The organism is Clostridium guangxiense (assembly GCF_021043395.1).
GTDB lineage: Bacteria > Bacillota > Clostridia > Clostridiales > Clostridiaceae > Clostridium_S > Clostridium_S guangxiense.
The window spans coordinates 1-48295 of record NZ_JAJNKE010000033.1; the positions used below are offsets into that span (position 1 = coordinate 1).

General features: G+C 29.9%; 37 protein-coding genes, 1 pseudogene, 1 CRISPR repeat array and 1 riboswitch. Of the genes and pseudogenes, 24 read left to right on the forward strand and 14 right to left on the reverse strand.

The window, feature by feature from the left end:
- Positions 1–105: 105 nt before the first annotated feature.
- A CRISPR array of direct repeats spans positions 106–594; the repeat unit is 30 nt; unit sequence GTTGAACATTAACATATGATGTATTTAAAT.
- 116 nt (positions 595–710) lie between these two features.
- Positions 711–1112, forward strand: a complete 402-nt coding sequence (locus tag LQK79_RS15845; RefSeq protein ID WP_231017153.1) for a hypothetical protein — start codon at positions 711–713, stop codon at positions 1110–1112.
- A 5-nt stretch (positions 1113–1117) separates the two neighbouring features.
- On the opposite strand, the gene LQK79_RS15850 is transcribed toward LQK79_RS15845, so the two are convergent.
- Entirely contained in the window at positions 1118–2050 is a 933-nt protein-coding gene (locus LQK79_RS15850) for a GNAT family N-acetyltransferase (protein ID WP_053242542.1), read from the reverse strand.
- A gap of 11 nt (positions 2051–2061) precedes the next feature.
- On the reverse strand, positions 2062–2349 hold the full coding sequence (locus LQK79_RS15855) for a YciI family protein (protein WP_053242541.1): 288 nt from the start codon (positions 2347–2349) through the stop codon (positions 2062–2064).
- Between the two features lie 113 nt (positions 2350–2462).
- On the opposite strand from LQK79_RS15855, the gene LQK79_RS15860 reads away from it, so the two are divergent.
- The 3 genes from LQK79_RS15860 (at position 2463) to LQK79_RS15870 (ending at position 6197) form a co-directional block, all read left to right on the forward strand.
- On the forward strand, positions 2463–3794 hold the full coding sequence (locus tag LQK79_RS15860) for an aminotransferase-like domain-containing protein (protein ID WP_053242540.1): 1332 nt from the start codon (positions 2463–2465) through the stop codon (positions 3792–3794).
- A gap of 349 nt (positions 3795–4143) precedes the next feature.
- On the forward strand, positions 4144–5517 hold the full coding sequence (locus tag LQK79_RS15865; protein ID WP_053242539.1) for a sensor histidine kinase: 1374 nt from the start codon (positions 4144–4146) through the stop codon (positions 5515–5517).
- Complete coding sequence (locus LQK79_RS15870) at positions 5514–6197, forward strand: response regulator transcription factor (RefSeq protein ID WP_053242538.1); 684 nt, start codon at positions 5514–5516, stop codon at positions 6195–6197. The genes LQK79_RS15865 and LQK79_RS15870 overlap by 4 nt, the downstream gene beginning before the upstream one ends.
- A 41-nt stretch (positions 6198–6238) precedes the next feature.
- On the opposite strand, the pseudogene LQK79_RS15875 reads toward LQK79_RS15870, so the two are convergent.
- Positions 6239–7624, reverse strand: a pseudogene (locus LQK79_RS15875) (urease accessory protein UreH domain-containing protein); the annotation flags it as partial.
- A 175-nt stretch (positions 7625–7799) separates the two neighbouring features.
- Between LQK79_RS15875 and LQK79_RS15880 the strand changes: the two are divergent.
- The 12 genes from LQK79_RS15880 (at position 7800) to LQK79_RS15935 (ending at position 22577) form a co-directional block, all read left to right on the forward strand.
- Complete coding sequence (locus tag LQK79_RS15880; RefSeq protein ID WP_053242536.1) at positions 7800–8612, forward strand: tetratricopeptide repeat protein; 813 nt, start codon at positions 7800–7802, stop codon at positions 8610–8612.
- A gap of 9 nt (positions 8613–8621) precedes the next feature.
- Positions 8622–9731: a sensor histidine kinase gene (locus tag LQK79_RS15885; protein WP_231017155.1), complete on the forward strand. Its 1110-nt coding sequence runs from the start codon at positions 8622–8624 to the stop codon at positions 9729–9731.
- Position 9732: 1 nt separating this feature from the next.
- Positions 9733–10365, forward strand: coding sequence for a response regulator transcription factor (locus LQK79_RS15890; protein WP_231017156.1), 633 nt, complete (start codon positions 9733–9735; stop codon positions 10363–10365).
- A 115-nt stretch (positions 10366–10480) separates the two neighbouring features.
- On the forward strand, positions 10481–11416 hold the full coding sequence (locus tag LQK79_RS15895; protein ID WP_053242533.1) for an ABC transporter ATP-binding protein: 936 nt from the start codon (positions 10481–10483) through the stop codon (positions 11414–11416).
- 11 nt (positions 11417–11427) lie between these two features.
- Entirely contained in the window at positions 11428–12537 is a 1110-nt protein-coding gene (locus LQK79_RS15900; protein WP_231017157.1) for an ABC transporter permease, read from the forward strand.
- Between the two features lie 2 nt (positions 12538–12539).
- Positions 12540–13685 carry an ABC transporter permease gene (locus LQK79_RS15905; protein WP_231017158.1) on the forward strand — a complete coding sequence of 382 codons (1146 nt, stop codon included), beginning with the start codon at positions 12540–12542 and terminating at the stop codon, positions 13683–13685.
- A 273-nt stretch (positions 13686–13958) separates the two neighbouring features.
- Positions 13959–14060: riboswitch (purine riboswitch) on the forward strand.
- 323 nt (positions 14061–14383) lie between these two features.
- The gene (locus LQK79_RS15910; protein WP_053242530.1) at positions 14384–15673 is read left to right on the forward strand and encodes an NCS2 family permease; all 1290 of its coding nucleotides are present in this window, start codon (positions 14384–14386) and stop codon (positions 15671–15673) included.
- Positions 15674–15975: 302 nt separating this feature from the next.
- On the forward strand, positions 15976–17391 hold the full coding sequence (locus LQK79_RS15915) for an amino acid permease (protein WP_231017159.1): 1416 nt from the start codon (positions 15976–15978) through the stop codon (positions 17389–17391).
- 221 nt (positions 17392–17612) lie between these two features.
- Entirely contained in the window at positions 17613–18845 is a 1233-nt protein-coding gene (locus LQK79_RS15920; RefSeq protein WP_231017160.1) for a PucR family transcriptional regulator, read from the forward strand.
- 234 nt (positions 18846–19079) lie between these two features.
- Complete coding sequence (locus tag LQK79_RS15925) at positions 19080–20468, forward strand: APC family permease (RefSeq protein ID WP_053242528.1); 1389 nt, start codon at positions 19080–19082, stop codon at positions 20466–20468.
- A 47-nt stretch (positions 20469–20515) separates the two neighbouring features.
- Positions 20516–21856 (forward strand): 4-aminobutyrate--2-oxoglutarate transaminase, encoded by a 1341-nt coding sequence (gene gabT / locus LQK79_RS15930; RefSeq protein WP_231017161.1) that lies wholly within the window; start codon positions 20516–20518, stop codon positions 21854–21856.
- Between the two features lie 202 nt (positions 21857–22058).
- Positions 22059–22577 carry a peptidylprolyl isomerase gene (locus LQK79_RS15935; protein ID WP_053243637.1) on the forward strand — a complete coding sequence of 173 codons (519 nt, stop codon included), beginning with the start codon at positions 22059–22061 and terminating at the stop codon, positions 22575–22577.
- Positions 22578–22670: 93 nt separating this feature from the next.
- Here the strand turns inward: LQK79_RS15935 and LQK79_RS15940 are convergent, their stop codons facing one another.
- The gene (locus tag LQK79_RS15940; RefSeq protein ID WP_053243638.1) at positions 22671–22874 is read right to left on the reverse strand and encodes a cold-shock protein; all 204 of its coding nucleotides are present in this window, start codon (positions 22872–22874) and stop codon (positions 22671–22673) included.
- Between the two features lie 398 nt (positions 22875–23272).
- On the opposite strand from LQK79_RS15940, the gene LQK79_RS15945 reads away from it, so the two are divergent.
- The gene (locus LQK79_RS15945) at positions 23273–24967 is read left to right on the forward strand and encodes a methyl-accepting chemotaxis protein (protein ID WP_231017162.1); all 1695 of its coding nucleotides are present in this window, start codon (positions 23273–23275) and stop codon (positions 24965–24967) included.
- Between the two features lie 111 nt (positions 24968–25078).
- Here LQK79_RS15945 and LQK79_RS15950 read toward each other — a convergent pair whose 3' ends face one another.
- From LQK79_RS15950 to LQK79_RS15965, 4 genes are all read right to left on the reverse strand, one after another.
- On the reverse strand, positions 25079–26665 hold the full coding sequence (locus LQK79_RS15950; RefSeq protein WP_231017163.1) for an FMN-binding protein: 1587 nt from the start codon (positions 26663–26665) through the stop codon (positions 25079–25081).
- The gene (locus LQK79_RS15955; RefSeq protein WP_231017164.1) at positions 26655–27677 is read right to left on the reverse strand and encodes an FAD:protein FMN transferase; all 1023 of its coding nucleotides are present in this window, start codon (positions 27675–27677) and stop codon (positions 26655–26657) included. The genes LQK79_RS15950 and LQK79_RS15955 overlap by 11 nt, the downstream gene beginning before the upstream one ends.
- Positions 27678–27891: 214 nt before the next feature.
- Complete coding sequence (locus LQK79_RS15960; RefSeq protein ID WP_231017165.1) at positions 27892–29358, reverse strand: sensor histidine kinase; 1467 nt, start codon at positions 29356–29358, stop codon at positions 27892–27894.
- The gene (locus LQK79_RS15965) at positions 29358–30044 is read right to left on the reverse strand and encodes a response regulator transcription factor (protein ID WP_231017166.1); all 687 of its coding nucleotides are present in this window, start codon (positions 30042–30044) and stop codon (positions 29358–29360) included. Before LQK79_RS15965 ends, LQK79_RS15960 begins: the two co-directional genes overlap by 1 nt.
- Before the next feature lie 120 nt (positions 30045–30164).
- Here LQK79_RS15965 and LQK79_RS15970 point away from each other — a divergent pair, with 120 nt between their 5' ends.
- Together LQK79_RS15970 and LQK79_RS15975 are read left to right on the forward strand one after the other, a co-directional pair.
- Complete coding sequence (locus LQK79_RS15970) at positions 30165–30935, forward strand: YdcF family protein (RefSeq protein WP_053242680.1); 771 nt, start codon at positions 30165–30167, stop codon at positions 30933–30935.
- A 53-nt stretch (positions 30936–30988) separates the two neighbouring features.
- Entirely contained in the window at positions 30989–31861 is an 873-nt protein-coding gene (locus LQK79_RS15975; protein ID WP_053242681.1) for a DUF1002 domain-containing protein, read from the forward strand.
- 160 nt (positions 31862–32021) lie between these two features.
- On the opposite strand, the gene LQK79_RS15980 is transcribed toward LQK79_RS15975, so the two are convergent.
- The 3 genes from LQK79_RS15980 to LQK79_RS15990 are packed head-to-tail and all read right to left on the reverse strand — an operon-like array spanning position 32022 to position 36509.
- Positions 32022–33815 carry an ABC transporter ATP-binding protein gene (locus LQK79_RS15980; protein WP_231017167.1) on the reverse strand — a complete coding sequence of 598 codons (1794 nt, stop codon included), beginning with the start codon at positions 33813–33815 and terminating at the stop codon, positions 32022–32024.
- Positions 33760–35508 carry an ABC transporter ATP-binding protein gene (locus LQK79_RS15985; protein WP_231017168.1) on the reverse strand — a complete coding sequence of 583 codons (1749 nt, stop codon included), beginning with the start codon at positions 35506–35508 and terminating at the stop codon, positions 33760–33762. Before LQK79_RS15985 ends, LQK79_RS15980 begins: the two co-directional genes overlap by 56 nt.
- Positions 35505–36509, reverse strand: a complete 1005-nt coding sequence (locus LQK79_RS15990; protein WP_231017169.1) for a LacI family DNA-binding transcriptional regulator — start codon at positions 36507–36509, stop codon at positions 35505–35507. Before LQK79_RS15990 ends, LQK79_RS15985 begins: the two co-directional genes overlap by 4 nt.
- Before the next feature lie 399 nt (positions 36510–36908).
- On the opposite strand from LQK79_RS15990, the gene LQK79_RS15995 reads away from it, so the two are divergent.
- From LQK79_RS15995 to LQK79_RS16005, 3 genes are all read left to right on the forward strand, one after another.
- Positions 36909–37901 (forward strand): glycosyltransferase family 2 protein, encoded by a 993-nt coding sequence (locus tag LQK79_RS15995; protein ID WP_053242682.1) that lies wholly within the window; start codon positions 36909–36911, stop codon positions 37899–37901.
- Between the two features lie 30 nt (positions 37902–37931).
- Entirely contained in the window at positions 37932–39410 is a 1479-nt protein-coding gene (gene wsfD / locus LQK79_RS16000) for a glycan biosynthesis hexose transferase WsfD (RefSeq protein WP_231017170.1), read from the forward strand.
- 204 nt (positions 39411–39614) lie between these two features.
- Positions 39615–39767 carry a hypothetical protein gene (locus LQK79_RS16005; RefSeq protein WP_157055772.1) on the forward strand — a complete coding sequence of 51 codons (153 nt, stop codon included), beginning with the start codon at positions 39615–39617 and terminating at the stop codon, positions 39765–39767.
- 7 nt (positions 39768–39774) lie between these two features.
- Here the strand turns inward: LQK79_RS16005 and gpmA are convergent, their stop codons facing one another.
- The 3 genes from gpmA to LQK79_RS16020 all read right to left on the reverse strand — a co-directional run bounded on the left by gpmA (position 39775) and on the right by LQK79_RS16020 (position 45102).
- Positions 39775–40506, reverse strand: a complete 732-nt coding sequence (gene gpmA, locus LQK79_RS16010) for a 2,3-diphosphoglycerate-dependent phosphoglycerate mutase (RefSeq protein WP_053242683.1) — start codon at positions 40504–40506, stop codon at positions 39775–39777.
- Between the two features lie 200 nt (positions 40507–40706).
- A complete protein-coding gene (locus LQK79_RS16015; RefSeq protein WP_231017171.1) occupies positions 40707–41915 on the reverse strand; it encodes a M20 metallopeptidase family protein in 1209 nt (402 codons plus the stop codon).
- A 103-nt stretch (positions 41916–42018) separates the two neighbouring features.
- Positions 42019–45102, reverse strand: coding sequence for a DEAD/DEAH box helicase (locus tag LQK79_RS16020; protein ID WP_231017172.1), 3084 nt, complete (start codon positions 45100–45102; stop codon positions 42019–42021).
- A 376-nt stretch (positions 45103–45478) separates the two neighbouring features.
- On the opposite strand from LQK79_RS16020, the gene LQK79_RS16025 reads away from it, so the two are divergent.
- On the forward strand, positions 45479–46315 hold the full coding sequence (locus LQK79_RS16025) for a pentapeptide repeat-containing protein (protein WP_231017173.1): 837 nt from the start codon (positions 45479–45481) through the stop codon (positions 46313–46315).
- Between the two features lie 113 nt (positions 46316–46428).
- Complete coding sequence (hcp, locus tag LQK79_RS16030; protein ID WP_231017174.1) at positions 46429–48135, forward strand: hydroxylamine reductase; 1707 nt, start codon at positions 46429–46431, stop codon at positions 48133–48135.
- The last annotated feature ends 160 nt before the right edge of the window (positions 48136–48295 follow it).

The window sequence follows — 48295 nt, forward strand, 5'->3', positions numbered from 1 at the left end:
AGATAAAAAAATACTGGTAGGAAATCCTACCAGATGAATATTATTAATATAACTTACACATTTTTCTTGACAATCCCCTCCTTTATTATATTATCTATCAATATTGTTGAACATTAACATATGATGTATTTAAATAAGCACCAGTGTCATAAGCCTTTTGTCCCAAATCTGTTGAACATTAACATATGATGTATTTAAATAGGCATACATACGGCATATGACAAGATGTCACAGTGTTGAACATTAACATATGATGTATTTAAATTACCCATAATCGCTTATATATGTTTGAAGTTGGCTTGTTGAACATTAACATATGATGTATTTAAATTCTTTCATATCCCCTTTCCTTACTATACTTATATTAGTTGAACATTAACATATGATGTATTTAAATCGGTCACTAGAACTATTTAGGACATAACTTTTGACAAGTTGAACATTAACATATGATGTATTTAAATCTAAAATATTATATTTATTATTTTTATTTAATAAGTTGAACATTAACATATGATGTATTTAAATATCTGCCACGTGGCGTTGAATATGATGAAAAAGCTGGTTGAACATTAACATATGATGTATTTAAATTGACCATATTGCTATACTTACTGGAGATAGTAGACAGTTGAACCTTAATAAAATAAATAAGAGTTTGCGCGAGAGTGCATATGACTTCAAGGACTAAATATGAAAGGCAATCCAATATGAATATAATTAATCCACAAAACTATTTTACAAATAAACAGATTCAAAAGATAATTAAATTATTAGGCAATAACTATAGACCAAATTGCATTGTGATATATGAAACTAGAACCGATGTTTTAAAAAGTATGTTTAGGTATAGTGAAGTTTTTACGAGCTTTATATTTATTTTATTAGGAAAAATAGAAGGCTTGTTTTATCAACCTAAAAATAGGGTGAGTGTGTTTATATTTTCAGAAAATGATGATGGAGATGACAAAGAGAGCAAACAGCTTTACTCACTGCATGCTCTTTTGGAGGATTGCGATAGGTTTGCAACAAGTTTTTTAGATATCCATTCTAAGGAAATAAGCAAAATAATGAAATGGAAGGAAGAATGGACAGTAGAAGAAGAATCATAAAAAACTTACCCAGCCAATCTTGTAAGCAGCAGCGCGTTTTTGCTTTTAAAAGGATTTTCCTTTCCCATGAGCAGCATGACAAAGCAGCGCTGTATTTTAAAATTATGTTTTGAAATTAAGTAATTGCATATTTCAGTGTTATAAGTATTACAGTCTATGGATATGCTTTCATAGCTAATACTCTTGGCATAGTTTGTGCAGGCATCTATAATTGAGTTAAGTGCATTTTTGTAATTAACACTGCTGTCGATTACAGCCAATTTTATTTGAAGGTCTTTAGTGGAGCTTTCTCTTATAGATTTTGTGTAGCATATTGCAATTCCACAGGTACGGTTATTATTTTTTAATTCAAAAACAGTACCGAAGCCCTTATTTTTTATAAGATAAAGCTCAGAAGTTAAATCAAAGTTCTTAGATATTTTACACGATAAACTCTTTAACTCATTTTCTAAACTTAAATAGTCATTTTCGCTGTTTAGCTTTAACTCCTTTACGTTGTAATTATCAGAAGTAGGAAGGAAGTCTAAGGAATTTATATCTTTTTTTAAACTTAGAGTTAGCTTAAGTGGACTAAATCCCATATTCATATAAAAGCCAACATTATAGCTTGATTCTGGCATAGTGTTAAGTCCTATGGTGGATACTTTGTAATCTTCCTTTAGGATTTTTATTGTGTGATTTATTAAAGCTTTTCCAATGCCATTTCCTTGATATTCTGGATGAACCCCAAATGGACCAAACCAGGCAAAAGAACCCCAAAGGTGTATGAAATTATATCCAACAACCCTATTATCTAATTCATAAACAATACTAGCATTATTGCTTGCTTCAATGTAACCCTCGATTCCATAAGAGTTTCTCTTTGTTTCCGTTTTAAAGCATAATTTGTCTATTTCTTTTACTTGTTCAATATCTTCAAATTTCATACTTCTTAACATTTTAAAGCCTCCTAATCTATAAATTTTTCAAATCCTTTTGCATAATTAGTTGGTATAAATTTTATTATTTCATATTCAGCTATGCCATTTTTATAAAAAGGATCTTCCAAGATCATTGAGTTTACTTCGGATTTATCTTTGGCTTTGCATATTATTATGCCGCCGGTTCTTGGTTCCTGCCTTCCAGAACATATAAATTTATTTTGAGCATAGTATTTGTTAAGAAATGTTATATGCGCATCTAAATTTTTTATAACCTCTTCGATTGATTTTTTATATTTTAAAATTATTACAAACATTGATTGTCTCCCCTTTATGATAAATTTATGGTACACTTATAGTGTAAAGTACATAAAAACCTAATTCAACAATGAAAAATATACATTGTACTAGTACAAAAGGAGTAAGGTATATGAGTAAATACAATAATATAGTTGAATATATAAACAATGAAATATCAAAGGGGTGTATTAAATGTGGAGAAAAACTTCCAACTATAAGAGAGCTTTCAGAGAAATTTGAATGCAGCAAACAAACGGTTGTACACGCTTATGAAAAACTTCAAAGCTCACACATTATATATTCAATACCACAAAGTGGGTACTATCTTGTAGATAAAAAAGAAACCTATAAGGGAGAAGTTAACAAGGTAATTAATTTTTCTTCCGGAGCGCCAGACGAAAGTATACTTTGCTATGAGGATTTTCAGTATTGTATAAATCAAGCTATAGAAACCTATAAGGTTGCTCTTTTTAATTATTCTTCTCCAAAGGGACTTAGTGAACTTTGCTGTACACTAAAAAAACATTTTGAGGAATACCAGATTTTTTGCAAAGAAGAGCAGATATTTATAACATCAGGTTCACAACAGGCAATAAATATACTTTGCACCATGCCTTTTCCTAATGGAAAGAAAAATGTGCTTGTAGAGCAGCCAACATACAGAGGTGCCTTAAAAGCCCTTGAAATAAATGATGTTCCTGTAATTGGAATAGAAAGAAGCTTCAAGGGAATAGATTTTGATGAGCTTGAAAGGAAGTTTGCTTTTGGAAACATAAAGTGCTTTTATACAATTCCTAGATTTAGTAATCCACTTGGGTTAAGCTACTCAAATGAAGAAAAAAAGCATATTTTAAGTTTAGCTAAAAAGTACGATGTGTATATAATTGAAGATGATTACCTTGGAGATTTAGAGCTTAGAAATAATGAATATCCAATATACTATATGGATACTTCAGGTAGAATGGTGTATGTAAAAAGCTTTTCTAAAATATTTCTTCCAGGACTTAGAATTGCAGCAGTAGTATTACCTAAGATGCTTAGGAATACATTTATGGAATACAAAAGGTGGATGGATTTAAATACGGCAGTTTTGTCGCAGGGTGCTCTTGAAATTTACATTAAAAACGGTATGTTTAAGGCAAATAAAAAGAGAGTAAGAAAAATATATGAAGAGAGAATGGAGACATTAAAAAAGGAAGCACTAAAAAATGAGCTTTCAAGTGCTAGGCTTCATATACCAGATACGGGGTTTTACGGGTGCTTTGAGTTCTTGAAGCCTGTTAATATGCTGTATTTAATCAATCAATGCAGCAAGGCAAATATATTGATAAATAATATGGAGGGGCAATATTTAAAGGCTTATTTTAATAGTGAAATTTTAAACATAAGTGTTGCAAGCTGCAAAGAGAACGATATAAAAATTGGTATTAAGAAGCTTTTCAAAATATTACAGTCTGTATAGCTATCTCGGTTTATTTTTATAGCTTAACAAGCCAGCTGAAAGAAAAAAACCTGTAGATATAAAATAAAGTGTATTATAATTAGTCAGTTTCTTTTTTGAAGCAATTGAAGCCATTAAGAAAAATATTCCTCCAAAGCATAGAAGGAGCGATATATAATAGGTTTTACTTTTTTTCAATAAAATCACGCCTTTAAAAAGAATTAAGCAAGATAAGTATAATTATAAAATATTAGAGCTTTATTTTCAACAGAATATGCTTATCATCAATATTTCTCAGGAAATGTTTATTTCTCTACACATAATCTTTACAGTAAAATGATAAAATGTATATATTTTTGGAGGTGGTTTCATGCAAAGTATAAGAAAAAGATTAAGTATAATAATTATAGCGTGCTCTATATTTGCAATTATATTGTGTGCTTTATTTGTAAATTTGGCGGTTAACAATACTTTTAATAAATATATGTCAGACATCCAAAAGCAGAGAAATAATAGAATTGTACAGTATTTTGAGCAAATCTATAAGAAAGATAAAGGATGGCAGCAAACCTCTGGAGAAGAACTTATGCATGAGGCTTATATGGGTAATTATTGTCTTACACTTTTAGATGAAAATAAACATGCTATTTGGGGAATGAACCCATCGACTATAAAGCAAAATATGAGTAATATGATGATGAAATCTCAAAATAGTGGAGTGTATATATCAAATACATTTCCAATAAAAAATAATGGCAAGATTGTTGGGTATATTACTATAGGTCAATATTCATCGGTTATTTTATCAAAGCAGGATATTGATTTTAAGCTAGAAATAAATAAAAATATTGTTATTAGCGTTATTGTAACTGCGCTGGCAGCCATTGTTATAAGTATTATTATTTCAAAACAATTTTCTGCTCCTATTAAATCAGTTTCAGATATTTCAGTTGAGCTATCAAATGGAAATTATTCTGCTAATTCTAATATAAAAAGTAACATAGTTGAACTTAGTAATTTAACTGAAAGTATAAATACTCTTGGTGCAAAGCTTAAGAAAGAAGATGAGTTAAGGAGAAGATTAGTATCAGATATATCTCATGAAATAAGAACGCCTTTAAATGTACTTCAAAATAACTTGGAAGCAATGATAGATGGCATATTTCCTGTCGATGAAAATAGACTTAACTACTTAAATAATGAAGTTATAAGATTTGGGAAATTGCTTGATAATTTAAGTACATTGAATGACTTTGAAGATGAAAAAGTTAAGCTTAATATGAAGGTGATTTCGCTAGATGAAATTATATTATCCGTTTGTAGTGAATTTTATATTGAACTTAAAAGTAAAAATATAGATTTTATGTTAGATGTAGAAAAGAATGAAGAATTTAAGGTTATGGGAGACTACAATAAACTTAAAGAGGTTTTTATAAATATAATATCAAATGCAATTAAATTTACAGATATAAACGGGAAGATATGGGTAAGCCTATATAAGGATAAAGGTAAAATATTAGCTAAGATTAAGGATAACGGTATTGGCATAAAAGAAGAGGATTTGCCAAATATTTTTGAAAGGTTATATAGAGGTGATAAAAGTAGACATAAGGTAGAAGGAAATGGAATAGGACTTACTATTGTTAAAAGGATACTTTTATTGCATTCTGCGAATATAAGTGTTTCTAGCGAAGAGGGAAAAGGTGCAGAATTTATTTTAAGTTTTAAGGAAGTGGGTAAATGAAAAATATACTTGTAATTGAAGATGAAAAGCATGTGTCAGAGATTATAAAGGCTTATCTTGAAAGAGAAGGCTATACGGTTTATTGTGCTGAAGATGGACTTAGCGGAATAGAATTATTTAATAAAATAGATTTCAAATTGATTATACTTGACCTCATGCTTCCAGATATTGATGGAGAGGAGGTTTGTAAAGTAATCAGGAGAAGTTCAGATGTGTATATATTTATGCTTACTGCTAAGGTTTCTTTAAACGATAAAATCGGAGGATTAAATATTGGAGCAGATGAATACCTTACAAAGCCTTTCAGTCCGAGAGAACTTACTGCTAGAGTAAATGCGCTTTTTAGGAGAGTGGGTGGTGAAAAGGAAAATACTCTTATCTTTGATAATGGTAAACTTGAAATAAATAAAGATACAAGAAATGTCAAGGTAAGGGGCAAGGATGTAACTTTAACTCCAAATGAGTTTGATATACTTTATGCACTTGCGTTGAATAGAGGAAGAGTTTTATCCAGAGAACAACTTATTGAGAAAGTCTTTGGCATAGATTTTGAAGGGTCAGATAGAACCGTAGATGTTCACATTAAAAATATACGTAAAAAGATAGAAGAAGACAGCAGAATACCTAAATATATAGTTACAGTTACTAAAGTTGGCTATAAATTTGATGATAGAAATTAAAAAAGGTGAAGATTTCACCTTTTTTAATTTGAGGGAATTTTTCCGGTGCAGCAACTTGGTGATGTAGCTGGTGGTATTTCTTTAGCTGCTTTCGATGTATCAGCTGAATTTATGTTATCTACTACTTTTATTACGCCATTTAACATGCCCATTCCACAGGTGAAATTTATATCTTCATCCTTAGGAGTAAAGCTTATTACATTGTCTCCTGAGGTTAATTCTTTTTGAATATTGAGAGAGGGCACTATTAGTTCGTAGTTGCAGGAGGTTAGTTCTTTTCCTGATACTATCCATTTTACAGGCATGTTTTTTTGAACATAAAATACATTTTGAGAATAACCAGATGAGTTCGCAGTCATTTTTATTATTTGCACTCCATTTTCTATCGTAGGTTTATTTATATTAGCTTCAGATCCAGAACTGTTCTTTGAACTTGCAAAAGTTTTTCCAGAATTGTTAGGAGAAAATGGTGAAAATGAAACTCCATATAAATTAAGTCCTCTGCTTCCCATAATTAGTCCTAATACAACAACAACAATTCCGCTGAATTTTAATACAGTTTTTGTATAGCCTTTGCTTAGAATACCAGATATGGCTCCAAAACCTAACATTAAAGGTATTGTTCCTAAGGAAAATAAAAACATAGATAATGCACCTTTTATAGGACTTCCAGTTCCAAGAGCATATAGCTGCATTGTTTGAAGAGGACCACAAGGCATTAAGCCATTTAAAATTCCAATAAAAAGTGGGGCTTTAGGTTTTTTCTTCAGTGAACAGAAAGACCATGGAAGTTTAATATTAAATCTTCTGAACAAGCTAAAGCCAGTCATATTTAAACCCATTATTATCATAAATATTCCAGCTAATATTTGAAGCATTGCTCTCATAGTTATAGAAAGAGAAAAAACAGAACCGATTGCACCAACAATTCCTCCAAGAAGGGTATAAGAAATAACACGCCCTAAGTTATACAAAAGTGCTGGTTTAATAGAATTAAGTTTGCTTGGACCTTCAGAGTAGCTACTTTGTGAAAGCATTATTCCACCGCACATACCAACGCAGTGTATTGATGTTAAAATTCCTACTATAAAAAGCATGAAATAACTTGCTCCATTTAATTTTGAATTAATATTGAAGCCTGTAGAAGTTGAAGTGCTTAAGAGTATTACGGCTGCAGCTATTATAACTATTCCAATGACTTTTAATTTTGAGGAATCTTTAGTACTGTAACCAGCTTTGCTTACTGCATTTATTATATCTTTAGAAGTACATAGATCTGGATTAAATTCAATAGTTGCACTTTGTTCTTTAAAATTTGCTGAAGCATTTTTGACGCCTTTTAAGTTTTTTAAAGCTGTTTCAACCTTATTTTGACAGGAGGTACATGTCATACCATAAACTTTAAATCTTTTTTTTACCATAATAATTGATAACTCCCCTCTAAACTAAGTTGCCATTATTATAGCTATTAATTGTGGAGATATTATGTAGGAACTTAAATGTTAACTTTCTGTTAAGAGGTTTATTGCATAGGGGGTAAAGTATATAATTAAAGTATGTAATCAAGGAAAAAAGCAGAATATTTTATAGGGGTGGACTTTTATGTTAAATAATAAACTTTTAACAAACGTTTTTGCTATTGCCATTGGAGTATTAGTTTTTATTTTTATAAATAGGCTTCTTGGAATAGTAATTATAGGTGCATTTATAATTGCAATTGGACTTCCAATAGTATTTATGTTTCTTGGAAATTCAGCTTATGGAGCAGGGCAAATGGATAGAGCGATTAAGTATTATAAAATGGCAGCAAATAATATATTTGCTTCTATTAAAGTTAAAATCGCATATAGCTATATTGCTATAAAGAATGGGTATGTAGATGAAGCAGAAGAAGTTTTACAAAAATATAAAGGTACAAAAATGGGAGTTCAAGATGAAATAAGATATGTATCTACATATGGAATTGTTTTATGGAAAAAAGGAAAAATTGATGAGGCAGTTGAAATGGTTTTTAAGGTATATGAAAAATATAAGACAACTGCTGTATATGAAAATTTAGGATACTTTCTTATACTTAAGGGGGATTATGATAAGGCAATTTCATTTAACGAAGAAGCATACGAATATAGTGATTCAGATGCAGGAATTTTGGATAATTTAGCTCTTAGCTATTATTTAAAAGGCAATCATGAAAAATCAGCTGAGATTTATGAAAAATTGATGAAAATGAATCCAGATTTTGTAACAGCATATTATTATTATGCACTTGTACTTATTGAGAAAAAGGATTATGAAAATGCGTTAGATAATTTGAAAAAGGCTGCAAATTGTAAATTTTCATTTATAAGCCTTATACAAAAAGAAGAAATTGAAGAAAAGATAAAGCAAGTTGAAAAGTTAACTCAGAATGAGTAAAGGCGTATCATGGATGTATGGGTAGATTTAACTAAGATAGCTGTGCTAATTTACTGCACATATCAGTATTATAGTGATAAAATAAAAAGTGTATACGAACTTGTGCTAATTATACTTATATATATTTGTATTAATACACTTATACATCTTGTAAAGAGGATAAGTGTGAGAAGAATAATATTAATTTTATCTATAATGGATATGGGAATTGCAGTAAATCTTTTTAGCCCAATATTTATTTTTCCAATAGCATTAAATATATTAGAATTAAATTTGGGGTTTAAACACAATATTATTATAAGTGCTTGTGAATTAATGCTTGTTTTGCTTTCCATAAGCTCTTCAGTGAGAGCAGAATATATGATCTTTACGTTTTTTAGCTGCGTTATATATGCACTTTCAAATAGTTATTATATAAAAATGAGTACAGTTGTAAAAGAAAATGACAGAATGAGAGAAAAAATTTATAATCTTTCATCAAGACTAGATAAAAATTATGAATATGAGCGTCAAATAAAATATATGTCTAAACTTGAAGAAAGAAATAAAATTGCTCAGGAGATACATGATAAACTAGGACATACCATAGCGGGAAGCTTGATACAATTAGAAGCTTCAAAACTTTTTTTATACAAGGATGTTAAAAAATCAGAGGACATAATTAATAAGGTTACCGAAATATTAAGAAGCAGTAATGAGAACATAAGATTATCGCTTAAAAATATAAAACCACCTTCAGAACAAATGGGTATTAACAAAATAAAGATTGCACTAGATGAATTTTCAGTAGATAATGGCATAAGCTCAAATTTGGTTTATATTGGAATGATGAATAAAATAACTCATATACAATGGAAGGTTATATATGATAATTTAGAGGAAGCACTAACAAATGTTCTCAAATACTCAAAGGCTGCGCAGGTGACGGTTAAAATAGATGTACTTAGCAAATTTGTTAAAGTTGAAATAAAGGACAATGGAGTTGGAGCTAAGAGTATTAAAAAGAGCCTTGGCATAATGGGTATGGAAGAAAGGTGCAGCAAACTTCATGGCAAGGTAATTGTTGATGGCTCTAAAGGTTTTTCAGTAATAATTATACTTCCACTTGAGGAGGGATAACATGTCAATAAGACTTTTAATAGCAGATGATGATGCTATTGTAAGAGAGGGTTTCAAAATGGTCCTTGGTATGGATGAAAGTTTTGAGATAATAGGTGCAGTAGAAAATGGTCAGAAGGCTGTAGAATTTTGCCAAAGTAATGAGGTTGATGTTGCTCTTTTGGATGTTAGGATGCCAATAAAAAATGGTGTTGAGGCAACTCGCGAAATATGTGAGAAATCAAAAACTAAGGTGCTAATATTAACAACCTTTGATGACGATGAGTTCATAAATGATGCAATAAAGTACGGAGCTAAAGGATATCTTTTGAAAAGCAATCCTCCTGAAAAAATTAAAAATGCTATAAAAATGGTTTATGGAGGAAATGCAGTTATTGAAAATGTTGTGCTTGATAGGCTGAAGGAAAGCTTAAAAGCCTCTAATGTAGGTAAAATTGACAAAAGCTTATTTTCAGAAAGAGAGTTTCAAATAATAGGGAGCATATCAAGGGGACTTTCAAATAGAGAAATTTCAAAAGAACTTTTCATATCTGAAGGTACTGTTGCAAACTATATAACATCAATACTAAATAAAACTGGGCTTCAGCATAGAACTCAAATTGCAATATATTATTTAAATAACGGATCAATATGAAGTTCCTCATGTTTATAAAGTGAAAATCTTCATACAGAAAAGGTGAACTTATGTACTATTATAAGTTTAGCCTTTTTTTTATAATATACATATAGTTAGAAATTTGGAGGTTATTATGAAAATAGTTAAAATTAAAGATCTGGTAAAAAAATTTAATGATATAGCAGCAGTAGATAATATTTCACTTGAAATTGAAGAGGGGGAAGTGTATGGACTCTTAGGACCAAATGGAGCAGGTAAAAGCACTACAATAAATATACTTTGCGGGCTTATTAGAGGAGATAGTGGAGATATTAGTGTAATGGATAAAAGTATAGATAAAAACAAGCTGTTTGTTAAAAGCAATATAGGAATAGTTCCACAGGATATTGCTATATATGAGGAGCTTACGGCATATGATAATGTTAAGTTTTTTGCAGGACTATATGGATTTCGTGGAAAGGAACTTAAGGCAAGAGTGGAAGAAGCATTAGAATTTGTTGGACTTTCTGATAGAGTTAAAAATTATCCAAAAGAATTTTCAGGAGGAATGAAGAGAAGGCTTAACATTGCGTGCGCTATTGCACATAAACCAAAACTTATCATAATGGATGAGCCTACAGTTGGAATTGATCCGCAGTCAAGAAATCATATACTTGAATCCGTAAAAAAGCTAAATGAAATGGGAAGTACAATTATATACACAAGTCATTACATGGAGGAAATAGAAGCTATATGCACTAAGATAGGAATAATTGATCATGGAAAATTAATAATAGAAGGAACTAAGGAAGAGCTTAAAAGCAGTATTACCAATGTAAACACCACATGTATAGCTTGCACTGCAATTGAAAATATAAATGAAGATGAAGTTAAAGAGATTAGTGGGGTTATAGGCGTAGAATTAAATGAAAATTCAGCAACCATAAGTAGCTCAACAGACGTAAATAATTTAGATAAAATAATTTTGTATTTTACTAAAAAAGGTGTGCATATAAAAAATCTTGAAATAAAAACTCCTGATCTTGAGACGGTATTTTTAACTCTTACAGGAAGAAAATTAAGGGATTAGGGGTGAAAAAAATGAAGATGCTTTCAATTACTATTAACACTATAAAACTTACTTTCAAAAATAAGACGGTATTTTTTATGCAAATATTATTTCCAATAGTTCTTATATTTGTATTTGGAATAATTTTAAATGGAACTATGAATAAATCTAAAAATTTTAAAGATGTAAAAATTGGATATTATAGTGCTGAAAATAAAGATATGAATAATGAGTTTAATGAAATTAAAAGGCAAGGTATTAAGCTTGGTATGAAGTTTTACGAAGAGAAAAAAGAAAGTGGAATTAAAAAAGTTGAAGATGGAAAATATACATGCTTTATTGAAATAAAAAATAGTGAAATTAATATGTATAAAAGCGACAAGGATGAATTTAAAACCAGCCTTGTTGAGTCTTTGATGAAAACTTTTATTCAAAGATATAATGCAATTTTTAAAATAGCGTCAGTAAATCCAAAGGCATTAGGCAATATAAATTTAAAGAGCATAAATATGAGTTTAGTAAATGATATTTCAATTAATGGAAAAGGAGCTCCAGGCTCAATGGATTATTATGCTGTAACTATGCTCACCTATATAATGATGTTTTCTTTGCTTAATGGATTTACTACAATGTCTAAGCGTAAGCAAATAACAAATAGAATTATATGTTCTCCTGTGAGGAATAGTGATGTGATTTGCGGGAAAATTTTAGGAGACATTGTATTTTCTGCAATGCAGATACTTATATTAATTTTATTTAGTAAATTTGTATTTAAAGCGTACTTTGGAGAGCATATTCTAGCTGTGTTTCTAATAGTTTTAGCTGAAGCTGCGGTGGCTATTAGCATAGGCATTAGTATAGGGCTTATGGATAAGAATTATGATGAAATTAATACTCAATTTGTAGCAGTAAGTATGGTGATTGGTTTTTTAGGAGGATCATATTTTCCAGTGAAGTATATGGGGAAAACCTTTCAGATGGTGGCTAATATATCGCCAATAAAATTAATAAATGATGCGGTATTTAATGTTATCTACGAAAATAACTTTGTTATGGCTTTTAGAGCAATAGGAATATGCAGCGTGGTATGCATAATGTTTATTATAATAACATCAATTTTTTACGAAAGGAGAGTGTTTTAAACATGAAAAATATATTATGGCTTATGCTTAATACTCTAAAAATAAACTTTAGCAAAAAAAGCAAAACAATAGCTATCATAATGCTTCCGATATTCTCTATTTTGTTTGCTATGATGGTAAGTACTACAGGTAATAATAACCCCATAGATGTTGGGATTTTAGATAATGATAGAAGTATTTTGTCTAAGGACTTTATTGAAAATATTAAGGGTCAGGATAATTTTAAAATTGCAGCAATCAATAAAGACGATGTAAAAAGTAAAATTACATCCGGAGACATAGATTCTGTTATTATAATTCCTAAGGGTTTTGAAAAAAGTGTGTATGATAATAATACAAAAAAACTTAGGGTTCAATCCTTAAAGGGTGCAACTGCTACGGCATGGGTAGATAATTATTCTAATATTTATTTGAATAATATAGTGGATACCTGGAAAGCATCAGGTAATAATAAAATTATATTTAATAATATGTATAAAAATACTAAAGTAAAAGCTATATCACTTAATATACAAAAATTAAAAAATAAGGCATCAGATAAGGAAATTACTTCAAAGAGCATAGGATTTTTCATAATGATTATAATGATGAATGCAAGCATTTCAGCTGGGTTTATTTTAAAGGAAAAGAAAAACAGGGTATATCTTAGAATTCAATCCTCAGCTGTTAGCTCAAAGGCGTATGTATTAGCTAATATATTAACTGGTTTAGTTGTTGCTGCTATTCAAATTTTTGCAGCGCTTGCAATAATGATAGGACTATTTAAAATCAATACAGATGTTGGATTTTGGCAGCTATTTATTATACTAGTTTGTTTTGCAATTTCAGCTGTTGGACTTGGAATATTGATTGTGGCGTTTTCTAAAACTTCTAACGGAGCAACTTATGCTATTAATTTAATAGTAACACCAAGTTGTATGATGAGCGGTTGCTTTATATCTACTGATATTATGCCAGAATCGGTGCAAAAAATATCATATTTTTTACCTCAAAGGTGGGCAATTGATGCTATTCAAAAACTTCAAGGTGGAAGCAGTTTTTCAAGCATATATACGTACATTCTTGTAATACTTGTTTTTGCAGTTACATTCTTTATAATTGCTGCTTACGGATTTAGCAGAGACCAAAATGTAAAGAGTTTTGAATGAAGCTATGTTGAAAAATATGGATAAAAATTTATGTCATTAATGCACGTGTAGGAGCTTGTAAAAAATATAGATATTCTTTTTTACGAGCCGCTCATGAGGCTTCATGTACGATATAGTAAAATCTATAGAATAACTTTTTAACAACCTCCTACAGATTAATAATTAAGCATATTATATATACCACAATTGGTTCATAATTAATTTATAAAAAGTTTAAAAGTAGCTTGATTTAATTATTAAATTGTTGTAATATGTACTAAGGACGACACGAATAATGAATAAATTTAATATACCCGTATATCCTTAGAAATATGGTCTAAGAGTTTCTACCGGACTACCGTAAATTGTCTGACTATGGGTGTTTATAGATATTTTGTGTATTTATAAACTCCATAAATTATTATGGAGTTTATTTTGTTTTTTAGGCTTATTGTTCGTATTTTATGACAAAATAGGTTTAAGCACAATAAAAGCTGTAGGTAAAATGTCTATTAAAATGGATGTTTATTAAAGCACTGCAAAAATATCTTATATTAAATAGTAAAATAGGCAAACTAAATTTGTATATGTTAACAGTTTAACTAAAAGTATATATAAATTGTATTTTGCATAGTTTTGCTATGAATAAACACTACAAGACAAAACGGACATAATATTTTTTTCATAATAAAATATTAAAATAAATCTGGGAGGTACTTATGTTAGAAAAAATTTTTCACTTGTCAAAAAACAACACAAATGTCAAGACAGAAATTTTAGCTGGATTTACTACTTTTATGACAATGGCATATATACTCGTAGTTAATCCTCAAATCTTAAGTAAAACTGGTATGCCAATAAAAGCTGTTTTTACAGCTACAGCTCTTGCATCATTTATAGGAACTATAATAATGGCATTTGTAGCAAATTATCCTTTTGGAATGGCTCCAGGAATGGGACTTAATGCACTATTCACTTATACAATATGTATTACTCTTAAATTTTCATGGCAGACAGCTCTTGCAGCTTCTTTAATTGAAGGTCTTATATTCTTAGTATTAAATGTTTTTAAAGTTAGGCAATTTATAATCGATAGTGTTCCTCAGACGCTTAAGTATGCAATTAGTATTGGCATAGGATTTTTTATAGCATTTATAGGTCTTCAAGACGCAGGAATTATAGTAAAATCAGAGGGAACTTTAGTTACACTAGCAAATTTAAAAACTCCAGCAGTGTTACTTGCAGTTTTAGGTGTTTTATTTATAGCCGTTTTATACAACAGAAATATAAAAGGTTCTTTTGTAATTGGTATGCTTGTAATATACATAGTAGGTATAATATTTGGAATTGCAAAAGCGCCAAGTACAATTTTTGCACCTATTCCATCAGTTGCACCTGTATTTATGAAATTTGATTTTAAAAGTGCAATGGTTATAGGTATAATTCCAGTAATACTTACAATGCTCTTTATAGATATATTTGATAGTATTGGAACTCTTATAGGTCTTGCTTCAAAGGCAGGATATTTAGATAAGGATGGAAATGTTAAAAATGCGGATAAAGTTCTTACAGCAGATGCTGTTGGCTCAACATTAGGAGCTTGCCTTGGAACTTCCACACCAGTTGCGTTTGTAGAATCAGCTTCTGGAATTGCAGAAGGTGGAAGAACAGGACTTACAGGACTTACAATAGCAGTACTCTTTTTACTATCGCTATTTTTATCACCTCTTTTTACAGCAATACCTTCATTTGCAACTGGGCCTGTTTTAATTGTACTTGGAGCAGTAATGATGGAACCTATAGGCAAAGTCAATTTTTCTGATTTTACAGAAGGATTTCCAGTATTTATAACTTTGTTACTTATACTTCTTACTTATTCAATTACAGATGGGCTTGCATTTGGATTTTTATCATATGTAGTAATTAAGGTGTTTTCTGGTAAATTCAAAGAAATACCAAAAGCTTTATATGTAATCTCAATATTGTTTATAATTATGTTTGCACTTTAATGTAAAAAAAACTGCACAAGAGAAATCTTGTGCAGTTTTTTTTATATCAAATAGGGAATAATATTTTGTGTAAAAAAATGTTATTAGAGGATACAAAAAAAGAAGAAATTTAAAAAAATATGTAAAAATAATAATGAACTATGTCAATTTTTATTATATTAAAAAAGCATGTCAATATTATAGGGCAAAAATTAATACATTGATTTATGAAAACGTTTTTTGAAGGACAATATGGAACTTTTAAATAGTTAAAATTCACGATATAATATTAATCGTTGCAATTAATAAGAAGGAGGGTTTTCATGAACATTTTTAGAAAGAAGTCTTTAGAAAGCATGCTTAATAGTGCAGAAAAGACACATCTTATAAAAAGCCTTAAGGCAAAAGATATAGCAGCTTTAGGAATAGGTGCAGTTGTTGGTGTTGGTATATTTGTTGCAACAGGTACAGGTGCACATATGGCAGGACCAGCCATAATAATTTCATTTGTTTTGGCAGCTATAGTAGCATGCTTATGTGGATTAAGTTATTGTGAACTTGCCACTATGTTTCCAGTAGCGGGCAGCACATATTCATATGCATATATAACCTTTGGAGAATTTGTAGCAATGATAATAGGCTGGTGTTTAACGGCAGAATATCTAGTGGCATGTAGCGCTGTTGCATCTGGTTGGTCAGGAACTTTAATTGGAATATTAAAGAATGTGGGAATAAATCTTCCTCACAGCATTATTACATCACCAAGTAAAGGTGGAATCCTAGATCTACCAGCTGTGCTTATAACTTTAGCTTTAACGTATATGTTATATTATGGAATGAAAGAAAGTTCCCGTGTAAATAATATAATTGTAGGTATTAAAATACTTATAATTCTTTTGTTTTTAGCATTGGGCGCATCGCATATTAATGTTACAAATTATAAACCATTTATGCCATTTGGTTTTAAAGGAGTTTTTCTTGGGGCATCAACAGTATTTTTCTCCTATATAGGGTTTGATGCAATTTCAACTACAGCAGAAGAAGCTGAAAATCCAAGCAGAGACGTATCAAGAGGACTTATAATCTGTCTTATAGTTGTAAGCTTATTATACATATCAGTTGCGTTTGTTCTTACTGGTATGGTTCCATACAAAGAGATAATATCAGAAAATGCAGTTCCAGGTGCGCTTGCAAGAGTAGGAATTAGATGGGGATCAGCATTAGTTGGTGTTGGAGCTATTTTAGGTATGATTTCAACAATGATAGCAGTTCTTTATGGTCAAATAAGAGTGTTTATGGTTATGTCAAGAGATGGACTTATTCCAAAAGTTATTTCAAAAATCCATCCAAAACATAATACACCATATGTAGCCACTTTGTTAACAGGTATTACAGCAGCTATAATAGCTGGAGTTTTGCCACTTGATATTATTGTTGAATTCTTAAGTGTTGGCACTCTTTTAAGTTTTTCAACTGTATCACTTGCCGTTGTTGTGCTTAGAAAGACGATGCCTAATTTTGAAAGAAAATTTAAGTGCCCAGGGGTTCCATTTACTCCTATAATAACATTGATAGCTTGTATAGCATTGCTTACAACATTAAGGCCTATAACCTGGCTTGGATTTGTTATATGGCTGAGCATTGGATTGATAATATACTTTACTTATGGAGTGCGTCATAGTGTACTTCAAAATCAAACTAAAGAAATGGAAGAAAATTTAAAGGAAAATTATAAATAGATAAGACTTTATGCCTTATCTATTTTTTTGCTATAAATTATAATAAATTATCAATTTTTATTGATTATTAATAACAAAATGTTAACAAAATATTGACAAATATGATGATTATAAATATAATTTAAATATTAAGAATATTATTTACAAATAAATTTCGAAATTTCAAATGGTCAATCTTTAGTAATGCATATCATATTTAAACTGTGATAGGGGGCTGTATCATGGTAGTAACTTGTGGTAACATGTTAAAATTACCTTCTCTTGAAAAAATGAAAGTTGTAGCAGGAGAAAAAGGATTAAATAGAATTATTCGATGGGTTCATGTTATGGAATATCCAGAATATTCAAAATGGCTTAACGGCGGAGAACTTATTTTATTTTCTGGAGTGTCTATTGAAAATGATGTAGATAAATTTATAAATTTTGTAAGGGACATAAATTCTAAAAATGTTTCTGGACTTGCAGTTAATATTGGACCGTATATTAAAAAAACACCAAAGGAAGTTATAGAACTGGCTAATTCACTTGGATTCCCAATATTTGAATTTCCATTTCAAATGAAGTTTATAGATGTAAGTCAAAGTATATGTAAAGCAATTTTTATGAATAAGATAGAACAGCAGTCTAGAGATAATTTTATGAAAGATATTATCTTAAGAGGAGTAGTCTTCACGGAGGAGATTTTGGAAAGAGCTATTTCGTATGGATACAACCCAGATGAAAAGTACTATTCCTTTGTTATAAATCTTGAAAACTTTAATGAACTTACAATTAGAGATGGAGTTCATAATGGTGAAAAAATGCTTCAAATTAAACAACATGTGGAACAAATAGTAATGAGTGTGCTTAATAAAAGAGGAAAAAAGCCAATTCAAATAACGGAAGATAGTTCTATTATATTGATGGTTCCTGAGGGTAATAATAATTCTTATGAAAATTCAGTTGAAGAAATCGGGGAAGAAATAATTGAAAATATAAATGTTGCCATTGATAAATTAACTGTGAATATTGGCATAGGTGGATTATGGAATGAGCTTAAGGATTTTAAAAAAAGTGTCGGTGATGCCCATAGAGTACTTAGACTTTTAAAATCTAATGGACTTAAAAATGCTGTGAGGTATTATGAAAATGTTGGTGTTTATAAATTATTTTTCGAGATAAATAACCAAAGTGAGATGGAAAAGTTTTATTTAAATTCATTAAAAAATTTAATGGAGTATGACAATAAAAATGCTACAGAGCTTATAGAAACCCTTGAAGCTTATATAGATGAAGGAGGAAATTTAAATAGAACATCTGAAAAGCTTTTTATCCATAAGAATACTTTGAAATACAGAATTAAAAGAATTGAAGATATTTCAAAGTGTGATCTGAAAGATGTTAATGAGTTATTTGATTTTTATATTTCATTTAAAATAGAAAAGTTCTTAAAAATGAATCATTTCAACAGTTGAGGTTGAAATGATTCATTTTTTTATTCCTTTGAAACAAAATTACGTATGTATATTTGTCCAAAATGAATATATAAAATTAATTTAAAATATGATAAATTATATATAACATTATTAATAAATCATTAATAAAATACAAATAAAAATAATATATTGGCAATAACAAATGAAAAAAATTAATAATATTTCAAAAGGCGAAATTGATAATCATATATGTAAAATTGGAGGTAGTGAATTATGGAAAAGTTAAAAAAAGATAACCTAAGCATAATTGAAACCGTAGCTCTATCAGTTGCAATTATAGCACCTACAGCATCAATGTCACTTAATATATCATTAATGGCTAAAACGGCTGAGTTTTCTTCCCCACTTGTTTTTTTAATTTCAACTATTATTGTGGGAATTGTAGCTTATTCGGTCATTAAGTTTAATCAATATATATCTACTGCTGGATCACTTTATACTTTTACAAAAGAAGCACTGGGCAGAAGAATGGGTTTTATATCAGGCTGGTCACTTTTATTTGCTTATATGGCACTTGCAGCAGGTTGCAGTGCAGGAGCTGGAGCATTTACCTCTAAACTATTAGCTGTATTTGGAGTACAAATAGATTGGCTTCCATTATCAATAGTTCTTTCTATAGGTATGATATTTCTTGGAATTACAGATGCCAAAATAAGTACAAGAATAATGCTTGTTATGGAAGGAATGTCAATTTTACTAATATTAGTTTTATCAATTGTAATTATATTTAAAGTTGGTGTCACTAAGGGGTTAAGCATTACTCCTTTTAAACTAAATGGCGTTAAACCGTCGGCTATTGCTGGTACTTCAGTGCTTGCATTTTTATCCTTTATAGGCTTTGAAAGTGCATCTAGTTTAGGAGAAGAAACAAAAAATCCTCGTAAGTACATCCCTATAGCTATAGGAAGTGCAGTATTTTTAACTGGAGTTTTTTACTTATTATCAAGTTATGCTCAAGTCATAGGCTTTGGATTAGATGCAAAAGGTCTTAAAGCAATAACATCGTCTACACTTCCACTTTCAGATTTAGCGCGTAAATATGCATTTAAAAGTTTTGGAACTCTTTTAATTTTATCTGGATCACTTTCATTTTTCTCTTGTGCTCTTGGTGCTGTATGTGCAGCTGCAAGGATGTTATTTTCAATGAGTAGAGATGGATTAATGCATAAAAGTATGAAAAAAGTTCATAACAAATATAACACACCTTATTTTGCTCTTATATTTATAATTGTTGTTAATGTGATAGCTCAAGCAGCTTTATTTAATAAAGATGGTATTGATGTATTTGGGTATTATGCAACAATTGGTTCACTTGCAATATTAGTATCGTATATATTCACAAGTGCTGGTGCAATAGTTTATTTTACAAAAAATAAAGTTTGGAACAAGTTAAATTTATTGATCCCAGTTTTCGGAATTATATCACTTATATATGTGCTGTGGTCAAGCATTTATCCTGTCCCTGAATTTCCACAAAACTTATTTCCTTATATAGTTCTAGGATGGATTGGACTAGGTGTTATATTAAGTAAAATGTTTGCTAAGAAAAACTTATACGTTCAAACCAACAAAGAAGATATTTTTATTGAAAATGCTAATTAATTAAAAATTTAAGATATATTTAAATTAAAATACTGGAGGTATTTATAATGATAAGAGAGTCAAATGCAAAAATTATTACTCAAGTTCCAGGACCTAAATCTCAGGAGCTCACTAAAAAAAGAGAAAGGTACGTTGCAAAAGGGGTTAGCAGCAGTACACCTGTATTTATAGATGAAGCTAAAGGGGCACTCATAAAAGATGTAGATGGAAATGTATTTGTAGACTTTGCTGGTGCAATAGGTGTTCAAAATATTGGACATAAAGATGAAGAAGTAGTTGAAGCTATAAAAGCACAGCTTGATAAATATATTCATCCAAGTTTTCATGTAAATATGTATGAACCATATGTAGATTTAGCAGAAAAACTTACTGAGATTACACCTGGAGATTATTCTAAAAAGGCAATGTTTGCAAATAGTGGAGCTGAAGCAGTTGAAAATGCTATTAAAATAGCCAGAGCATATACTAAAAAACAAGGCATTATTTCTCTTCAAGGTTCATTTCATGGTAGAACAAATATGACGATGTCAATAACAAGTAAATATAAGCCATATAAAAGTGGATTTGGTCCTTTTGTATCAGAAACTTATAAAACTGATGCTGCATACTGTTATAGATGTCCATTAGGCTGTAAATATCCAAGCTGCCAGATTGCTTGTGCAGAGAAGCTTAGAACTATGCTTAAGACTGTTATTTCACCTGATATGATTGCTTGCCTTATTGCAGAACCTGTTCAAGGTGAAGGAGGGTTTGTTGTTCCACCAAAAGAATATTTTAAAACGCTTCAAGAAATCTGCAATGAAAATAATATAGTATTTATTGTAGATGAAGTGCAAGCAGGTTTTGCAAGAACAGGAAAAACCTTTGCACATGAGAATTTTGACGTTGAAGCTGACCTTATAACTATGTCAAAGTCTATAGCAAATGGAGTACCACTAAGTGCTGTAGTAGGAAAAGCAGAAATAATGGATGCGGCTTGCGTTGGTGGTATAGGAGGAACTTATGGTGGAAGTCCTCTTGGCTGTGTGGCTGCACTTAAGGTTATAGAAAAAATAGAAAAAGAAGATTTAAATTCAAAATCTCTTGAGATGGGTAATTATATAATGAAGAGATTAAATGAAATGAAAGAAAAGTATAATGTTATTGGCGATGTAAGAGGTCTTGGAGCTATGATAGGTTTGGAGTTCGTTAAAGATAGGGATACAAAAGAACCTTATGGTGAAATAGTTAAAAAAGTAATTAAATATTGTTTTGAGCATGGTGTAATATTCCTCAATGCCGGATTATTTGGCAATGTAATTCGTTTCTTACCACCTCTTGTAATGACTAAAGAGCAGCTCGAGTATGGACTTAATACTTTGGATGATGCAATAAACGCTTCTATTTAATAAATAAACTGTATTTTAAAAGAATATTGATAAAGTTTATGGCATTAATTTAAAACAAAGCTTATAAATAAAAGTGCTTTCTAAATTTAGAAAGCACTTTTATTTACGAATGAACTTGAGAAAAATAATTTTATGGATATATATTTCCTATTTTGATATAATAATTAAATATATATTTTATTTATAAAATGGAGGTAAAATAATGAAAAATCCAATAGTTACAATTGAAATGGAAGATAAAAGTAAAATTGAAGTTGAATTATACCCAGATATGGCACCTAACACTGTAAATAATTTTATTTCTTTAATAAATAAAGAATTTTATAATGGTACTATATTTCATAGAGTTATTCCTGGATTTATGATTCAAGGTGGAGATCCTGAAGGAACAGGAATGGGTGGACCTGACTATTCTATAAAAGGTGAATTTTCTTCTAATGGTTTTAAAAACGACTTGAAACATGAAAAAGGAGTTATATCCATGGCAAGAACTTCATATCCTAATTCAGCAGGTTCTCAATTCTTTATAATGGCTGAGGATGCACCACATCTTGATGGAGATTATGCTGCTTTTGGAAAAGTAATTTCTGGAATAGAGGAAGTGGATAAAATAGTTTCTGTAAAGAGAGATTATTCAGATAAGCCTTATGAAGATCAAAGAATAAAGAAAATAACTGTTGACACTTTTGGAAAAGATTATCCTGAACCTGAAAAAATGTAATTTAGGTAAGCTATGTTTTAAATAAAATAACTTCATGCTAGCTGCATGAAGTTATTTTAATCTTAATGTATATGGTTTATATATTAATGTAAATTATAATTTTACAACATTAGCTGCTTGAAGTCCTTTTGCGCCTTCTTCAACATCAAATTGAACTTTATCGCCTTCATTAAGATTTTTTCTTCCAGTCATGCCTTGAATTGCAGTGTAATGAACAAATACGTCATTCTCTCCTTCAACTGCAATAAAACCATAGCCTTTTTCTGAATTAAACCATTTAACTGTTCCTGTTTTCATTATATCCTCCTAAAACGACACATAATTATTGATATATTAACTATACATCTGTGTGCCCTAATTACAATTTTATTATAGCATAAAATTATACATAATAAAACTCTACCAATATTTATTACACGATAATAGTAAACGACATAATTTTTCTATTTCACAATTTTATTATACAAATTTATCAATAATTCAAATATTATATAAAAACATGTAATAATATGTTATAATAAGCTTAATTTTTCTGCTAAATATTCGATATATAATTATATAATTAATAATATTAAAAAATATAATTAATTATATATATTTGAGTGAATTCATAAGAAATACATTCAAAATGGAAAGGTTATATGCCCTTTCCATTTTGATTTTGATAAATTATACATAAAATAGGGGGCTAAGTTATGAAAATAATGCTTAAAATTTTATTATCTTTCATGTGTGTTGTTGTTTTAACTTGTATTGTAGGGGGATTTGGAATTGTCCAAGTTAAAAAAGTTAATTCCAATATAGGTAGAATCTACAACACGGATATGAGTGGAAGCAATGCACTTAATGCACTAAAAAACAATATTGGGACAGCTAGGGTGGATATGCTTTTGCTTATGGATCCTAATAATGGTTATCAGGTTGACAAGCTAATTAAAGATATGGATACGCTTGAAAAAGAAAATAATCAGTTAGTAAAATATTATAAGCAAAATTTAATTACAAATGAAAATAAAAAATTATTCGAAGGATTTGAACAGTATTTTGACGGATGGAAAACGACTAAGGTTCAGTGCGTTGACTATGTGAAAAATAAAGATTACAATGATGCTCAGGTTGAGTTTGAAAAAAATTCTGATTATTTATCGAGCATAATTGAAAATCTAGATAATGAAATAGAATTAAATACTAAACTAGCAAAGAAAGATTATAATAATAGCCAATCTGAATTTGAAAAATCTGTTGTTTTTTGTATCATTATCATTATTATAAGCATGGTAGCTGCAACTGTGCTTGGGTTATTTCTTGCTAAAGATATACATATAGCTTTAGAAAAAATAAGGAAATACGCTAAGCAGCTAGCAGATTTTAATTTTTCAACTCCTATAAAAGTAACTAGAAAAGACGAATTTGGCGAAGCAGGTAAGGATCTTAATAAAGCTCAGGAAAATGTAAGAAATCTAATAAAAACTATTATGTTAAACTCACAGGATATGAGTGCTGCTAGCGAGGAGCTTTCTGCAACTTCTGAAGAATTGTCATCAAAGGCTGAAACTATAAATAATTCAGTAAATGACATAGCTTCTTTAGCAAGTGAGACAAGTAATGCTTCTCAAGAGATAAGTGCTGCAGTGGAAGAGATAAATGCAAATGTAAATCAGTTATCAGCTAGATCTGCGGATGGAAGTAAAAGTTCTAGTGATTCAAAGGAAAGAGCTATAAATATAAAAAATGAAGGAGCAAAAACAATACAGGAAAGCAGAGAGATTTATGAAAAAAAGAGAGAAGATATAATAAAATCAATTGAAGATGGAAAAGTAGTTAATGATATTAAGAACTTAGCAGATGCTATTGCACAAATATCGGAGCAGACAAATTTGCTTGCGTTGAATGCAGCAATTGAGGCAGCAAGAGCTGGTGAGTATGGTAAAGGCTTTTCAGTTGTGGCTGAAGAGGTAAGAAAACTTGCGGAACAATCTTCTGAATCAGTAAATGGAATTAATGAAACTATTGAGGAAGTTCACGCAGCATTTAAAAATCTTGCTTCAAATAGTGAAGAAATATTAAAGTTTATGCACAACAATGTGAATAAAACCTTCGAAGCTTTTGATTATATTGGAAATAAATATTATTCAGATGCTGAGTTTGTAAGCAAAATGTCTGATGAGATATCGGTAATGGCTCAAGAACTAACTAAGACAATAGGTCAGGTAAGTGAATCTATGCAAAATGTTGCAAATGATCAGTATAAATCATCTGAGAATACTGAAGAAATAAGATCAAGTATAAAAGAAGTTGCAAGAGCTATAGAACAGGTAGCAGTAACATCTCAAGGTCAAGCAGAACTTGCTCAAAAGTTAAACGAAATGGTGTTGAAGTTCCAAATCTAATCATATGCGAGGTTTGAACTAATTTAAGTAACTATTTTTGTGCAGTATTCAAAGACTTTAGTTTAGGTGAAGTAAACAGTATTTTAATGTTCTAAAATACTGTTACTTCATCTAGATTGCTTTATCTAAGGCTTTTTGTACTGCTTCCATAATACCATTACTGCTCATAGTAGCTCCTGAAACTGCATCTACATTAGTTGATTGAGCTTCTATAATTTCTTGAGGTACTGTTTGAGATGCTGCATCGAAGAAACGAGGAGTTTCGTTATTGGATAGCATTTCTATATTGGTAATTTTGCCAGATTTAATTGTTACTGATACATTTAAGTCTGGTCTAAAGCCATTTCCAACACCAGTATATGTTCCATCTTTATATGCTTTTTGGCTGCTATCTGAACTTGAACCATTCGAAGAACTACTATTGCTGGAAGTATTGTTTTCGGTTGCTGTATTTGATGAATTAGTATTTTGTTCAGTTTCAGCAGTTTTAGTTGAACTTGAATTTTTTAAATTAGAAGTAGAGTTCAATTTAGCATTTTTCAAGGCATCTTCTACAGCACTCATAATGCCATTACTGCTTCTAGTAGCTCCTGAAACGGCATCTACATCAGTTGATTGAGCTTTTATTATTTCAGAAGGTATAACACTTGAAGCTTGGTCGAAATATCCAGGTGTATCATTAGTAGATACTATTTCGATATTTGATATTTTATTATTTTTTACTGTTACAGAAACTTGCATTCCGGGTTTAAAGCCAACACCTTCACCTGTATAAGTTCCATCTTTATATTGACCTTTAGCATTGTTATTTGTAGTGCTTGATGAAGAAATTATAGAAGCTTTGTTATTTTTAATAGCAATATTAGCAGCGGTTGTACTTGCAGCATACACTCCAGCAAAAGCAGCAATTGCAATTGAGCTTGCTAGGGCAGGATTTAAGTTTTCATCAGCCACACTTATATTAGTATTTTTACGAGGACATACATCTAAACACTTTAAGCAGTTTATGCATTCCCCACTAGTAACTTTGTTTACTTTGTACAGTTCTATTCCCATGGAGCATTTAGTTGTACATAATCTGCACTTTCCACATTTTTCATTTGGCTTATTGATTTTAAATAATCTAAATCTAGATACAAGAGAAAATATTCCGCCAAGTGGGCATAAATATCTGCAGAAAAATCTTTCAATAAACATTGCACCAGCTGCAATTAAAGCAAGTATTATAAAGCCTAAGGAATAATCAAATATGGCATTTTTGAAGTTACTTATTTGAGCAAAGGCATTCCATGGACTAAAGCTATTTAGAGTTTTACTTCCTAGTGTCCATACAAAAATTAAAATAAATATTAAAACTACATATTTTAGCATTTTTAAGATACGATCAGTTTTTGCATCAACTTTAAACTTAAATTTAAATATTTTGCTTGATATCATGTATATAAAATCGTTCATAGTTCCAAAAGCACACATCCAACCGCAGAAAAATCTTCCGAACACTATTGTAATTGAAATTGTTACAAGCATTGTAGTTAAGTATGGCAGGGAAGCAATTAAGTTAAAATCGCCTTTTATTATATCTGAATATAAATTGCCTACTTGGCTAAAACTTAAGGTAAATAATCCGGGAAGTAGAATCAAAAACGCAACTTGAGATATAAAACGAGCAATTTGTAATTTAGAAATTTTATTTTTCATAGTAGTAATCCTCCTGTAGACTAAAGTTTGTATCAGTAAGTCTGAATTTGTCTTTTATATTTGAAGTTAAATATATCTTGTTATCCTTGGTTATAAATATAGCATCTACACCATCTAAGTTTTCTATGAGTTTGATGCTTTTCTGGAGCCCCATTATGTAAACACCAGTTGATAGGCCATCGCCATCTATAGATTTGTCTGATATTATTGTAGTGCTCACAAGCTCATTTTTAGCTGGGTATCCAGTTTTGGGGTTTAATATATGATGAAAGGTTTTATTGTTTTCGGTAGAGTATCTTTCATATCCACCAGAGGTAACAATAGATTTATGCGATAAGCTTAATATACCAACATAACTGCCTCTTATTCTTATAGGATTTTGAATTCCTATGTTCCAATTTTTCTTATTTGGCTTTTGACCAACTGCATAGATGTTTCCACCTAAATCAATGATACCGCTTTTGATTTTATATTTTTTAAATATTTTATTTATTTCATCAGCTGCATAACCTTTTGCAATACCGCCAACATCAAGACTTTGTCCTTCTTTTTTTAACATTATGCTGCTGCTATTTTCATCAAATATAATATTTTTATAGTTTATAAGGTTTAAAATTTCTTTAATTTCATAGTTAGTTGGAATTCTAAAGTTATCTTTTCCTATATTCCATAGCTTTACCAATGGCCTTATTGTAGGATCAAAAGTTCCTTCAGAAAGTTCACTAAAATGTACAGCTTTTTTTATTACAAAATAAGTATCAAAACTAACTTTTTCAAATTGCTTTCCGGATAAGGAGTTTATTTTTGAAATTTCACTACTAGGTTTAAATACAGACATTTTATCATCTATGTCATTTAATCTTTCTTGGGCTTTATTTATTGCTATTTCTGCTGAAGCTCCGTATGCAGTAAGAGATATAATTGTTCCAAGACAATAAAATTGCTTCGAAAAAGAAGTATTTTGTGCAATTGAATTTTTTGAGATTAATTTTTTTATTTTTTCAATAATCATAAATTAACTCACCTCCATTTCACTTATGATACAATTGTAAGGTATTAAGCTTAAAGTAACTTTAGAGTTAACTTAAAATTTGCTTAGAAAAGTGTAAACAGATTGTTATAAAAGGCTTTGCTTTAAGTAAGTGTCAAAGTCAACACGTATTTAAAACAAAGCATTATAAGAAGCCATAGAATATAGCCATTCTATGGCTTGTTATAAATATAATTTAAATTAGTCTATTTAAATATATGTAAAATGTAGTTCCACTGTTAAGGGAGCTTTTTACATCAATTGTGCCTTTATGAGAGTCTATTATTGATTTTACAATTGATAATCCGAGGCCATAGCCGCCGTGATGTCTTGAGCGGTGAGATTCACTTCTAAAAAATCTATCGAATATTTTTACTAAGTCGCTTTCTGATATTCCTGTTCCATTATCACTTATTTTAAGTACCAAAAAATTTTTGACATCTTTAGTTTGTTTATCTAGTGAAATTGTAATGGTACCTTCTTTTTCATCTGTATGATTTATAGCATTTTGTACAATGTTAAATATCACTTGCTTTATTTGATTTTTATTTCCCCAAAAGTACATGTCTCCACTTAAGTTAAGATTTATCTTTCTATTTTTTGAAAGTATTTTTAATTGAGGATAAACTTCTTCTATTATATTTTTCATATTTTCTTTTGACATATCTACCCATACTTGTCTGTCTAATCTAGTTAACATTAGAAGTTCATTTACAAGTTCTGTTAGACGTTCACTTTCTGTTAAAATGCTATTTAAGGCTATATTTAGTTTTTTTTCATCTTTAGCGGCACCCATAAGCAAAACCTCAACAAAGCCTCTAATGGAGGTGAGTGGAGTCCTAAGTTCGTGAGAAGCATCTGAAATAAACTGCTGCATTTTTTTCTTTATGGCATTTTCTTTTTTAAAGGATGTTTCTATACGTTCAAGCATCCCATTAAAAGCTATGGACAAACTATCTATTTCTAATTGTTCATTGTTTACAGGAAGTCTTTTATTAAGCTCCTGTGGTGTAATTTGTTTTACTGTATTGGTCATGCTATATAGAGGCTTTAGGGTCCTTTTTAATACTGCGCCGCCTATTATAACTCCCAAGATTAAAATAATAAGACATGCAAATATATATGTAGAAAGCTGCTTATGAAGTACAGATATAATTGGTTCGGCTTCAGTACTTAATTGAACCAATCCAGAGCTAGAATGTAAATCTCCAATTTTTCGCCATATAACTAAATCTAATTCTCCGTTTATATTCTTAACTAGCGTATACCCCTCTAGGTTTCCTTTTTGATGCATTAGAGCTGTATAATCATTTTTGGCAAGCCTCGGAGCAGGAATACCATGTTTGTATCTACTTTCAGAAGCTATTATATTTCCTTCATTATCTATAACAGATGAGGTTATATTCATATCAATAGTATGTTCCACAAGTTCGTCAGCGCTTTTTATTACATCTTTTTTAGAATACAGCCTCGGTATAAGTTGAGATACATTGTGCATACGTGATTCTAAAACCTGCTCCCTGCTTTTACATAAGTAATGCTTTAAAGAAAAATATTGAAATACTTCTGCTATTATAAGAAAAAGTATTAAAAGCAAAAACATCCTTGTTAAAAGCTGATATTTTAAACTTTTTCGTTTAGACATGTTAATTACTTTTTTCATCATACAACCACCTTATAACCAACACCTCTTACGGTGCGAATGATATTATGATTTTTATCATTAAGTTTATCTCTCAGATATCTTATATAAACTTCAACAATATTTTCTTCTCCGTTAAAATCATAACCCCAAACTTTTTCTAGAATAATGCTCTTACTCAAGACTAGCCCATTATTAGTAAGTAAATATTTTAAAAGGTTATACTCTGTAGGTGATAAATTCAATACTTCACTGTTAAAACTTATTTCATGAGCTCCATCATCTATAGTGAAATTTCCAATGTCAATTTTGCTCATTGATTGTGGTGAGATATTTCTGAGTCTAGCATTAATTCGTGCAAGTAATTCTTTAAAGCTAAAGGGTTTTATCATGTAGTCATCAGCACCCAGATTAAGTCCAAGAACACGATCGTCAATATCGTCCTTTGCTGTTAACATTATAATTGAGGTTTTTATGGATTTTTTTATTTTGTAACATACCTCGTAACCATTCATGCCAGGCATCATTACATCTAGTATTATTAACTCTGGATCTATATCTAAAGCCATAGAAACAGCCTCAATACCATTATAAGCAGTATGAACAGAGAAACCTTCATCTTCTAATCCCATTTTTATAAATTCAACTATACTTTCTTCATCATCAACAACTAATATATTAATTTCTTTTTTATTTAATAAGGTCATATTTATTGCTCCTTTAAGTAAATATTGTTTTATATTATTTTATCAAATTAAAGCATAAAATAAAGCATTACTTGGAAATTAATTTGTGGTAAAATAAATTAAGCTTTGGAGGTGGAAAGCATGTTCAAAAATAAATTGGGGACATTTTACATTGTATTAGGAATATTAAGTATTATTTATTTCATAGGATGTTTTATAACTTTCGGTTTTGCGATTAATTTTTCACCATTTTTTGCTTTAATAGGTGTTGTTTTTATAACTGTTGGAATTTTAAAATTAAAATTTAAAGGTAATATTTTAAAAGGGAGGTTTAGAAATATTTTGATCCTGTTTAGAGTATTAATTATAATATTTTTAATTTCATTTATTGCAATTGAAACTATGCTTATATATAATTCATTTGAAAAAAATAATAAAAAAGCTGATTTTGTTGTGATACTTGGAGCGGCAGTTAGAGGAAAGACTATGACATTAGCACTTTATCAGAGAATGGAAAAAGGACTTAAATACTTAAATGAATATCCTGATATTAAGGTTGTAGTTTCAGGAGGCAAGGGACCTGGAGAAGATATACCAGAAGCGGAGGCCATGAAAGAATTTTTACTTAAACAAGGTATAAGTGAAAAAAGAATAATTGTAGAGGACAAGTCAAGAAATACCATGGAAAACTTGAGAAATACGAAACAAATCCTTCAAAGATCATATGGAAAACGTGATTTTGAAATAGCATTAGTCACAAATAATTTTCACGTATTTAGAGCCAAAATGCTTGCACAAAGGTTTGGATTTAAAGTATACGGTATACCTGCGCCTATTCATCCAGGAATTATACTGAATTCATATGTGAGAGAGTATTTTGCGGTTATAAAATCATTTATATTTGATAGATAATATTTTTAGTATATAATATATATGCAATGAATAGTGAAAAGGAGACAGGTATTATGAAATTTAAAGCAATTGTAAGTAAAGTATTGGTTGGAGTTTTAGCAGCATCTTTCTTAGTATGTGCACCTTTAAAAAATGTTAGTGCAGATGCTTATAAAAGTGTTACTTTAGGAGGAGATTTAAGTGAGCAGCAAAAGGAAGACATGCTTAAATACTTTGGAGTAACCAAAGATGATGCAAATGTAATAGAAGTTAATATAGATGAGGAAAGAAAATATTTAGGAGATACTGCTTCTAAAAGCCAAATAGGAACGAAATCTATATCATGCTCATACGTGGATCCTACTAGCAGCGGTGGATTAAATGTAAGTACACATAATATATATTGGGTTAATGCAAATATGATAAAAAATGCTCTTATTACAGCAGGAATACAAAATGCAAATGTTGTAGCAGCGGCGCCATTTAATGTATCAGGTACAGCTGCGCTTACAGGAATATTAAAAGGTTTTGAAAGCAGCAAAAGTGGAAACAAGATAAGTGAAGCAAGCAAAGAAGCAGCCAACCAGGAATTGGTTACTACAGGTAATCTTGGACAAAAAATTGGTAAAGATAAAGCTGCTGGTTTAATGAATGAAGTTAAAAAAGAGGTAGTTGAAGAAAAGCCTAATGATAAAGCTGAAACTCAGAAGATAGTACAAAATGTGGTTAATAATTATAACTATAATTTAAGCAAAGATGATATTAGCAAAATTACTGATGTAATGGATAAGATAAATGGTTTAAACTTAAACTATAGTAAAATAAAAGGACAACTAAATGGTGTTGCAAACAAATTAGAGGGAGTCCTTAAAAGCGATGAGGCAAAAGGCTTCTTTAGCAAAGCTTGGAAGTCAATTAAAAACTTTTTCTCTAGTATCTTTGGATAAAATAAGAGAAGTAATACTATTTCGGGACGTTAAATAAAAGTCATAAATCTAAGGGGCTAAATCTTAAAATTTATTGACTTTTATTTAAATCATCCTCTCAATAGTATTGCTTCTATTGAACAGGAGATTAAGGAACATTCATTGTACTCTGCTTCAAGATTCATGTTGTTTCTTTTGTGCTTTCGTAGACTAGCTTTTTATAGTAGCCGTCTTCCTTCATAAGTTCGTTATGATTTCCCATTTCTAAAATCTCACCGTGCTTTAAAACTATTATCTTATGAGCATTTCTTATAGTTGAAAGTCTGTGTGCTATTACTAGGGTTGTCTTCTCCTTTGTAATGTTTTCTATAGCCCTTTGGATAAGTTTTTCAGTATGGGTATCTATGTTTGCAGTGGCTTCATCCAAAACAAAAATAGAAGGATCATGTGCTATGGCTCTTGCGAAAGATAATAACTGTCTTTGACCAGCAGAAAAGGTACTTCCTCTTTCCATAACAGGTTCGTGGATTTTGTTTGGCATCTTTTCGATAAATTTAGAGGAGTAAGAGTTCTTTACAGCTTTTTCTATTAAAGCATTATCTATTGAATCATTTAAAGTAATATTTTTTTCAATATCTCCAGAAAATAAAAATACATCTTGAAGAACAACAGCTACATTTCTTCTTAAATCTTCAAGTTTTATATTATTGATATTTATCCCATCAATTAATATTTCACCTTTTTGAACTTTATAGAATCCACTTATAAGGCTTATTATAGTTGTTTTTCCTGCACCTGTTTCGCCTACAAAGGCAGCAGTTTCACCTTTGTTTATGGTGAAGCTTAAGTTTTTAAGTATCCAGTCTGTGCCATTGTATGAAAACCATACGTTTTTAAATTCTACTTTTCCTTTCATGCGTTTCATAGGAATTCCATCATGAAGTTTTTCGAGAATAGGTTTTTGGTCTAGAAGTTCAAAAATTCTATCGGCGGATACTAAAGCAGATTGTATTGTAGTGTAACTGTCTGCAAGATCTGAAACAGGATCAAAAAACTGCCTTATATATGTTGTAAATGCATACAAAACTCCAATTTGAAGAGTGCCATTTGCAATTTTACTCATGCCGTACCAAATGATAATTGCTATTGAAAGATTTTGAAATACATTTGAAGCAGGTTTTAAAAAGCTATTAAGGAAAACTTGAAATAAAGTTGCATCAAAGTATTCATTGTTAAGTTTTAAAAATTCTTCTTTTTTCTCTTTTTCACCTCTAAAAATTTGAACAAGTCTCATTCCAGATATGTTTTCGGCCATAAAACCGTTTATCTTTCCAATTAGAGTTTTCATCACCTTAAAATTTTTTTTCACTTTAGTTCTTAAGGCAAATATTATAAAAAGCATAATAGGTATTACTGAAAAAGATACAAGAGATAATTTTACGTTCATTGAAAGCATTGCATATACAATTCCTATTAAAAGAAATATATCTTGAAATAAGCTTATTATTACATCTGTATACATTTCGCTTAAAGCTTCTACATCGTTTGTTGCTCTCGTTATAAGTCTTCCAGAAGAGGTTTTATCAAGGTAGGATAGGGGAAGAAGCTGTATTGTTTTAAATACACTGCTCCTTAGGGTTTTCATAATCATCTGTGCAGCTTTATTTATTAAGTTAGCCTCACTTATTGCAAAAAATCCACCGAGGGCTACTATTAAAAAATATAAAATTCCCATTGAAGTTATAGAATACAATCCAATTTGAGGCTTTTTAGCCACTAAGAAGTCATCTATTACTATTTTTAATATATAAGGTTTAAGTAAGTCAGCAGCATTTACTAAAAGTACACAAATGGCGGCAAGTACAATTTTTTTTGTATATGGTAGTGTAAGTTTTAAAAGCCTTTTAAAGCTTTTGATTTTAATAGGTTTCTGGTTTTGATTTTTCAGCTTTGAATTGCTCTTTGTAAATGCCATAGTATATACCTCCTTTGCTTAAAAGCTCATCATGAGTGCCATTTTCTGCTATGTGTCCCTCATCTAAAACTATTATTTCATCCGCATCTTTAACAGCAGAAAGTCTATGGGTAATTATAATTGCTGTTTTATCTTTTCTTATATCCTTTAAATTACTTAATATTTTAGTTTCAGTTACAGCATCTACAGCTGAGAGAGAATCATCTAGTATTAGAATTGAAGGATTTTTTATTATAGCTCTGGCAATAGATACTCTTTGCTTTTGACCTCCAGAAATATTTACTCCTCTTTCACCAAGAACTGTATTAAACTCGTTTGGAAAATCCATTATGCTTTTATATATACATGCTGCTTTAGCTGAATTCTCAATTTCTTCATCTTTATATATATCGTTAAAAAAGCTAATGTTTTCTTTTATACTTGCGGAAAATAGAAAGTTGTCTTGAGGAACATAACCAATGCTGCTTCTTATGGAATTAAGTGTGTAGTCATTTATATCAGTGCCATCAAAAAGTATTGTGCCATTTTCTACGTTATAAAGTTTTAAAAGCAAATTTGTTAAAGTTGTTTTTCCAGACCCGGTTTTACCAATTATGCCAATGGTAGAACCCTTTTTTATGATTAAGCTTATATTGTTTAAAACTTTTTTATCGGAGCCCGGATAAGAAAATGTTAGATTTTTAAGTTCAATATTTCCTTCAATGTCTTTTTCAATCATGGCCTTTCCATTAGTTACAGCGGGTTCCACTTTAAATATTTTATTTAATCTCTTTAGGGAAGCCATTCCTCTTTGAAAAACAATAATTACACGACCAATAGATATTACAGGCGCCATAATCATGGATATATATGTATTAAAAGCGACAAAATCTCCAAGAGAAGCTTGTCCCTTTAAAACCATATTTCCTCCTATGATTAAATTGAAAACAAAGCTTATACTGAAACATAGCTCAATTATTGGCGAAAGTGAAGATGAAATTCTAACCAGTTTTAAATTTGAATCCATCATTTTGTCGTTAAGTTCTTCAAAGTTTTTTACTTCTTTTTCTTCTTGAACATATGCTTTTATAACTCTTATTCCATTTATGTTTTCTTGTACCCTATCTGATATGTTTGCAAAATTCTCTTGAACCTTTCTAAATCTATGTTGAACCATTTTTCCTATTTTGAGCATCATAATTATTATAAAAGGTATAGGAGCAAGGCACATTATAGTTAGTTTAAAACTTATACTAGTTATCATAGAATAAATTGAAGAAATGCATATTACAAGACCATTTATTGACATAGCTGTTGCTGGACCAAAAGTCATTCTTACAGCAGAAATATCATTTATGGCATAGGCTATAAGGTTGCCTGTTTTTTCATTATTATAAAATTCTGGTGACAATTTTTGAAAGTGATCAAAAAGTTTTTCTCTTATATTATTTTCAAGCTTTCTTCCGCCGCCCATAACCATGTTTCTCCATATAAAAGTGCATACAAAAGTTGAAAAGGCAATTAAAACCATGTAGGTGATATTAAAGTTAACCATGCTGTTTTTAAAATTTCTGTTTTTCAAAATATCTATAGTATCCCCAAGTATTTTTGGAAATAAAGTTTGTATGTAGGAGGAAGCAATCATAAATATTAAACCTATGGAATATCTAAGTTTGTTCTTTTTAAAGAAATCAATTATTATATTTTCTTTCATATGGAATCTCCTTTTGTAAGGTTTTTTACAGAGTCCCTTTCAATCAAAAATCCATTTGTGGTTATGCTTTCATAGGGTTTTTGAGGATTATTAATTCTTTTTATGAGTAAATCTACAACAGTGTAACAGGAATGTTCTATGTTAATGTCTATAGTTGTAAGTGCAGGTATTGATAGGGAAGATATTTCTTGATTACCAATACCTATTATAGAAATATCCTCTGGAACCTTAAAATTATTTTCATGAAGAAGCTTTATTATTTTTAGTGCAATTAAATCTCCTTGGCACATAATTGCTGTAGGTCTATTTTTTAAGTTTAGAACTTTTAGTAAGTTTTTCTCTAGATCGTTAGCTTTTCTATCTATGAAAAAATCCATATTTATTTGAAGGTCATATTTATTCATAGCGGCTTTCATTCCTAGCATTTTTTCACCTAATATGTAGGAAGATAAATTTCCAACAAAACCTATGCGCCTGTGTCCATTGCTAAGTAAATATTTGCATTGTTTGTAGGCAGCATTGATGGCATTAAATCTAACAGTATCACAATCTAGGGAAGGTGAATAGCCTGCATATAAAGATTGATATTCTATTTTTGTTTTTAAAAAGGTTATATAATCTTCACTGAATCTCCCTATAAATAGTACTCCATCAAAAATATTTCCTTTTAAAATTTTACATGGGATTTCTTTTTTGCTTTGTTTATCTTTTGATACAAATTCTATACTATACTCAGCACCTCTATTTTGAAGTTCTGTTTCTATACATTGTAGCGTAAAATTAAAGTTAGGGTTATCTTGCAAATTTGTTTTTTCATGAAGAATTAAAATATTAACGTTATTTTTTGTCTTAGAGTAACCTAAATCTTTAGCTTTAAAAATTATTTTATCTCTAAGTTCTTTACTTACACCATCTTCGCCTCGTAATGCTCTACTAACTGTGATTGAAGATACATTCATGATTTTGGCTATATCAGAAATAGTTGTTTTTTTATGTTTCAATACGTTATATGCCTCCTTCTATATTAAAATTATATGTTAATTATAACTTTCTAAGTGCTTAAATTCAACGTTAAAAATAATTAAAATATAACGTTAAAAATGGCGATAATTAAAAAGATGTTGATATTAATGGTGTAGGCTTATTAATATTTATTTAAAATAAAGCTAAAAATTAAAAAAATATTAATGATTTTCATAGGTAAATATTAATGTTTATGCTTTAAAATACATTATATGGATATAATATAGTAATAGTGTAACTATAATCAATTTCATATATTGATATCATATGCAGTGAAACTTTTTTGGCGTCTAATATATCTAATATAAAGAAAAGTAAATTTTAATTAATATTAACGGGATTGCTCTATAATTACAAAGCAGTAAAGGGAGAATTATATGAAAAGTAAAATAATATGCTCGGTTATAGTACCCTTATATAATGAAGAAGCTGTAATTGAGGAAAGTTACAGAAGATTAAAGAGAGTAATGGAATGTACTAAGGATAATTATGAGATTATATTCATAAATGATGGAAGTATAGACAAAACAAAGTATATGGCAGAGGACATATGCAGAAAAGATGGGTGTATAAAACTCATTAATTTCTCTCGAAATTTTGGTCACCAGGCAGCTATAACAGCAGGTATGAATGAAGCTGTGGGAGAGGCAATTATAGTAATTGATGCAGATTTGCAAGATCCGCCTGAGGTTATACTACAAATGCTTGAAAAGTGGAAACAGGGATATGAGGTTGTATACGGTAAAAGAACAAAGAGAAATGGGGAAAAATTATTAAAGAAATTTACAGCAATGGTATTTTATAGATTGCTTAAGAAAATGACGAGTATAGATATACCTGTAGATACAGGAGATTTTAGGCTCATAGATAGAAAGGTTTGTGATGCACTAAATTCTCTGCCAGAGAAAAATAGATATGTGAGGGGCCTCGTAAGCTGGGTTGGGTATAAGCAGACTTTTGTTGAATTTACACGTCAGGAAAGATTTGCTGGAGAAACTAAATACCCATTAAAGAAAATGATTAAGTTGGCTTTTGATGGTATGACAGCTTTTTCATATGCTCCAATTACAATTATGAGTGGTTTAGGAGGAATCATATTTTTCATCGGATTGATTTCTACTGCTTATGTTTTAATAAAACATATATATTTGAATATAGCCATCTTAAGTTTAGGTTTAATAATGTCGATTAACCTTATTATGTTTGGATTAATATTTATTAGCATTGGAATTATGGGGGAATATATAGGAAGAATTTCAGATGAAACTAAGAGTAGACCAATGTATATAATAGATAGTAAGGTAAGCTGCAAAGATAAAATAAAGAAATACAAAGATGAAGAACCGTTGAAAGATAACGAAGTGTCATAAAGAACTTTATGTTGAAAGGATATTTAGTTAATGAAGTTAATATTAAAAAAATTAAATTATATAAAAAACAATTACTTAATTGAAGCGATAATTTTAACTATAATAGGAGTCATATTGTTAAATACGTTATTTATTTATCCCATAATTGGTAAAATGAACAATGGTGATTTTGATAGGCTTATGACTTATGGAGGAGTAAGTGAGATAGGTAAAAGTTATAAAGAAACTTATGATGGGTTTATGCACATTAAATATTTAATAAAAGATCCAGGTGTAATTTTGCCAGTTTACTGGGATTGGGTTTCTGTGGCAATACCTGTAAAGATAGCAGTAGTGCTTTCATTAGTTATGAGTGGGTTTAAATCAAATTTATTTGATATTAGATATTTAGCAGTTATCTATTCTACAATATTTTTAGCAGGAGTTTTTTTTATACTAAGATATAAAAGATTAACTAAAATCACCAAGCTTGCAGCAGGAATTTGTATTATTTTATTTTTTACTAGTACATGCTATATTGAATACTTCAATTCTTTTTACGGAGAAGCAGGTACAATAGTTTTTTTCTTTCTTAACATAGGTACTTATTTGCATTTGATAACTATGGAAAAACCTAAAATGAGAGATTTTATGTATTTTTTTATAGCTTCGGGTGCATTTTTAACCGCTAAATCACAAAATTTACCGTTATTTATTTTTATGCTTATTATATACGGATTCTTGTATTTTTATTATAAAGCACCAAGTTATAGACAAACTATTTTGATAGGATCCTTAGTGGTATTTATAGTTTGTTTTATTTCATATTTTTCATTGACGGACACAATTAAGGAGAATAATTTATTTCAGTCTGTTTTTACAGGGGTTCTCAGAGGATCTAAAACACCAGAAAGAGATTTAAAGGAACTTGGGTTGAATGAAAAGTTAGTCGTTTTTGATGGACATTCCTTCTATAATAAGAATAAAGGACTTGATCCGTTGGGTAAAACTATGATGAAAGAATTTTATCCCAATATTTCTAATTGGAAAATACTTGGATTTTATTTAAATAATCCTGATAGAATGTGGCAAAAAATAAATGATGCAGCTCATAGTGCCTATGTCTTTGGTAAGCCTAAAAGGTTTAATTTTGCAAAAAATCAATTTTATCCTGAAAAAAAAGTTAATAATTTTAGAATTGAACTTATAGATAAAATGCCAAATCTTCATCACAGTGTTTATGGTTATATAGTATTTTCTATAGTATACTTTATAATTTCGTTTCTATATTTTATAAAGAGCAAAGAAAGGGACATAAAACTTTTAAATTTAATGCTTATATTTATTCTTGTGTCTGGATCATCACAGTTCATTTTGCCAGTTATAGGAGCTGGACATGGTGATTTTAGCAAGCATTTATTTCTGCTTAATTTATCCTATGATATTATGTTTGGTGCTGCTTTATTGTGGTGCATACATGTTATTTTAAAGGCATTTTGCTATGTGAAACTTAAAATTAGTAGAGGATAACATTATATGAATAAAAAACTCAGCAGATGCTGAGTTTTTTATTACAATTATATTACAAATTAAATAAAAATTGATTACAATTATATATTTACATATTATACTATTTGATTTAAAATTAAGCTGTGATTTAAGCTTTGGTGGGATAAACATTTATTTAAAACATAGCCTAAAATTAAAATAAAATAACGAATTGGAGGGGGAAAAATGAGAGAAAGAGACAAGATGATGTTTATAAGAATTGCCATTCCAATAATAATTTTATTAGGTGCAATTTTAATAGATAAAATTATGAGCAATAGTATAGAAAATTTAGTTACATCACCTGTAAAATATGGAGTTTTACTTAAAAGGATATAAATTGATTTTAAATAGTTTTTGGGATTTTAGTATTATCTAATTTTCCATCTATTCCTATATAATAATGTGTAATTGGTTTTAAGTTATCATCAAGCTCATATATCAGTGGAATTCCAGTAGGAATGTTAAGGCTTGCTATGCCATCTCCTGGTATGTTATCTAAATACCTTACAAGTGCCCTTAGGGTATTTCCGTGAGCTGAGATTATAACTTTTTTATTGGCTTTTATATTAGGCACAATGTATTCATTCCAATAATCAAGAACTCTTTCTTGGGTATCGTCCAAATTTTCTGTAAGAGGAATTTCTTCCTTTTTTAAATCATGATATTTATATTCATTACCTGGATATCTTTTATCATTTATGTCAAGAGCAGGTGGTCTAACTTCTACAAACCTTCTCCACTTGTAAACCTGATCTTCTCCATATTTTTGTCGTGTTTCATCTTTATTTAAGCCTTGAAGAGCACCATAATGTCTCTCGTTTAGTTTCCATGACTTATAAACTGGTATCCATAGAAGATCCATTTCATACAGTATTATTTGTAGTGTTCTTATAGCTCTTTTTAATACAGAAGTGAATGCAACATCAAAAGTTAAATTATTACTTTTTAATATTTTACCGGCTTGATACGCTTCTGTGGCACCATCTACTGATAAATCTACATCTGTCCATCCTGTAAATTTGTTTTCTTTATTCCATTCGCTTTGACCGTGACGTACTAAAACAAGTTTTGTCATTTATATCACCATCCTTTGTTTTATTTACATAAGGATATTATTAGAAAAGTTTATGCTAATTATTCATAAGTTTTTACAAGAACTTAATAGCCTCATAATATACTTAGAATATAATTGAACAAAAGGCAATTATTGGAGCGACATATTTTATGATTTCTGAACCTTAGACTTATAGGATTTTTTAACGTTACGAAGCATTGTTACTTCGCGTTTTCTAACCACTTCATTGCCATGTTTGCATAAGTGGCTGAGCCTATGTATAATGGACTTTCATCAAATTGAGTTTTAGGATGATGATGAGGATAAATGTATCCATCAGTTGTTGAACCGGTAGTTAATCCTACCATTATACTTGGGATAAGTTCTGTTACATATCCAAAATCTTCAGAACCTGTCATTGTAGCATAGGTTCCATTTTCAGCTTTATCTGCATCTATTACCCTGTCATCTCCAACAAGAGAAGAAGTATAATCTTTAAAATTTTCAACAATATTTGCGTCATTTATCAAGGAAGGACAACAGCACGAATACTCAACTATAGCCTCTGCTCTAAAAGTTTTTGCTACAGAAGTTGCTATTTCTTCAAGACGTCTTTTTATAAAAGTTCTTGTTTCGTTGTTGAAAGTTCTTATAGTTCCACTTAAGAATGCAGTATCAGGAATAACATTAGAAGTATTTCCTCCATGTATTTGTCCAACTGTAATGGCAGCATTGTCTGCCGGTGCAAGCTCTCTTGCGTTTATACTTTCAAGTGCTATAAATATATGGGAAATGACGTTTAAAGGGTCTATAGTTAGATTAGGTGAAGAACTATGACCACCTTTTCCCTTTACTCTTATTGTGAACCAATCTGAAGCAGATGATATGATGCCAGCATGGCGTACCACTAAAAGACCTGAAGGAAATGGAGTTCCTGTGGCAACATGAATCATCATTGCAGCATCTACTTTTGGATTTTCAAGTACTCCAGCTTTAAGCATTGCTTGAGCACCTTTTATAGGTTCTTCGGCTGGCTGAAACATTAATTTTACTTTACCTTCAATTTCATTTTCGTGTTTCTTTAATAATTTAGCTGCTCCTAGAAGCATTGCAGTATGTAAATCATGACCACATGCATGCATATAATTTGTTTTCGATTTGAAAGGTTCATCAGTTTCCTCCACAATTGGGAGTGCATCCATATCTGCTCTCAATAAAAATGTTTTTCCTGGTTTTTTACCACCAGCAATAGCTACTATTCCAGATTTGCAAATTTCCTTTGGTTCATAGCCCATTTCAGTTAGCTTGTCCATTACATATTTTGTAGTGATTGGAAGGTCCATATCAATTTCTGCATTTTCATGTATATACCTTCTGTGTTCAATTAATAAGTTTTGAAGTTCTTTAGCTTCTTCTAGTAAGTTACTCATTAGTAATCCTCCTTGGCTAACAAATTATCAAAAATATATTATGACTTTTAAACATATGGTAGCGTAAAGTTGCATGATTTGTCAATATAATTTTTCACATAAATTATCTACTGAAAAGTTCAAGCATTTCTTCCTTTGTAAGCTTATTTATTGCATCGCTGTTTTTCAAATCTCCATTTATAACACTTTCTATTAATTCCTTTTTGCTTTCTTGAAGTAAAACAATCTTTTCTTCTATAGTTTCCCTTGCTACTAATTTAATTACATGAACCACATTTTTTTGACCAATTCTATGTGCTCTATCGGTTGCTTGATTTTCCACAGCGGGGTTCCACCAAGGGTCAAAGTGAATAACTGAACTTGCAGCAGTTAAATTTAAACCTGTACCTCCAGCTTTTAGTGATATTAAAAAAACAATTGGTTTACTTGAAGTATTAAATTTCTGTGTCAGGTTGATTCTTTCTTTTGGAGGAATAGATCCATCTAAATAAAGATATTCAATGCCTTTTTCTTTAAACAATTCACTTATTTTTTTTAGTACAGAGGTAAACTGAGAGAATAACAGAACTTTGTTATTAGAAGCTATTTGTTCTTCTAATAGTTCAATTACTATTTTAAATTTACCACTGCCGCCCGTGTAATCTGTAAGTACGAGGGATGGATCTAAACATATTTGTCTCAGCTTTATTAGATATGAGAAAATTTCTGTATTTTTATTAGTAGCGTTTTTTAATTTGTCTCTAACAGTTTTAATATAAGAGTTGTATATTAATTTTTGCATTGGTGTCATTTCTACAAGAATTTTCTCTTCTATTTTATCAGGTAGGTCCTTTATAACTTCTTTTTTAGTTCTTCTTAAAATAAAAGGTTTTATTAGAAGCTTTAAGTTTTCAAAGTTTCTTTCGAAATCATAAGCCAACTTTTTGTCGAAAATCTCTTTGGAATATAAATAGTCAGGCATTATGAAATCAAATATTGACCAAAGCTCAGATAAATTATTTTCAATAGGGGTTCCTGTAAGTGCAAATTTTATTTTTGCATTAATTTTTTTGACAGAAGTAGTTATTTGAGCAGATGAATTTTTTATATTTTGGGCCTCATCAATAATGCAGTAATCAAATTTTATATGTTTAAAATTTTCAATATTATTTCTTAGAGTACCATAAGTAGTTAAAATTACGTCATATTTATGCAAAGTTTCATACTTGAAACTGGTACCATGTGCAATTCCAACTTTTAATATTGGCGCAAATTTATTTATTTCTGCTTTCCAATTATAAAGAAGGGAAGTTGGAACAATTATTAGTGATATCTTTCCTAGCTCTGATAAAATAAAAGCTATAGTTTGTACTGTTTTTCCAAGTCCCATTTCATCAGCAAGAATACCACCAAGACCAAGCTTACTTAAATTTTTAAACCACCTAAAGCCACTAATTTGATAATCCCTAAGTGAGGCTTTTAAATTATTTGGAAGAGAAATTTTATCATAATTTAAACCATTTAGGTTGTTTTCTATATTTTTTAAAAGTTCTCTGCCTTTAAAATTTCGTATATTTAGTTTTTCAAAAGCTTCTGCTGCAAACATTGTTTTGTCTTTCTCTATACATAGATTATCATCTGCACTTAAAAAATCGATAAGTGTAATAAACTCTTTTATTTTAGGGTCTTCAAGATCAATTAATTTATTATCTTTACTTAAGTAAAATTTTTCATTGCACTTATAAGCTTTAAGCATATTTGAGAATTCAGGTGCTTTTATATCACCAATTCCACAATCTAAATTAAACGCATCATTTTTTTCGTATAAATTTACGTTAATATCTGCGCTGCTATATATTTGTAAATTGCTAAGGCCATTACCTAGAGATATACTACCAAGCTTGTATATGCCTTGATTTTTCTTTGATAAAATATTTAAAAAATCTTCATAGTCGCCATTAAAAAAGAATTCTTCTCCATGCCTTATAAAATTATAGTGTTCAAGTTTCATAATAAGCTTTGTCTCTTCATTAAAATTTCTTATGGAACTTATTTTGCTAGCACTTTTATCTAATATATTTACACCCGTATCATTATAATTTCCATAAGCCTTACAATAAATGTTTTCTTCAGCCTTGTAAATGAAAAATTTAAAGTTCAGTGTATTTGCGGCAAAACTTTTAACACCTTCAGTAAGGGTAATGTCATTTGATATATTGTGTAGTAAAACCATTAGAGCATTGTAATTTTTTAATGTTTTGTTATATACAATTTTTCCTTTTAACTTAAATTTATCATATAAGGGATTGTATTTTGAAAGCTGTTCTTTTGAAGGTAAATATAGTTTATCATTAAAAAAATACACTGATTTATCTTGAGTTAGAGGTATAGGCAATTTTTTATGAGTAGTTAATATAAAAAAATCATTTTCAGTTTTTAAAGTAAAACTAACGGGTAAGTTTGCTTTAACAACAGTAACCCCGTATTCTACACCATTATATTTAAATTGTATTTTTTTATTTTCAGCACATTTTAAAAATTCACTTAGCTTTTCAGGTTCAACTATAAGTGCTCTTCCTGAATCGGTTGTGTTTTTATGAGCATGCTGTTTTATAAAATTTAATATTTTTATGTCACTAGGTGCAATATCAAATTTTGAAGGATTGTATACAAATTGGTTGTTTAGGAAAAATGGTTTCATAAGTTTTAAACTTAAAATAAAATCTTTTAAGTCGGTAATCAAATATTTATGTTTTTCTTCTAATTTAAATTCAACTTTAAAATTAAGGATATTATTATTTAAAATAGAAATTATTTTTATGCCAATGTTTATGTGAGTTTTTTTACTTTCCATATTTGCAGTTCTTTTAATGTTACTTTTTTTATATACTGAATCAAAAAATTTGTATGCTGTTGCACTTAAATGAGGGCACATGAAATTATAGCCGTGTATAGAATTCTCTGTAAAATCATCACAGCTGCAATTTGTGCCTATTAGTTTTTTATTTAATAAATCTATTTTTATATGAGTTTTATAATGTGTAAAATTAATGCTATTTATTACATCACCATATATATGATATACATTATCTATTTTTCTACCCTTAATACTTGAAACTGCTCCATTAAGGAAAAGCTCTTTGCCATATTTTCTAATAACATTTGAAGAAGAGCATGAAATTATTTTTTTTAATTCTTCTAAATTCACTTTTTCACCACTTTCTAAAGAAAAATATCTTTATATTATAGCTTAACTTTAGTGCCATTTAAACTTATTTTATATGATATTATAAAAATAATGAACTTTTTTCTGATTTAATTGTCATACATAGTGTAGGGGGATGTTTTTGGAAGAAAAAGAACTTAGATTTATTAGAATTTTTTTAAACTGCTCCTTCATCATTGTTACTTCGATCACACGGTAGTGCAAGGAAAAAATTTCTCCGTACCTACGGAATTTTAGATTTAAACTTGTACAGTCCATATACAAATTTTTATAACAAAATAGATATTAAATAAACTGTTATCTATGATATAATTAAAAAATTAATAATGTATAATTTACGAATGAGAGATGAAGTAATATGAATAGCTATGATTTAAAACCAGATTGTGAAAAATGTTTTGGACTTTGCTGCGCTGCATTGTATTTTTCAGCTGCTGAAGGTTTTCCACAAGATAAGGTAGCAGGAAAGCCTTGCATTAATTTAAAAGAAGATTTCAGATGTAAGGTACACGAAAGTTTAAATAAAAAAGGACTTAAGGGTTGCATTTCTTATGAATGTCTTGGTGCAGGGCAGAAGGTATCTCAGGTTGCTTATGATGGGCATAGCTGGAGAGAAAAACCAGAAACTTCAAATGAAATGTTTGAGGTGTTTATCATTATGAGGCAGCTTCATGAAATGCTTTGGTATTTGACGGAAGCGTTTTTGCTGCAGGCTGATAATAATATGAAAGATCAGATAAATTATAAAATAGAAGAAATAGAAAAATTAACTCATTTAAGTGCAGAAGCAATTATAAAATTGGATTTAGTAACAATACGGGTAGGGGTTAATTCGCTGCTTTTTAAGACAAGCGAACTTATGCGAAAAAAGGCTGCTTATAATCAAAAAAACTCTTTAAAAGGCAAAAAAACTATTGCTGGAGGGCTAAATCTTATGGGAGCGGACCTCAGAAGAAAAAATCTTAGAGGTGCAGATTTAAGTGGTGCATACCTTATTGCAGCAAACTTAAAAGGGGTTGATTTAAGTTTTGCAGACCTTATTGGCGCAGATATGAGGGATGCTGATATAAGTGGAGCAAACCTTTCTAGGAGTATTTATCTAACGCAAGCTCAAGTTAATGCGGCTAAGGGGGATAGTGATACAAAATTACCTAAGTTACTTGTTAAACCAACTTATTGGTTAAAGCATCTTTAAAAAAGTAAATATATTTTTAAAATTTGTAACATAGGTTACCGATTAAAAGCTCATATAACAATATAATCTAACCATAGCAAATTAAAAAATTAATTTATATGGAGGTTACAAATATGAGTATGTTTTGTTATCAATGCCAGGAAGCAGCAGGCTGCAAAGGATGTACAGTTAGAGGAGTCTGTGGAAAGACAGAAGATTTAGCTAAATCACAGGATTTATTAATATATATTTTAAAGGGAATTTCAATATACAGCACTAAGGCAAGAGAAATTAACATTGTAAATAAAGATGTTGATAAATTTATAATGGAAAGCTTATTTGCTACTATAACTAATGCTAATTTTGATAGAAATATTTTTATAGATAGAATCAAAACAGGACTTTTGTTGAGAGAGCAAATTAAAAACCAGTATGTAAATGCGGGTGGAAAATTACCTCAGAATTCTACATGGGTAGAAAAAATGTTGAATATAGTAGGACTTAAAAAAGAAGAAGAAGCAAAACTTCCAGATGCAGCTGTTTGGCTTGCTAATAATGTAGAAGAATTTGATAAGAAGGCAGAAAAAGTAGGAGTTCTTGCAACTGAAAATGAGGATATAAGATCTTTAAGAGAACTTTTGACATATGGAGTTAAAGGCATGGCAGCGTACATTAAGCATGCAAATAACTTAAATTATAATGATGAGAACATACATGGTTTTATGCAAAAAGCACTAGCGGCAACTTTAGATGACACATTAGGAGCGGATGAATTAGTAGCATTAGTTTTAGAATGTGGCAAGTATGGCGTTGATGCAATGGCACTTTTAGATAAAGCTAATACAGAAACTTATGGAAATCCAGAAATAACAAAGGTTAATATAGGTGTTAGAAATAACCCTGGAATTTTAATAAGTGGACATGATTTGAAGGACATGGAGGAACTTTTAAAACAGACAGAAGGAACTGGAGTAGATGTTTACACTCATAGTGAAATGCTTCCTGCAAACTACTATCCTGCATTTAAGAAATACAGCCACTTTGTTGGAAACTATGGTAATGCATGGTGGAAACAAAATGAAGAATTTGAAAGCTTTAATGGACCAATACTCATGACTACAAACTGCATAGTTCCTCCAAAAGCATCTTATATAGATAGAATGTATACAACGGGGGTAACAGGATATCCAGGAGTAAAGCATATTGAAAATGGAGAACCAAAAGATTTCTCAGGAATAATAGAACAGGCTAAGAAATGTGCGCCACCAACTGAAATAGAAAAGGGAGAAATAATTGGAGGTTTTGCACACAATCAGGTTATAGCTTTAGCAGACAAGGTTGTAGAAGCTGTTAAATCTGGAGCAATAAAGAGATTTTACGTAATGGCAGGCTGTGATGGAAGAGCAAAGAGTAGAAATTACTACACAGAGTTTGCAGAAAAACTTCCAAAGGATGCAGTTATACTTACAGCAGGATGCGCTAAATATAAATACAATAAGTTAAACCTTGGAGATATAGGTGGAATTCCAAGAGTACTTGATGCAGGGCAATGTAATGACTCATATTCATTAGTTGTAATAGCACTTAAGCTTAAAGAAGTGTTTGGACTTTCAGATATAAATGAACTTCCTATAGCATACAACATAGCATGGTATGAGCAAAAAGCTGTAATAGTATTACTTGCACTATTATACCTTGGAGTTAAAAACATTCACCTTGGACCAACACTACCAGCATTCTTATCTCCAAATGTTGCTAAGGTTCTTGTAGATAACTTTGGAATTGGTGGAATAACTAATGTTGATGATGATATAAAAATGTTTGAAAATATTGCGAAGTAATAATGCTTTGTAACATTAAAAAGAATCCATAAATCTAAGGTAGAAAAATCACAAAATCCTAAGATATTTCAATAACTCGCTGGATGCTCGTGCGTCCAGCTAAGCTGGACTATACTAACTGGTGAAAGTCCAGTCAAGGTAATTGCCAAGAAGTCTTGTA

Coding starts and splice junctions, on each gene's coding strand:
- LQK79_RS16025 (WP_231017173.1), top strand. CDS start 45,479: ATGAATAGCTATGATTTAAAACCAGATTGTGAAAAATGTTTTGGACTT.
- LQK79_RS15940 (WP_053243638.1), bottom strand. CDS start 22,874: ATGAAAACAGGAACAGTTAAATGGTTTAATTCAGAAAAAGGCTATGGT.
- LQK79_RS15885 (WP_231017155.1), top strand. CDS start 8,622: ATGGATGTATGGGTAGATTTAACTAAGATAGCTGTGCTAATTTACTGC.
- LQK79_RS15870 (WP_053242538.1), top strand. CDS start 5,514: ATGAAAAATATACTTGTAATTGAAGATGAAAAGCATGTGTCAGAGATT.
- LQK79_RS15895 (WP_053242533.1), top strand. CDS start 10,481: ATGAAAATAGTTAAAATTAAAGATCTGGTAAAAAAATTTAATGATATA.
- LQK79_RS15915 (WP_231017159.1), top strand. CDS start 15,976: ATGAACATTTTTAGAAAGAAGTCTTTAGAAAGCATGCTTAATAGTGCA.
- LQK79_RS15985 (WP_231017168.1), bottom strand. CDS start 35,508: ATGAAAGAAAATATAATAATTGATTTCTTTAAAAAGAACAAACTTAGA.
- LQK79_RS15900 (WP_231017157.1), top strand. CDS start 11,428: ATGAAGATGCTTTCAATTACTATTAACACTATAAAACTTACTTTCAAA.
- LQK79_RS15920 (WP_231017160.1), top strand. CDS start 17,613: ATGGTAGTAACTTGTGGTAACATGTTAAAATTACCTTCTCTTGAAAAA.
- LQK79_RS15905 (WP_231017158.1), top strand. CDS start 12,540: ATGAAAAATATATTATGGCTTATGCTTAATACTCTAAAAATAAACTTT.
- LQK79_RS15925 (WP_053242528.1), top strand. CDS start 19,080: ATGGAAAAGTTAAAAAAAGATAACCTAAGCATAATTGAAACCGTAGCT.
- LQK79_RS16015 (WP_231017171.1), bottom strand. CDS start 41,915: ATGAGTAACTTACTAGAAGAAGCTAAAGAACTTCAAAACTTATTAATT.
- LQK79_RS15850 (WP_053242542.1), bottom strand. CDS start 2,050: ATGTTAAGAAGTATGAAATTTGAAGATATTGAACAAGTAAAAGAAATA.
- LQK79_RS15845 (WP_231017153.1), top strand. CDS start 711: ATGAATATAATTAATCCACAAAACTATTTTACAAATAAACAGATTCAA.
- wsfD (WP_231017170.1), top strand. CDS start 37,932: ATGAAGTTAATATTAAAAAAATTAAATTATATAAAAAACAATTACTTA.
- LQK79_RS15950 (WP_231017163.1), bottom strand. CDS start 26,665: ATGAAAAATAAAATTTCTAAATTACAAATTGCTCGTTTTATATCTCAA.
- LQK79_RS15865 (WP_053242539.1), top strand. CDS start 4,144: ATGCAAAGTATAAGAAAAAGATTAAGTATAATAATTATAGCGTGCTCT.
- hcp (WP_231017174.1), top strand. CDS start 46,429: ATGAGTATGTTTTGTTATCAATGCCAGGAAGCAGCAGGCTGCAAAGGA.
- LQK79_RS15955 (WP_231017164.1), bottom strand. CDS start 27,677: ATGATTATTGAAAAAATAAAAAAATTAATCTCAAAAAATTCAATTGCA.
- LQK79_RS15860 (WP_053242540.1), top strand. CDS start 2,463: ATGAGTAAATACAATAATATAGTTGAATATATAAACAATGAAATATCA.
- LQK79_RS15935 (WP_053243637.1), top strand. CDS start 22,059: ATGAAAAATCCAATAGTTACAATTGAAATGGAAGATAAAAGTAAAATT.
- LQK79_RS15995 (WP_053242682.1), top strand. CDS start 36,909: ATGAAAAGTAAAATAATATGCTCGGTTATAGTACCCTTATATAATGAA.
- LQK79_RS15890 (WP_231017156.1), top strand. CDS start 9,733: ATGTCAATAAGACTTTTAATAGCAGATGATGATGCTATTGTAAGAGAG.
- LQK79_RS15965 (WP_231017166.1), bottom strand. CDS start 30,044: ATGACCTTATTAAATAAAAAAGAAATTAATATATTAGTTGTTGATGAT.
- LQK79_RS15855 (WP_053242541.1), bottom strand. CDS start 2,349: ATGTTTGTAATAATTTTAAAATATAAAAAATCAATCGAAGAGGTTATA.
- LQK79_RS15975 (WP_053242681.1), top strand. CDS start 30,989: ATGAAATTTAAAGCAATTGTAAGTAAAGTATTGGTTGGAGTTTTAGCA.
- LQK79_RS15970 (WP_053242680.1), top strand. CDS start 30,165: ATGTTCAAAAATAAATTGGGGACATTTTACATTGTATTAGGAATATTA.
- LQK79_RS15960 (WP_231017165.1), bottom strand. CDS start 29,358: ATGAAAAAAGTAATTAACATGTCTAAACGAAAAAGTTTAAAATATCAG.
- gpmA (WP_053242683.1), bottom strand. CDS start 40,506: ATGACAAAACTTGTTTTAGTACGTCACGGTCAAAGCGAATGGAATAAA.
- LQK79_RS15980 (WP_231017167.1), bottom strand. CDS start 33,815: ATGGCATTTACAAAGAGCAATTCAAAGCTGAAAAATCAAAACCAGAAA.
- LQK79_RS15880 (WP_053242536.1), top strand. CDS start 7,800: ATGTTAAATAATAAACTTTTAACAAACGTTTTTGCTATTGCCATTGGA.
- LQK79_RS15910 (WP_053242530.1), top strand. CDS start 14,384: ATGTTAGAAAAAATTTTTCACTTGTCAAAAAACAACACAAATGTCAAG.
- LQK79_RS16005 (WP_157055772.1), top strand. CDS start 39,615: ATGAGAGAAAGAGACAAGATGATGTTTATAAGAATTGCCATTCCAATA.
- LQK79_RS15945 (WP_231017162.1), top strand. CDS start 23,273: ATGAAAATAATGCTTAAAATTTTATTATCTTTCATGTGTGTTGTTGTT.
- gabT (WP_231017161.1), top strand. CDS start 20,516: ATGATAAGAGAGTCAAATGCAAAAATTATTACTCAAGTTCCAGGACCT.